This window comes from Streptomyces sp. NPDC057474, assembly GCF_042802555.1.
Lineage (GTDB): Bacteria > Actinomycetota > Actinomycetes > Streptomycetales > Streptomycetaceae > Streptomyces.
The window spans coordinates 1-57,671 of record NZ_JBHVDX010000006.1 but is presented as its reverse complement, the minus strand read 5'-3'; the positions used below and the strand labels follow the sequence as shown (position 1 = coordinate 57,671).

Below are 57,671 nucleotides of genomic sequence, written 5' to 3'. Positions count from 1 at the left end.
GCGATGCCGACATGCGGATCTTCGGCACACTGCGGGGGCTCGCGGACGTGGTGATCGTCGGCGCGGAAACGGTGCGCCAGGAGGGGTACCGCCCGGCACGCGCGCGTGAGGCGTTCGCGCAGGCGCGTCGGGCGGCCGGACAGACGCCGGCCCCGGCCGTCGCGGTGGTGAGCGCGAGTCTGGATCTGGACTTCTCACTGCCGTTGTTCACCTCGCCGTCGGTCCCCACCCTCCTGCTGACCGGTGCAGCCGCGGCCCCCGACCGGGTCGCCACCGCCGAGAAGGCGGGCGTCCGGGTGGTGGTCGCCGGGGACGGCATGGGCGTCGACCCGGCCCGGGCCGTACGGGCCCTCGCCGACCTGGGGCTGACGCGGCTGCTCAGCGAGGGCGGCCCCCGGCTCCTGGGCCAGCTGATCGCCGCCGATGTCCTGGACGAGCTCTGTCTGACCGTGTCGCCGATGCTCACGGCGGGGGACGCCCAGCGGATCGCCGGGGGCCCCTCGGTACCGGTGCCCAAGCGCTTCGTGCTGGCGTCGCTGCTGGAGGAGGCCGGGTTCCTGTTCGGTCGTTACCGTCGTACGTGAAAGCGGACGGAAGCTACCGCTCCGTATAGCTTTCGCCGGGCACACTAGAACCCTGAGGAGTGAGGGCCCGTGGGGCCCTCCGAGGAGAAGGGCGCCTGTGGTGTCGTTCACGAGCGTATTGATGATCGAGAAGGCTCTGACGTCCGCGGACGTGGAGTTCGTCACGACCCTGCACGGCGACGAGCGGGCCTCCTTCCACGTGCTGCTCCAGCCGCGGGGCAATCAGGCCGACCGGTTGCTGCGTGCCATCGACGACCTCGCCCTCGGGGAGCTGGACGAGGCGGCGCGGGAGGGCGAGACGCCGGAGGGGGAGCTGGCACTGGACGCCGGGGAGCGGGCGCTTGAGGTGTCGTTGCAGGCGTTGCGGGGGGCGGGGAGTCCGGCGGAGGGGCGGTTGATCGACGATCATCCGCTGGATGCGCTGAAGTCCTTGGTCGAGGAGGTCGGGGCGGATGAGGTCCTGGTGCTGACCGACCCTCACTACGTGGAGGAGTTCTTTCATCGGGACTGGGCGTCGCGGGCTCGGCACAAGGTGGGGGTGCCGGTGTTGAAGTTGTTCTCGCACAGTCGGGTATAGGGGTGGCTCAGCGCCGTCGGGGCTGCTGTGTCCTGTCGGCTGCGGGTTCGTCGTGGCTGGTCGCGCAGTTCCCCGCACCCTTTTGGCGGCAGCGCCGCCATCCAGGGCGCGGCCTCCGGCCTGTGGCTACAAGGCAATAGGGTGGGGGCACGCCTGGCTGTGAGGCGTGGATCGTCTTCGTACCGTCGCTTGGAGAACACACATGGCACCCGGACTGCCTGCCGCCATGGATCGGCCGCACTTCATCGGGATCGGTGGGGCCGGGATGTCCGGGATCGCCAAGATCCTGGCTCAGCGTGGGGCCCAGGTGGCGGGCAGTGATGCCAAGGAGTCGGAGACGGCGCAGGCGTTGCGGGCGCTGGGGGCGACCGTGCACATCGGGCATGCCGCCGAGCATCTCGCGGACGACGCGACGTCTGTGGTCGTGTCCTCGGCCATTCGCGCCGACAACCCCGAGCTGGCTCGTGCCGCTGAGCTGGGGATTCCCGTCGTCCACCGGTCGGACGCGCTCGCTCGGCTGATGGACGGGCTGCGGCCGATCGCGGTGGCCGGGACGCACGGCAAGACCACGACGACGTCCATGCTGGCGGTGTCGTTGGGGGAGCTGGGGCTGAAGCCGTCGTACGCCATCGGGGGCGATCTCGATGTGCCCGGGTCGAACGCGGTGCACGGGGACGGGGAGATCTTCGTCGCCGAGGCGGACGAGAGCGACCGGAGCTTCCACAAGTACGCGCCCGAGGTGGCGATCGTCCTCAACGTGGAGCTGGACCACCACGCCAACTACGCCTCCATGGATGAGATCTACGAGTCCTTCGAGACGTTCGCGGGGAAGATCGTGCCCGGTGGCACGCTGGTGATCTCGGCCGACCACGAGGGCGCGCGGGAGCTGACCTCCCGGCTGTCCGGGGCGCGTGTGGTGACGTACGGCGAGCGCGAGGACGCCGACGTGCGGGTGCTGTCGGTCGTGGCGCAGGGGCTGAAGAGCGAGGTCACGGTGGTGCTGGACGGACAGGAGTTCGTCTTCACGGTGTCCGTGCCCGGGCGGCACTACGCGCACAACGCCGTGGCCGCGCTGGCTGCGGGCGTCGCCCTCGGGGTGCCGGCGGCGGAGCTGGCGCCCGCGCTGGCGGCGTACACCGGGGTGAAGCGGCGGCTGCAGTTGAAGGGCGAGGCGGGGGGCGTCCAGGTGATCGACTCCTACGCCCACCACCCGACGGAGATGACCGCCGACCTGGAAGCGATGCGGGCCGCCGCCGGTGACGCCCGGATCCTGGTGGTCTTCCAGCCGCACCTGTTCTCCCGGACCCAGGAGCTGGGCACCGAGATGGGGCAGTCCCTGGCGCTGGCGGACGCGTCCGTCGTCCTCGACATCTACCCGGCCCGTGAGGACCCGATCCCGGGTGTGACCAGTGAGTTGATCATCGAGGCGGCGCGGAGCGCGGGCGCGGACGTCACGGCCCTGCGCGACAAGGCGGAGGTGCCCGAGGTGATCGCGGGAATGGCGAAGCCGGGCGATCTCGTTCTCACCATGGGCGCGGGTGATGTGACGGACCTGGGCCCGAAGATCCTGGACCGTCTTTCGAGTTGAGGGGCTGAGGCTCATGTCGTACGACGTCGAGAAGCCGGACGAGCAGTGGCGCGCGGAGCTGACGCCGGCCGAGTACGCCGTGCTGCGGCAGGCCGGTACGGAGCCCGCGTTCGTCGGTGAGTACACGGACACCAAGACCAAGGGCGTCTACTCCTGTCGCGCCTGCGGTGCCGAACTCTTCACCTCCGGCACGAAGTTCGAGTCGCACTGCGGCTGGCCGTCCTTCTACGACCCGAAGGACAGCGACGCGGTGGAGCTGCTCTCGGACCGGTCGCACGGAATGGTGCGCACCGAGGTGCGGTGCGCCCGGTGCGGCTCGCACCTCGGGCACGTCTTCGAGGGCGAGGGGTACGCCACCCCGACCGACCAGCGGTACTGCATCAACAGCATCTCGCTGACGCTGAGCGCCGACGAGGGCTGACATCGGCCGGTCCCGGAGGGCTGCTCCGGCCGGTGTCGGAGGGCTGACTCCGGGGCCGGCCGCCGTCGACGCCCTTTCACCTGCCGTCGCCCGTACGCCCGTTGCCAGGGTTGACTACGTGACTACTGTGTGAAGGGTGTTGACGGGGCAGGAGCGGAAGACGAAGAGGCTGAGAGCCCGGCTGGTCACCGGCGAGAAGTCTCTCGGACAGGGCCCGTGGGCCTGACGTGAACGGACTGGTCTACTTCATGGCGGCCGCCGTCCTGTGGACCGGCTTCGCCGCCCAACTGCCCGGCCTGTGGCACGACTGGCGCGATCCGCTGAAGCGCGCGCTCTGTGCCGTGATCTTCCTCGCCGGTTTCTGCTTCGCCCTCGGAGCCCCGCCCACTGTCGGTTTCATCAACCACACCGTCGGCGTGCCCAACGCCGCCGCGTGCGTCACCTACGGGGCCGTGAACGCCTTCTCCGCCGCGTCCCTCGTCCTGATCGTCCACTGGCGCGGTGCCGACGACCCCGCCCAGCTGCGGCGGGTCTCCCGCAGCTGGCTGCTCGCCTACACCGTGATCATCGTGGTGCAGACCGCGCTCTTCGCCGCCGGGGACGCGCCCGTCGAGCGACGTACGGACTTCGACACCTACTACGCCGGCACGCCGTTCATCCGCGAGATGATCGTCCTCTATCTCGTGGCCCACATGGCGGCGGCCCTCACGACCACGATCCTGTGCTGGCGCTGGACCCTCCAGATCAGCGGCTGGACGCGGCGGGCGCTGGCCGTGCTCGCCGTCGGGTGGCTGTGCACCAGCGCGTACGGCGTCGTCAAGCTGGTCGCCGTCGCCGGCCGCTGGAGCGGTCAGCACTGGGATCCGCTGAGCACCCGGCTGGCCCCGATGCTGGTCACCGTCGGCGCCGCCCTCACCTCGGCCGGCTATGTCCTGCCGCTGCTCGGGCCGCGCATCGACAGCCTCGTCGCCTTCCTCCGGCTCGGCCCGCTGTTCCGGCTCGTCGGCTTCAGGAACGGTCGGAAGAGGCGTAACGCCCTGCTGTCCTGGCGCTCCCTCGGCGACGTCGAGCTCCGCCTGACCCACCGTACGACGGCCATCAGGGACGGCCTCAGGGATGTGTCCGTCCACTTCGACGAGACAGTCCGTGAGCGTGCCTACCGCCAGGCGCTCTCCCTCGGCTCCAGCACCGGCGAGGCCGAGGCCATCGGGGACGCGGCGATGGTTGCCGTCGCCGCGCTCTCCGGTACCCACGACCGTGCCGGGGGTCTGGACCCGGCCGTCCTGGACAGCGTCGCCCTCGACGCCATCGCCGGATTCGCCGGCGGGTACGCGGGCCCCGCGGCCGGCGAGCAGAGCCTGGACACCGGCCAGCCCTCCCTGATCCGGATGTCCCGGGCGGTACGGGGCGGCGTCGTCGAGGGCGCGGTCCGTGCGGAGCGGGCGAAGAGCGGACACACGTGGTGAACAGGCTCCGGCAACCACGGTGCGAGGTCCGCGGTGCCTGAGGGCTCGGCCGCGCCCGGGCGGGGGCTGGTCGCGCCCACGCGGCGGAGCCGCACATCGATACGGTCCCGCGCCCCTGAAGAGGCGCGGGCCCGGCTGCTCAGCGCTGGTCGAAGGCGGTGCTCAGGCTCCTGAGGATCCGCCGTTCCTCCGGGGTGAGTGGTGGGCCCGAGAGGGGTGGGAGGACGGGGCCGAGGGCTGTGGACAGGAGAAGGGCGGGGTGGAGCAGGTGGAGGGCGTCCGCCTGGAGGGTGGTGACCTTGCACATGGCGGCCGAGACGCGGTACGAGCCGGTGGCGACGCGGGCCATGCGGCTGGTGTAGCCGGACAGCAAGCGGTCCGCGATCGTGGGGGACTTGCCGCGGACCTCGGGGAACCACTGGTCCTGGCCCACGGACATGGTCCACGCCGCGTTCACCACCTTCGCGGCCGCCCGCTGCGCCCGCCGTGCCAGGCCGGGCGCACCGATACCGGTCCGGTCCAGTTCCCGGCCGAGCGCACGCGCGCCGAGGGCGGCCACCGACATGCCCTGCCCGTAGACCGGGTTGTAGGTGGCGACGGCGTCCCCGAGCGCCAGCAGACCCTCGGGCCACTCCTTGGACTTCTCGAAGTAGCGGCGTTCGTTGCGGGTGCTCCGGCTGAGGAGCACCTCCGTCAACGGCTCTGCGTCGGCGATCAGTTGACTCACGATGGGGTGGCGCAGGCCGCGTGCGAAGGGCACGAAGTCGTCGGGTGAGGCGGTGGGTTCGGCCCCCCGGGTGCCGCTCAGACTGACCAGCCAGCGGTCGCCCTCGATCGGGAGGAGGAGCCCGGACCGGCCGGGCCGGCCGCCCGCCGGGTCCGCCGTGACCTGCGCCGGCGGGAAGGCCCCCGCCCCCTCGGGGGTGCGGTAGAGGCGGGTCGCGTAGACGAGCCCGGAGTCGACCACGTCCTTGGGGATGCCGCTGATGCCGAGGTCCGCGAGCCAGTGCTCGACGCGGGTGCCGCGGCCGCTCGCGTCGACGACCAGCTCCGCGCGCAGAGTCTCCTCGGCCTCGCCCCCGCCACCGGTGCCCCCGCCACCGGTGCCCCCGCCACCGGTGACCCCGCCATCGGTGACCCGGACGCCGGTGACCCGCTCGGCGGTGCCCAGGAGGCCGGTGGCCGAGGCGTGACGGATCTTGATGCGGGTGGTGCTCGCGAGGACGGCGTCGCGTACGGTCCAGTCCATCAGGTCGCGGCTGCTGATGAGCAGGGGATACGTGTCGTGGTGGCGTGAGCGCCGGTACCAGCCCTGCGGGCCCAGCGTCACCAGCCCCGAGGTGAGGCCGCGTTCCCGCGCGCCCGCCGCCAGCAGCCGCTTGCGCACGCCGCCACCGGGCACGAGCTCGTCGATGGCGTCGCGGCCGCTGGGCAGGAGGATGTGGGCGTGGCGACCCTGTGGGAGGCCCTTGCGCGGCCGGGGTCGGTCCGGAAGTTCGTCGCGTTCCAGCACGATCACTTCGTCGACGGACCGGGCCAGGGCCGCGGCGGCGAGCATGCCGGCCATGCTCGCGCCGATGACGACCGCGGTATGCGGCATGGATCCCCCTGCGCTCGATGGAAGCCTTCACCGTACATTCACGCGCCTGATGGTGAGAGAGGGTCTGGGCAACGGTGCGCTGCCCCAGCGCAGTTGACGGACCGTCGGGTCACGTCGGTCGGATTACGGGGACCGGGCGCGGTCTACGTGATCCTGCTTGTGTGTACCTGACGCAGAGTGTCAGGTGTATGTCGTATTGAGAGCAACTATTGTTGAATTTCGGGAATTTGGTGAAACGGGTTGCTGACTGGCGGGTCTCGCGGGACATTTCCCTGGGCGTCGGCTGCGGGGGCGGGAACCGGTTCGAGGGGTGACCGGGCGGGTCCTCGTCGTGGGGGTGGCGCGGGGGAGGACTGTGGCCGTGGGCGACAGTGTGGAGCAGTACGTTCGGTGGGCCGTCGGCATGCTGGAGGCGCTGGAGCGGTCCGGACAGGGCAGTGCCGGAGAAACCGACGATGTCGATGACGGCGCCGAACTGGCGCGCAGGCGTGCCGAGTTCAGGATCGCCGTGGCCCGGTTGCTCGGGGAGGCCCGGGGGCCGCTGTCGATCGGTGTGGTCGGGGAGTTCAGCGCGGGGAAGTCGCTGCTGATCGAGACGTTGCTGGGGCTGCCGGGGCTCCTGTCGGTGAGCGATGTGGCGACCACCGGGAACGTCACGTCGATTCATGTCACCCAGTGCGCCGGCGAGGAGCGTGTGTCGGTGCTCGACGGGCGGACCGTCGTCTACTGCACGGCCGCCGAGACGAGCGAGTTGATGGCGCATCTCCACGGCCGACTGGTGGAGTTGGCGCGGCTCGAAGGGCTGAGTGAGCAGCGGTTGGGTGAGCTGCGGGCCGCCGCGCCGAAGCCGGGAGGTGCGGGAGGCACGGGAGGCTGGGAGGCGCTCGCCGCCTGGTGCCGTAAGTACGGCGGCGCCGTCAGCGGGGCCAGGATGCGGGCGGTCGCCGAGGAAGTCGGCCTGGTGCTGGGGGCGTACGAGCGCGGGGCGGGGCTGCTCGGCCACCGCTACGAGCTGTCGGACGCGCAGGCCAAGCGGGCCATGTCGCTGCCCGGGGTACGGCTGGGCGAGAAGGGCGAGAAGGGCGAGGGCGGGTCCGGTACCGGCGCCTCCGCCCTGGAGTTCGGCGGGCAGGGGCAGGGGCAGGGGCAGGGGCAGGGGCAGGGGCAGGGGCAGGGGCAGGGGCAGGGGATACCTGACGATGTGCTCGCCGCCTGCGTGCCGTTGATCCGGCGGGTCGAACTGAGGGTGCGGGTGCCGCGCCGGGTGTGGGACCTGCGGGACATCGGGGCGCTCACGCTGATGGACTTCCCCGGGCTCAACAGCCCCCAGTCCGGGGAACGTGACCGGTTCCTCAGCCGCCGCGAGCTGCGGGACATCCACACCGTGCTCGTCCTGATGAACGCCCAGCGGGGCCCGGTCGCCGGCGAGCAGGACTTCTTCGACATGCTCCGCGAACCCACCGGGGACGGACGGGACCGCCGCTCGGACGAGACCCTCCGGGAGAGCCTGCTCGTCGCGGGCGGACGCTTCGACCAGATGCCCGTGGAACCGGAAGCCCTCAGCGAACTGCTCGGCAGCGCGCCCGAACGGCTCACCGAACGGCGGCTGCGCGGACTGCCCGACACCGCCGTACTGGACGAGGTCGTCGAGGCCGCGCAGCGGCTGCTGCCCCCCGGCCAGCGGAAACAGCTCGTGCTGGTGTCGGCCATGGCGGGACTGGCCGCGCTGCGGCGGTCCGGTGCCGTCGAACTCGACGCTGCCGCACGGGCCCGGCTGCGGCCCGGTGCCGACGCGGACCGGCTGACGCGGATCACCGAGTTGTGGGGCAAGATCGCCGACCGGCTGGAGGAGGACGAGCCGGGGGCGCCGCTCAGCCTGGTGCTGCGGGAGTTCGCCAAGGACGGCGGGCTCGGACTGCTGCGCGAGCAGCTCGTGCAGCACGCGGCGCGGTACGGCGGCCGCATCCGCTACGACGCCGTACGGCGCAGGGCCGGGGCGGTGGACCGGATGCGGCTGGCCCTCGTCGCGGCGGAGCGGGCGGCTCACCCGGAGGCCGAGTACCCGCCCGCGTACCGGGAGATCCAGCAGGCCCTCGACGACACCCGGCGGCTGCTGACCGACCTCCGCGACACGCTCGTCCTCGGGCTGACGCCGGGCAGTGTCCAGGCGGAGGAGACGTTGCGACGGCTCGTCGCCGACGAGGCGGCCACGCTGGTCGCCGCCTGGCCCGAGTGGAAGGAGCTGTTCGCGGCGGTCGACCGGGACAAACAGCTCGTCACGGTGGGGCAGGGGTGGACCGAGGAGGACCGGGCGTTCAGCGACAGTGTGTGGGCGGCCGCGGCGGAGATCGGGATCGACTTCGACGGGGCGTTCGAAGCGACGTTCGGGGAGCCGGGCGGGATGTCGGGCGGGATGTCGGGCGGGTCGGTCGGGTCGAGTCGGTCGGGTGGTGGGGCGACCGGCGCAGAGGCCGGTGCGATGTTCGACGGGAACGCCGGTGCAGGGGCCGGTGGGATGGCAGGCGCGGGCTTCGGTGGGACGGCCGATGGGGCTTCCGGGGCTCAGGGGCCGGCCCCGGGTGTCTCGGGGGATCCCGAGGAACTGCTGCCGAGGTTCCGGGCCGGGCATGCCGCGCTGCTGAAGCTGGTCCACGACCGGGTGCGGGTCGGCTACGAGGAACGGCTGGAGGACCATGTCGACACCCTCGACGAGTTGCGCGAGCGCTGGCGGCGGCTGATCTCCGCCGAGCGGGAGCGCGGCCCGGTGACCCAGCCCCGTATGCAGCGGATGCTCGAGGTGTTCGCCACCACCCGGGCGGAGGAGTGGCGCGAACGGCTGCGCAAGGCCGACTCGCCCGAGACCGAACCCGCCGCCGTGGACGCGGCGTTCCCGCTCCGCCGCGACCGCGCCCTGCCCTGGCACGCGCAACAGCCTCCGGGACGCGACCCGTTGGAACGGCACATCGTGCACGCCGTGCGCATGAGACGTGAACTCGTTGCGGCCCTCCAGCAGTTGATCAACGGTCAGCTCGCGAAGGAGCAGCTTTCGCTCGCCGTGACTGCCGAGGATGTCATCGCCGCGCGGGAGCGGACGGTCACCGCGCACGACACGCTCGACCTCCTCCTCACCGACAGCGCGGCCCGGCCGGGGGAGCCGACGGCCGCTCCGCTCGACCTGGCGGCGCGGCTGGAGGCCACGCCTCCGCCCAGGCCGGTGCGCGGCCGGCCACGGACCACCGCCGCCCATAACTGAACCGGGGGAACCCATGGGACTGCACGCCCACTTCATCTCCTCGGGCCCGTCCTGCGTCGAGGACGCGGGCGGAGACGGGTTCATCCTGCTCGGGCCGCTGTCCGCGCTGGTGCTGCCCGCCCTGCGGCTGCTGCCGGGGCCGGGCGGCGCCGTCCTCGTACGCCGTGTCGAGGTGATCGCCCCGCCCGGGCTCCCCGCGGACCAGGTCGCCGCGCTGCGCGAGGTGTGGCGCGGAGTGGAGGGGCGGGTCGTCGCCGAAGCGGTCGATGTGGGCGCCGCCCGGCCCGTGCGACTGACCCCGCTGGCCGACCGCACCGGCCTGCTCCTGCTGGTGCTCGTCCATCACCACGGCACCGATACGACCGCCGGACAGGTCGTGCACACGACGGAGGTCACCACGACCCTCCATCTGCACCGGGCGACCCCGGCGGCCGAGGAACGACCGGCCGCGCGGAGCGGCACTTGGTACGACCCGAACCAGTGGACGCTGTCGCCCGGGGCGACGGCAGGGCAGTCCGCCGGCCATGCGTCGGGCTATGCGTCGGGCTATGCGTCGGGGGCCGCGGCGGCGAGCAGCGCCCACCACCCTTCGGCGCCCGGCCCGGAGACCGTCGCCGCGCACTGGTCGGACCCCGCCGGTGGCGACACCGGCGTCACCGGTACCGGTGTCAGTGGTACGCCCGTGAAGCGGGTCCCCGATGACGTGGAGCGGCATCGGGGGTTCGCCGCCGTCGACTTCGGTACCACCAACTCGACGGTGACCATCCACGACATGCGGCAGCTCGACGTACGTGCCATGTCCCGGCATCAGGAGGCGCGGCTGCGCCGGGAGTTGACGGCTCTGCTGGCCGACCCGTCGGTGCCGGGGGTGGAGCGGGGGCAGTGGCGGGAACTGCTGGGCGACGTCGTACGGCAGTTGCTGCCGGAGTCGGCCGACTCCGGGGCGCGTCGGGACGAGCCCGGCCTCGTGCTGGCCGAGGCGTTGGAGGGCGGACACGGTGGGGGCGGCTGGCTGCACGCGCTGTACACCGCGCTCGAACTGCGGCTGGCCGCGCGGAACGAGCGGCTGCGCGGGGCGGTGGCGCCGCTGCTGCACGCCTGTTTCGACCGGGCCTTCGACGAGTTGCCGTTGGACGTGCTGCGGCTGTTCCCCGCCGACCTCGACCAGTCGGGCGGCACGGAGCTGTCCAGCCGCCTCGAAGTGGTGGAGACGCGGCCGGAGTTGCGCGTACGGATGGGGGAGGAGCGGGTCGCGGTCGGCGGGGCGCCGGACGCCGCGCCGCGTGCCTACCGGGGGCTGAAGCAGTACCTGGGCCGCGATCTGCCGATGCCCGAGCTGCCCGTGCGCGCCGACGGCACCCCGACCACCGCCGACGACCTCATCCGGGAGGGGCTGCGCTATCTCCTGGACCAGAGCGACGAGTTCATCACCACCAACCCCAAGGAGTTCCACCAGGGCCGTATCGACCACCTCGTCATGACGTACCCGACGATCGCGCCGCCCGTGGTGCGCCGACGGCTGCGCCAGCTGGTCGCCCGGGGCGCCGAGGGGGTGGACGGGCTCGGTGTCACCCTCGTGGACACGCAGTTCGACGAGGCGGTGGCGGCGGCCCTGTTCTTCATCATGCGGGACTTCGGCGGGGACTTCGCGGCGGGAGTGGAGGCGTTCCGGGCTCGCTGTCGGCAACTGCCCGGCAGCGGCCGGTCGTGGCAACAGAACGTCATGGTCATCGACGTCGGCGGCGGCACGACCGATCTCGCCCTGATCAACCTGAAGTTGAAGGACAACACCCCTGACCCGCCGCCCGGCCAGGACCCCCGGTTCACCGGTCGGCTCTACGTCCTCACCCCCAAGCTCCTCGGCTCCACCGGCCATCTCCAGCTCGGCGGCGATCTCATGACGCTGCGTCTGTTCCGCTGGTACAAGGCGGTGTTCGCCGATCACCTGCTCACCCGGTGGCCCGACCGCCACGAGCGGGTCGTCGCCACGCTCAAGGTGCCGTACGCCACCGACGGGCAGTACGTCCCCGGCAGCCTGCTCGCCCGGGACAGCGAGGCGGAGGGGTATCCGAACGACCTGGTGGATCTTGTCGTCCCCACCCGCTGGGACGAGCTGCCCCCGAGTCGGGCGCGTGAGGTCGAGCAGACGTTCTGGCTGCTGTGGCGGCTCGCCGAGGACGCGAAGATCCAGCTGGGGGCGGGTGCCATCGACCATCGGCCGCCGCCCGAGGTGCTGGAGGCGCTGCTGACCCGCCTGGGCGTGGCCGAGGCCATGGGGGAGGCCGCTGCTGAGGGGGTCGGTGATGCCTCCGGTAATGCCTCCGATGACGCCTCCGGTGACGCCTTCGGCGCGGGGTGGGTGCCGCGGCTGGACGCCGCCCTGTTCGAACGGCTGATGGCCCCTGTCCTGGACGAGATCATGGACCTCGTCGTCGCCCTCGCCGAGAACGGGCTCCAGGGCGGTGACCGCGAGCTCGACCGGATCTTCCTCAGCGGCAAGAGCAGCCGTATGCCACTGATCCGCCGAGCCCTGGAACGCCGGCTCCGCCGGGAGCCCGGGGTGCGCTGGAACTCGGCGGGCATCGCCGTCGAGGAGCAGTACGGGAAGCTCGCCACCTCCATCGGTGCCTGCTGGGGCCACCACGTCCGCCGCTTCGCCCACCATGAGGGCAACGCCCAGGGTGTCCTCGGCCGTGGCCGCTATGTTCTGCGCATCGAGGTCGACAACCTCCGCTACTACCTGCCCTGTGACTTCGGTGCCACCTTCCAGCTGGGCTCCGCCGCCACCCCCACCTACGCGCTGCTCAAGGTCGGCGACCCGCTCAGCCCCATCGGGCCCGGCGGCACCTGGGCGATCCGCAGCAAGTGGGAGAAACAGCCGAAGAGCCTCCGAGTCCACCGGGGAACCGGCACCGGGTGGGTCGAGTGGGGCGCCTTCGACCCCGACGACTGGATCAGCCGCCGAGAACCGCACTTCCTCCTCGACCTGGAGGACTGGGCCAAACAGGTCCGCTTCCAGGTCGAGGTCGACGCCGACCTCTCCCTCCACCTCCATCTCGTACGTGGCGAACCGCAGTACGAGGTGCGCGGCAAGCCCCAGGCCCGTGTCGACCTCGACGCCGGGGTCGGGCCGGACGGGCAGTGGACGCCCCTGGAGATCGTCGTGGACACACGCGTCGCGGGGGACCGGCCGGACAAGGGGGCCGTGGTGTTCACCATCACGGAGGACCCGAGGCAGAGGCAGAGGGAGAGGGAAAGGGAAAGGGAAAGGGAGACGGTGAAGGAGAGGGAGAGGGAGAGGGAGAGGGAGCGCGGGGATGGCTCGGCGGAGGGGGATCGTCGACGGGCGGCTCCCGGTGGCTGGTTCGACCTGTTGTTCCGGGAGGCGGGGGCCGCGGGGGTGCGTCTCGTCCGGGGGCGGATGAGCGAGCCGTTGCCGCCGCCTCCGGACGACGGGTGGTCGTTCTACGTACGGCGCCCCACACAACCCGAACGGGCGCTGGAGCTGGTGGACGTCGTCCCCGTGCCCCGGCGCGCCGACGACGGGCAGGACACGGCCGTACGGAAGGAGCACCGGGACGAAGGGAGCGAGCACCAGGAGGGGACCGAGTACGTGGCGACGCTGGACGAGAACGGTCGGCTGCGGGTGCACCGTACGCCGGTGCCGTACTGGGCGGCCGACTCCGTCGCGGAGATGTGGCACAACGAAGGGGCCGTGTTCCGGGTCGGCATGAACGACGCGGCCGCCGCACACATCGCCGAACGCGACCCTTTCAACGGCAGGCACTGACCGCCGTGGACGCCTTCAGGACCCTCCTCGGCCGCGCCCCCGGCTCCTGGCTCGCCGTCATGACCCGTGCCCAACTCGCGGGCCTGCACGTCGCGTTGAGTGAGTTGCTCGACAGCTGCCCCGACGATCCGGCAGCGGAGGAGTGCCGGGCTGTCCTGGGCGAGCTGGAGTCGTTGCTCGAGGTGTCGGGAGTGCCGGGAGGTGTGGGGTTTCCGGCTGTGGGGCCTCCGGCTGGGGGGACTGCGACCGGGGTGGGTCCGGACGGGGTGCCGCCCGCTCCGGTGACCGCCCCGACGCCATTCCCGGGCCCCTTTGTCACACGTACGACCCAGTCGGCGGCCTGGGTGCATGGGAACGCGCCCACCGCTGATCCCGAACTCTCCTCTCTAGCCGGGGAGTTGGTGAACAGCGCGGAGGCCGTGGACTATCTCGGACCGTTGCAGTTGCCCGCCGGCGCCGACACCCCGGTCCTGTGGCGCTGGTTCCATCTCACGCTGCTTCGGCTGCCCGCCGCCCAGGTGCCCAAGTGGCGTGCGCGAGCGGAGGGGTTGCCGGTGGCGGAGCCGACCGGGGCGCAGTGGATCGAGTGGGGGGTGCTCGACCGCGAGCAGGTGGTGCTGCCGCCGCTGCCCCGGTACGGCGTGGCGGGCGTACGGCTGGGTCCGCAGGGCGGCGCCGTGCGCTGGGCCCTGGACGCGGCGGGCATCGAGGACACCGAACCCGAGGGGGACAGCCGGTCGCCCCTACAGGTCTGGGCCGTGCTCGCGGGGTGGGTCGCGGCACTCGCCGAGCTCGACGACCAGGCGCACCACTGCGTGGAGAGTCTCACCCACCGTGGCACCCTCCCCCTCGCCGAGCCCGCCCATCGACGCGCCTACCAGCAGGAACTCGCCCAGCGGATCAGCCGGCTCGCCGCGCGGCGGGGCGCTCACGATCCGTCGTCCGAACTCCAGGCCGCCCTCGCCGTCGACGAGGCCCTCTGCTCGGTCGTCCACCTTCCGCCCGCGGCGCCCGGCAGTTGGTGGGCCGAGATCGCGGAGACCTCCCAGCGAGCGGTTCTCGAAGTACGCCGCCGGGCCCGCGCCCACGGTGCCGACGTCGCCGTCGAAGTCCTCGCCCCCTCCTACCGCGAGGCCCGGCAACGCACCGGCGGCAACGACATGCCCCTCGACGCGGGCGGCCGCAAGGGCCAGGTCCTCGCGGGCCTGCGGCTGTGGGCGCGGATCGACGGTCGGGAGTTGCCGGGGAGGGTGGTCTATCGGGGGTGAGGAGTGGGGGCGCACGGGCGACCGGGGCGGTGTACGCGGAGGGGAAGGGAAAGGGGGAGCCGTGGTGCGGAACGTACCTGCGGGGGTTGGGGAGGGCGGTAGGGGTGGTGCGAGCGGTGAGGGTGGCGATGTCGTCGGAGCGTTGACCGAGCTGCTGTTGTTGGAGCGGCGGGGGGTCGATCCCGGGGCGTACCGCACAGGTGAGCCACGGGCTCGGGGGGCGTGGAGCGGTCAAGGGGACGACGTCGAAGTCCTGGGGGTCTGTCTCGTCGCAGCGGCGGCGCTTGCCGCTGGGGAGCCCAAGCGGGCCTCGGCGGTGCTGAGCGAGGGGGTGCCGGACGAGGCCGCTTTGATCGCCCCTTCCCGGGCTCACGATCAGACCCAGCTCGTGCGGGCCCTGCGTGCCGCCGCCGTGGCCATGGACGGCAACTGGCAGCCCGGCACCTCGACCGTGCCGTTCCGGTCGGAGGCCGTCGCCGCGCTGTTCGCCACGCGTGGCGGCACCGAAGCCGCCGTCGCGTCCGTCGCCGACCGGCGGCTCCGGCTCGCCGCCCATCTCGCCGGGCGGCACCTGCCCGTTCTCCTCTCCGCCCGGATGACGATCGGCCACGGCGGCAGCGCGAGTGCCGCACAGGAGCGGTCCGTCCGGTACGGGGCCGACGCCCACTGGACCGAGTGGGACCTCTCGGACGCCGTACGGGAGCCGTTGAAGTGGTTCGACGCGCTGTACGAGGCGTACGGATCGAACGAGGCGTACGGATCGAATGGGGCGTACGGATCGAATGGGGCGTACGGGGTGTGGGAAGTGCGCGACGGGGGCGTCGGCTTCGGGTACGAGGACGCCCTTGCCCATCACCTGCTGCTGGCCGCCGACCTCCGCGTCCGGGCCGGGGACCGGCCGGGGGCCGAGCCGCTGGCCCGCCAGGGGCTGAGGTGCGCCTCGCGGAGTCCGGCCTCGGTCGGCTTCGCCGCGTTGCTTGTCGGGGACTGGCGGCTGGGTCCGCCCGGTACGGCGGAGCAGTGTGCCCCGGCCTCGGAGCCGCCCGGCGCGCGGGCGCTGTCGAGGGCGGCCGCGCAGTACGAGCGGGCCGACGCCGCCTACCGGGACGCCGGTTCGGCGCGTGGCCGGGCGGCGGCGCTGCTGCGCCTCGCCCACACCGAACGGCTCGGGGGCCGGCCGGCGGCCTGCCAGGAGATCCTCGGCCGGGCCCTGGAGTTGGCGTTGGCCGCGGGCGACGGAGCGTACTCCGCGCTCATCCGCGTCCATCAGGAGATCGACGCGATCGCCGTCGGCGCGGAGTCCGCGGCGGGGTTTGGCACGGGGGGCGCCGACGCCGTGGGGCTGTGGGCGCGGACGGACGGCAGTACGTCCTGGGTCCGGGGGCTGCGGCAACTGGTCGTCGAGCGGGCGGAGTTCTGGAGCGCGCGGGGCGATGTCGTCAGGGCCAAGCGGGCCGTTCTGCTGGCCCGCATCCTGGCCGGAGAGGCCGGAGAGGCCGGAGAGGCCGGAGAGGCCGGAGAGGCCGGAGAGGCCGGAGAGGCCGGAGAGGCCGGAGAGGCCGGGAAGGGTGGGGAGGCCGGGAAGGATGGGGAGGCCGAGGGGGCCGAACAGGTCGGCGGAAGCACTGGGGGTGTGGGTTTCGGGCCGGTGGCGGGCATGTTCCGGCGGGCCCGGCACCGGCTGGCCGGGATCGTACTGACCGACCTGGAGCAGCAGGAGCACGCGGACGCGATCCGCGCGTCCGTCGGCAGGGGGAAACCGCCGGCCCTGGCGGACTGTCTGGGTGTCATCGCGGCCGCCAAGACCTTCCACGACCAGGCGTCGGCCCTGCGTGACCCTGAACTGATGGCCGCCTCGCGGGCGTCGATCGAACGCGCGATCGATGTCGGGACGCGGCACCTGCCCGGCGGCGATCAGGTGGACACGGCACTCGCCATGCTGCGGTCGGATCTCGTCTCCAGTCGGGCGCAGGAGACGTTCTTCCGGTCCCGCCGTGCCCGTTCGGCGGGACTGATGGAGGAGGCCGACCGTCTCGCGCGGCAGGCCCTGCGGGAGGTCGAGGCCATCCCGGACGAGTTGTTCCGCCTGGTCGTGGGCTGCTCCGCGCTGGTCGACCTGGGCGAACGGGCCGCAGCCGTGGTCGCGGCGGAGGCGGCCGAGCCGAGGCTCACCGCCATCGCCGCGGCGGCGCTGTGGCTGCGGCTGGGGGAGCCCGAGCGAGCGGCCCGGCAGGTGCCGCGTATCGGTGTCGACGGCCCCGGTCAGGACCAGTCCTGGGAACTCCCCGCGATCCGGGCCGACCTCGCACTGGCCCGGCACGCCTACGACGAGGCCGCCGGCCATGCCCGGGAGGGGCTCGGCGCGTTCGAGGAACACCGCCGCAGGCTCGCCCGCGATGCCCTGCGTGCCTCCTCCGCCGACGACCCGGTCATCGCCGGGCTGCACCACGCCGCCGTCCTCTCCCTGCTGTCCTCCGGTCGCCCCGACGCGGTCGCCGCCGCCTTCGACCAGGCCGAACGCGGTCGCGCCGGATTCCTCGACGCCGTCCACGCCCTCGACGTGGCGACCACCGGGCCGACCGCCCACGCGGCGGTACGTGACTGGCTGGCCGCCGAGGTCCGTTGGGGGGCCACGTTCGAGGAAAGGGCGGCGACCCTGCGGGGCCGGGCGGCCTCAGCCGGGTCGGGGCCGGGGACGGGAGAGCCGGGGCCCGGCCCCTTCGGCGCGGCGAGGCGGGCGCGGACGGGCGGCGCCGGGGAGGTCGGCGCCGGGGAGACGGAGCGGGGGCGGGGCCGATACGGCTCGGTGGAACGAGCGCGGATCAGCGAGGTGGAACGAGCCCTCGACGACGCTGAGTCGGAAGTGCGGCGGCTTGCTCCGGCCGCGCTCACCGCCTCGTACGCCACCGAGTTGCCGGACGCGGCCGCCGTGGCCGAGGCGCTGTCCGCCGACACCGTCCTGCTGACCTATCACGTCTTCGACGATGTCCTGGTCGGCTGGGCCATGACCCGCGACACCCTGCTCCACGAGCGCCGTACCCGGAGGCCGCACACCACGGTGGCCGCGGCCCGCCGCTTCCACGCCTGGTGCGCCCGGCAGGATTTCCCCGGACCCGGACCCGGGGGCGGGGGCGGCGATGACGGCAGTGCCGGCGTCAACGGTGGCGGTCGCGAGGCAGCCGGGCGGGAGCTGGCCGAGCTGCTGTTGCGGCCGTTCGCCGGGGCGCTTCGCGGTCACCGGCGGGTGATCGTGGTGCCCCCGGCGGCCTTCGCGCTGCTGCCGTTCCATGCTTTGCCCTGGGAGGGTGACGTTCTCGGCGCCACCCACGACGTGTCGTACCTCCCGGCGGTCTCTCTCCTCACCCGGCACCGCGGCGGGCCTCCGGAGCGGCCCTGGACCGAGTTGGACGCGCTGCTGGTCGGCGCTCCCGCGAGCAACCCCCGCCATGGCTTGCGGGAGTTGCCGGGCACCGCCGCCGAAGTTGTCGAAGCGGCACGGCTGTTGCCCCGTGGCCGTGCGCTGACCGGGGCCGGGGCGACCCGCGACGAGGTGCTGGCGGCGGCTCGCGGGTGCGGGGTGCTGCACCTCGCGACCCACGGGCTGGTCGACGAACTCGCCCCCAACCGCAGCCGGTTGCCCCTCGCCGGTGACGATGTGCTGGGCCTCGCCGATTTGATGGCCGTGGCCCACGGGCCGCAACTGCTCGTGCTGTCCGGTTGCGACACGGGTCGAGGTACGGCCACCGCAGGCGGGGATGTCCTGGGGCTGACCCGGGCCGCCCTGATCACCGGGGCCCGGCACGCGGTGGTCTCCCTCTGGCCGGTCAGCGACAGCACCGGCTGTCTCGTCCTCGCCCACACCTACGCGCATCTGGCGAAGGAACCCGCCGTCCCCCTGGGCACGGCACTGGCCCGGGCGCAGCGCGAGGTGCGCGACCTGCCCGGCGCCGAACGGTACGAGGAGTTCCGTGAACTCGCCCGCCGGGCCGGAGTCCGGCCGGGTCCGGCCGTCCGCGCCCACGCCCCACCACGGTCCCGGGACAGCGCACCGCTGGGCCACGGCCGCGGCGAGGCACACCACCGGCACCCGTACCACTGGGCGCCGTTCATCCACGTAGGGGTATGACACATAGCGACATGACACATAGCGACATGACATGCAGGGACATCACACATGGGGACATGAGACGTATGAGCATCACAGTCAGGGATGTGCGATGACGCTGCGAGCGGTGCTGATCGGTGCCGAGACCTACGGCCTGACCGGGGTGCACACCGATGTGGAGCTGATGGGCGAGCTGCTCGCCGGGCACGACTTCACCGACATCCGGGTCCGCACCGGGGGCCGGGCCGACTACGCGGGCATCAAGGAGGCGCTGCGCGGGCTCCACGCCGATGCCGACCCCGGTGACGGTCTCGTCGTCTACTACTCCGGACACGGGGCGCTCCTGGGGGATCTGCAGTGCCTGGTGCCCGTCGACATGGCGGACGGCACGGCCACGGACTTCCGCGGCTATCTGGCCGAGGAACTCACCTCCGCCGTCCGTGCCCTCACCGAGAAGACCTCCAACGTCACCGTCGTCCTCGACGCCTGCCACTCCAGCGGGGCCGTCCGGGAGGCCGCGTACGAGGCGGGGCGGTCGGCGCTGCGGTCGGTGGAGGTGGTGCTGGAACGGAACGTGTGGGACGCGGGGTTCGCCCGGCTGCGGGCCCTGTCCGGCTCCCGCGACCCGCTGGTCCCCGGCGTCGTACGGCTGACGGCGTGCCAGCAGCACGGTTCCGCGTACGAGGCCGAACTGCGCCCCGGGGCGGGCCGGCAGGGCGTGTTCACCGCCGCCCTCGCGGAGGCGCTCGGCACGCGGCGGGGCCAGGAACTGCCGTGGTCGGTCCTGATCACCCGTATCCGTGACCTGGTCAAGCAGCGGCAGGTTCGGCAGTGGCCCGACGCCGGCGGCCCGGTCGGGCGGCTCCCCTTCTCCCTGGAGGAACCGCCCGCGCCGGAACGGCTGCCGCTGCTGCGGCGCGACGGACGGTTCGTCGTCCCGGGCGGTTCCGTGTTCGGGCTGGGGCGAGGGGACACGGTGTCCCTGCGCTTCCCCGGCGCTTCCCCCGGCGGCCCTCCACGGGAACCCGCGCCGGAGCTCGGCGTACCGGCGGTCGTGGACGCGCTGCGGGCGGGGGACGCGGTTCTCCGGGCCGTGCCGGGCGCCGGTGGCCCGTCCGGGGCCGACCTGCGTACGGCGGAGCTGCCGCCCGGTTCGTACGTGCTCCCGGTCGACGTACACGACCGCCGCAACGTGTTCATCGACGCCGACGGTCCCTACGCCGACGCCCTGCGCAAGGAACTGGAGGGCTGCCCGCGACTCGCCGAGACGGCGCACGTCCAGGACGCCTTCGCGACCGTACGTGTACGGAACGGCGAGGCCGAGGTGCTGGACCGCGACGGGGGCCCCTTCCGGGAGCGGCTCGGCGAACCACCCGTCCAGGGCGTCGGCGATCGGCTCGACGATCCGCTCGGCGAGCCGTCCGCCGCCCATGCCGTCGTCGATCCGGTCGGCGACTCCGTCCGGCCCGAACCGGCCTGGCTGGCCTCGCTGTTGGAGGAACTGGCCCGGGGAGAGCGGGTGCGGCGGCTCGCCGATCCGCGAGGGGCGGGCCGGCTCACCGCCGCGTCGGAGGTCCGGTTCGAGATCGAGAACCCGGCCGGCGCCGACGCCTGGCGGCCGTTGAAGCGGGAGGGAGTACGGCTGTACGACGGTGACCGTTATCGGGTCGTCGTGGCCAACCACTCCGGTGACCCGCTGTACTTCTGGGTGATCGGCGTGGGGCTGAGCGGCCGCGTCACCCTCGTCACAGCCGACCAGCCCAGCGGTGTCCGGGTCGAACCGCAGGGCGCGGCGCACCGCGGCACTCGCGTCACACAGCCGGTAGAGATCTACTGGCCCGGCGACGTACCACGGCGGGGACCACGGCCGGAGACCGTGCACGTCCTCGTGGGCGACCGGCCGATGGACCTCGGCGGACTCGCCTCGCCCGAGGCTCGTGAGCGGGCCTCGCGCGGCGGCGCCGACCCGGCCCTGGACGCGCTGCTCCGCGAGGTCTGGGACGGCGTACGCGACCAACGGCCCATCGGGGGCGAGGAGTTCCACCACCGGGTGTGGACCGTGCACGCCGACGCGTACCCCGAGCGGGAGGCCGACGCATGACCCCGCCACCCCCGCCACGGGCCGCGAAACCGGGCCGCGAAACCGGGCCGCGAAACCGAGCCGCGAACCGAGCCGCGAACCGAGCCGCGAACCGGGCCGCGAAACCGGGCCGCGAATCCGGGCCGCGATCCGGGTCGGGATCCGGGCCGGGAAAGCACACGGGACCCGGCCGCGTACATCCGGCCGGGTCCCGCGTGTCCCCCTGCGCATCACAGCATGCGCGCCGCAGCGCGACCGCTTCCCCGCAGCAGTGCGGAATTCGGCAGCCGAGTTCGCCACGGTCGCCGGCGACCTCGACCACCGGGGACCCATGTCCCACTCCGTCAACTGGCTTGAGATGACAGGGTATTTGGGTGCTGATCGGTGGATACCATGCTGGACAGCGCAGGCGTACGGGGAAGCCATGGAGGCGAGGCGCGGACGTCATGGACCGGTGGCCGCACGGCACGTTCCTGGCGGAGCTGTCCGGAGCCCCGGAGGCTACGGCGGCACTGCTCTCGGCGGGGACCCCGCGCTCGTACGAAGCGGGCGAGATCCTTCTCTCCGAGGGGCGGCACGAGACCTTCGTGCTGTTGCTGCTGACCGGGATCACCAAGGTCACCGCCCTCACGGAGCAGGACGACACCGCCCTGCTCGCCGTGCGGATCGGCGGGGATCTGGTGGGGGAGTTCGCGGCCTTCGACAACCGGCCCAGGTCGGCCACGGTCACCGCGGCCGGCGGGGTCACGGCCCGGCGTGTCGCCCAGCAGGACTTCCTGGGCCTCCTCGACCGGCATCCGGCCACGGCCCTCGCGGTGAGCCGCATGCTCGTGCGCAAGAACCGCTGGTCGGTACGGCGGCGGGGCGACTTCAGCGGCTGCCCGGTGGCCACGCGCGTCGCCCGCGTTCTCGTGGACCTCGTCGAGGACTACGGGCAGCCGAGCCGCGACGGCCTCCTGATCGGCCCCCGGCTCACCCAGGCCGAACTCGCAGGGCTGGTCGGCGCCAAGTCCCGCCGCGTCCACCACGTCCTCGGCGAACTCGCCGACATGCGCCTCATCCAGGTCGGCTACAGCCGCGTGACCGTCCTGTCCGAGGCGGGCCTGCGCCATGCGGCACGGCTGGCTCAGGCGAGCGGGCGGTAGGAGGGGCGGTGTCGGAGGGGTCGGCGTAAGGGAGCGGCGAAGGAGGGTCGGGTATGGGCCGGGCTTGCCGCGCCGAGCTGTCAACGGACGGCGGTCATCGCGTACTTGAGGGGGATCAGAGGCATGGTGGAGGGCGACGGCAGGTCGAGGGACGAAGGCGCGAGGGGCGGGCGGTACACCGAGTACGGCGAGGGGACGACCGGCACGGGGGACGCGACGGACACGAGGGCCCGCGGTGGGCCGGAGTCTGCGGTCACCTCCGATGACGCGGCCGTCGCCGACGGCCTGGACGACGTACTGGCGACACCCGACCTCCTCGCCCTCGACGACTCGATTCCCAAGGGGCCCGACGGCGAGAGGCCACCGCCCGACCGGCTCGGCGGGGTCTCCTTGGGCCGCCCGCTCGGTTACGCCCTGCCCGTGCCGGCCGACGGCGGTACGCCGCCCACGCGGCCCCACCGCGACGTCCTCCTGTGCTTCCCCTTCGACCTGGAGGAGCTGCCGTACGGCCGCGCCTACCGACAGGTCACCCTCGCCGTCCGGTTCGACGACGGCCCGCATGCGCTCGCCCTCCATCCGGCGCCCGGCACCACGGCCGGGGACGGCGCGGAGGTCGCCGCGTTCGGGCTGGGGCGGGACCGGCTCCGCTGGACGTTCCGGGCGCCGGGCCGGAGCGGTGCGCTGCGGCCCGACGGGCGCTGGGCGCAGGCCGTCGTACGGCTGCCCGCCGACGCCGTGGAGGTGTCGGGCCGGTTGAGCCTGGAGACGGTGACCGTGCAGCCCGTGCTCGGCGGGGCCTTCCGCCGCAGGGAGGCGACGACCCCGTACGACACCCCGTTCCGGCTCCGCACCGACGAGACATGGCTCGCCGCGACGCCGCCCGCGTACGACGCCGCCCTCCCCGGCGCCTGGGCGCTGGCGGGGTACGCCGACAGCTCGCCGCCCGACAGCTCGCCGCCGTATGCCGACGGCGTGCCGGTGGGTGCCGATGGCGCGTCCGCGTACGGCGGCGCCTCGACGACGGACGTGCCGGGCGGCGAGGAACACGAACTGCCGCCCGGGGTGCGGAGGTTGTGCCTCGCCGTCGACATCGAGAAGTACAGCGCGCGGGACAACGCGGACATGGTCCGGCTGCAGCGGGTGCTGCTGCGGACGCTGCGGTCGGCGTGTGCGCGGGCCGGGGTCGGGTGGGAGCGTTGTGGGCGTCAGGCGCAGGGGGACGGCTATCTGCTCGTGCTGGAACCGGGGATCGACGAGTCCAGGGTGGTGCCCGCGCTGCTCGACGGGCTGGCGGCCGGCCTGGCCGCAGGCAACGCCTTCGCGCCCGTCCGTATGCGGGCGAGTCTGCACCAGGGCATCGTCCACGAGGCGGACAGCGGCTACGCGGGCTCCGCCGTCGTGGCGCTCTTCCGGGTGCTCGACTCGGCGCCCGTCCGCCGGACCCTCGCCGACTCACCGGAGGTGCACCTGGTGGCCGCCTTCTCCGACCCGCTCTACCAGGATCTGGTGGCGGCCAGCGGCTACGAGGGGCTGTCGGCGGAGGGCTTCCGGCGCGCGGAGGTGCGGATCGAGGCGAAGAACTTCTCCTCCGTCGCCTGGATCCGGACGGTGTCGGCGCCGCCGCTGCGGTAGTGCCCTCGCCATCGTGCCACTCACAGCCGGCACTCCCGGTGGCACCAGGTGAAGAGGTCCCGGGACTCCCTGAGCCACTGATCGGCCATGCCGCGGAACGCGGTCCGGGTCACCCGGCAGGCCAGGGGCAGGGTGCGGAAGCCCATCAGATAAGGGGGCTGTTCGCCGGCGAGGTTGCAGATGGACAGGGTCGGGGCGAGCTGTTCGATGTTCCAGGCGTTCGCGGCGGCGGCCGCCAGGGCCAGTTGGTCGTCCTTCAGATAGCGGTCGTCGGTGACCATCACCAGCAGCATCTCGGTGCTCGTCGTGGTGAAGCCGAGCTGGATCCGCCGCTCGGCCTCGGGGTGCTCGAACTCCAGGCCGACCGAGGACGCGTCCGCCTCGAACGGGCGGTGCTGGCGCGTCACCCAGTCGTTCACCAACCGCCGCCAGTGGACGGTCAGTTCGACGGCCTGCTCCGCGGACGGGTCAGTCCCTGCCATACCGCATCGCCTCCTTCACCAGCCGATCGGTCAGACCGGCTTCCAGTAACGTGGTGACCTTGAGCGGCAGGGGCCGTGGCGGGGCGGGCGGCGAGTCGACGAGCGACACGGGCGACACGGGCGACACGGGCGGGGTCGTCGAGCACGTCGTCCGCGGCGGTGGTACATGCCTCGGCGGTGGGCCCGCGCCCCACGCGAGCCACGCAGCCCCGGTCGCGACCGCGAGTTCGGGTTCGGAGACGGTGAGCACCGTTCGGCCCGAGCGTTCGAACAGTAGTTCGCCGACCATGGGGAGCCGGGAGCTGCCGCCCACCGGGACGATCAGGTCGAGGTCGCCCCAGTCCAACCCATGGGCCCGGAGCACACGTTCGCACTCCTCGACGGTCTCCGACAGCAGCGGCCGTATGGCGTTCCGCAGGTCGGCGCTGGTCAGAGTGACCTCGGTGGGCGGGTCCAGCATGGTCAGCAGGTCGGAGTGCTCGGCGGAGACGGACAACTGCTGCTTGAAGGTGGTACACGCCTCGGCGAGCAGGATCCCCCGGCGCAGCGCCGCCGGATCGTCGGGGTTCGCGGCGGCCTGCCGCAGCCGGTCCACCGCTTCCGGGCAGCGCTCTCGTACGAGGTTCAGTACGGCCTGGTCGATGGCGAGTCCGCCCACGTCGGACAGGCCGCCGGGGGAGCCGAGGACCGTGTAGCCGTCCTTGCTCCCCTGGGCCACCGCGAGGTCGAACGTGCCGCCGCCGAGGTCGTAGACGAGTACCGTGCGATCACGGTCCATCCCGTGGTCGTGCAGGGCGTAGACGGTGGCCGCCACGGGTTCGCTCTGCACCTCGACGATCTCCGGCGGCAGCCCCGCGGCCCCGGCGGCGGTGAGCATCAGCTCGCGCCGGTTGCCCTCCCAGGTCGCCGGGACGGTGATCACCACGCGGGAGGGGGCCGCACTGACGGCTTTCCGCGCCTGCTCGACCAGGAAACCCAGCACTTCCGTCGTCAACTGCTCTGTGGTGAACCGGCGTTCGCCCAGCCGGTGTGGAATCGGCTCGCCGAACTCGCGCTTGAACTCCGCCCGGAACCGTTCCGGACGCTGCAACCGCGAGTTCTGCGCCGCCTGGCCCACCACCATCGAGCCGTCCGGCAGCAGACACACCGCGCTGCGCACCGACGTGGCCCCGAACGGGCTCACCGGGTCGCGCACCGGCAGGGGCGGATGGTCCGGCCGCAGGACGACCAGCGCAGACGTCCATGTGCCGAAGTCGATCCCGTAGACCGGGCCCGTACGGTCGCCGCCGTGCGTCCGGTCGCCGGTGCCGCTCATGGCGTGTCGAACTGGTCGGGATCGAACGTGGAGCCGATATCAGGCGCGGAAGCCGTGTCCAGGCCGGTGCCGATGTCGTCGGCGCGAGGCGTGACGAGGGAGGGTGTGACGGGGGAGGGCGTGACGGGGGAGGGCGTGACGGGGATGAACGCGGCGGTGTCCTGCGGAGCGCCGCCGGCCGGGGCCGTGGTGTCGACCACCGGGGTGTCGATGCCCGGCGCGGCGACCGTCGGCGCGTGGTCGGACGAGGAGGAGGCGGCGGGTGTGGCGTCGAGAGGCGTGGGGTCCTTGGCCATGACGGCGGAGCCGGCATGCGTGAAAGCCGCGCCCACGGCGACCTCCGCGGCGACACCGAACGCGATGTCTTTCGCGGCCGAGCGGGCCGAGCCGGTTGAACCTCGTGAACCTGCTGAACCCGCCGGAGTCCCCGCACCGGCCAGGATCCCCGAACCCCCGGAGTCGGCAGCCGAGTTGCCTCCGCCGGGCGATGGTGACGCCGCCGCCCCCGTGGCGTCGGTGTTCCTGGCCTGCTGTCGTCGTCCGCGTCCCCCTGTGGACGCGGATCCCCGCGGCTGGGGCATGGTCACCCGGTCCACCCGCCCCCGCAGCCGGTCCAGTTCGTTCTGCAGTTGTCGGTAGGCCTGCTGACGGGCCAGCAGTTCGCCCCGGCGCCTGGCGAGTTCCGTCTTGGTCTGACCCGTGGCGGCCTGGAGCCTGCGGCCGGACTCGGCGAGGGATTCCTGCTGTGCGGCGAGCTGGGCGTTGAGTTCGGCGATGAGAGCCTGGGCGATGTCTCCGTGGGCCTGGTTGAAGGACTCGGTGGCGAGGCGGCGGCTCTCGGCTATCTCCTGGGTGATCAGCTGCTGCATCCGGGCGTCGCGTTCCCGCTCGGCGCGCTCACGGAGGTCCTTGCGGTGGTTGCGTATGCCGTGGATGAAGCCCATGGTGCCCATGCCCACCGCGGCGGCGGGGCCGGCGATGAAGGGGTCGATGCAGAAGACAAGGCCGCCCGCGCCCGCCCCCGCCATCCCGGTGGACCAACTGGCCCGGAGCTGGTCGAAGAACCGGGCCGGCCGCACGTTCAGCGGCACGGTGGGCACCGAGATGGCGGGAGTGAAGGGCGGCTTGGGAACCTCGGGCGAGGTCAGGTCGAGGCTGGTGCGCCGCGCGAAGTCCTCCATGATGGCCACGGCGGTGGCGGCCAGCTGCTCGTGGGCGGTCGTCAGGGCCTTGAGCATGTCGGCGGCGACCTGGCCGACCAGCTCGTCGGCTCCCGGATCGGCTCCCGCGTTCACCTTCTCCTGGTAGGCGCGCAGCGCCGAGGTGAACGCGTTCTGGAGTCCCGTACGCGCCGCGCGGGTGTCATGCTCGAAGCGCTGCCGCAGCTCCGTACGCCATTCGGCGCTGCCCGTGGAGAGTCGCTTCAGCCTTGTGCTGGTCTCGCCCACCTCTCGCCGGATCCGCTCCAGGGACTCGTCCGACTCCAGGGCCGCGAGTTCGTTGACCACGGGGGAGCCGGCAGTGGCGACGGCGTCGCCGAGGGCGTCCAGGGCGCGGCGCAGCTGGACGGCGCCGCTGGTCGTGGCGAGCCCCTCCCACAGGGCGTGGTCCAGCTGGGGGAAGCCGGAGTCGGCGAGCAGCCGGTCGTCCGTGCGGTCCCGGAGCCATTTGTGCTTGCGGAAGGAGGAGACGGGGACGACGACCAGCCGGTCGGCGGGGCGGCCGGTGCGGGCGGCGATCTTCTCGCGGGCCCCGGCGACCACGGGCGAAGGGTCGGCGACCTTGTCGGTCTTGGTGACGACCGTGATGACCACCTCGCACTTCTCCAACGCCTCGCCGAGGAAGTCGAGTTCATAGGTGGCGAGCGGTTCGATGGCGTCGCACACGAACACCAGGCCGTCGGCACGTTCCAGGAACGCCCGTGTGGCGGTGGTGTGTTCGGGGTTCACGCTGCCTACGCCGGGGGTGTCGATGAGGACGAGGCCGGTCTCCAGCTGGGGCATCGGGGCCTGGATCTCGACGAGTTGGACCCGTTTGTGGTTGCGCGGGTTGCCCTGCTCGGTGACGTACTCGGCCAACCGGTCGAGGCCGATCGTGACCTGGCGGGTGGCGCCGCCGCCTCCGGCCTGCGGGTCGCCGAGGTGCACCACGGCCTGTTCGCGCGGGCCCCAGCCGAGGGTGCACACCACACAGGTCGCCACGTCGACATCCACGGGGAACAGGCCGGGCCGTTCCACCAGGGCGTTGAGGAGCATGGACTTGCCCCGCTTGAACTCACCGCCGACCACGACGTGGCAGGTGCCCTGCGCCAGCCTGGCCCGGGACTGGTCGAGCAACTCCCGCTGACGGGGGCCGAGTTCCTCGGCGAGCTGGTGGGCGAGCTTGGGGAAGGCGGCCAGGACGTCCGAGCGCAGACGGCTGAAGACGTTGTCCGGCATGATGGTTCACCTTTCGTCGGGCAGGTGCGGGTCGGACAGGTGCCGGCCCAGGAACCTGGGGGCGAGCTGCCGGTAGTGGGGGACGAGGGCGGGTTCCAGCAGTTGGGACAGCAGACCGCCGAACTCCTCGGCCCAGCCGCCGCCCGGCTGCCGTCCGACCGAAAGTTCGTCGAACAACTCGTCGTAGAGGGCGAACAGTTGGGCCCGAAGGCCCCGGTAGGCGTTGGTCGTCAGCCCCTCCACGGCCGGGTGGGGGAACCGGCCGACCGGCTGGGACCACTCCGTGCGGGAGCGGTGCGGCTCCTTGAAACGCAGATCCGTGTACTCGACCAGCCGCTGCGTCGACCAGTCCAGCGTCGCCGTGGCGAACGGTGGGAACAGGTCGGCGCCCCCGGCCGGGTCGGGCCGCATGACGAACAGCGGAAGCCGTACGTAGACCCGCGGTGCTCCGTCCTGCACCACCGGCACGGGCAGTGGCCAGCCGATCCCCGACTCCATGGGGACGAGCCGGTGGAAGACCGGCGAGCGGCGCAGCTCCCGGCACAGGATCTCGGAGCGCGGTGCCGCCGCCGGGTCAGCGGAGGTCTTCATGGGAGGCGTCGTGGGGCGAGTCGAGGGATGAGTCATGGGAGGGGCCGCCTTCCTCGCCGGGGCCGGGTGCGTCGCGGATCTCGCCGCCGGGGCGGGGTGCGTGGGGGGTGTCGTCGCCGGGGTGGGGCGCGCTGCGGGTACCGCCGGATCCGGACGGGTCGAGGAGCGCGGCGATCCCGGGTGCGTCGAGGGCTTTGCCGGGTTCAGGCGCGTCGCGGATTTCACCGATCCCGTGCGCGTCGTGGGTAGCACCGAACCTGTGCGCGTCGCGGGTCTCACCGATTCCGGGTGCGTCGCCTGTCTCGTCGATCCTGTGCGCGGCGCCGGTTTCGTCGATCCCGTGCGCGGTGGCGGTTTCGCCGGGGCCCGGTTTCCCCGGCGGTACGAAGGCGACGACCTCCTGGTGGCGGAGTACGGCCTCGCCCCAGAGATAGCCGGGGCGTACCGTCTCCGCGATGGCGCCGCAGCGCAGGCCCGACGGGTCGGCGCGGGTGGCGACCACGTTGTGCCGGGTGGGATCCACCGGACCGGAGTCCTCGACCGGGGTGACACCGGACGCGGTCAGCGCGGCCAGCACGCTGCGGCGCACCCAGTCCAGCACCGGGTCACGCGGGTGGCCTTCGGCGGATCCGGCGGATCCGGCGGCCGCAGCCGACGACGGCAGTTCGGCGACCCGGTCCAACAGTCGGATGAGCGGGGCCGCGACCGCCGGCGCGGGGGCGGGCACGGCCGCATCCGGCTTCGGCGGCTGCGGCGGCTTCGGCGGCTCCGGCGGCTCCGGCGGTCCGGCGGCGTCGGCCGTCGACCGCTCGTACTCCGCCCGCACCTCCCGCTCGATGCGGTCCCGTTCCGCCATGAGCCAGTCCGCGCACCGCGCGGCGAGTGTGGTCGGCTCCTCGGGTGGGCCGCCCACCCGCTCGACGTTCTCCGCCGTCATGGTCACACCCCCCGTTGCGTGCCCGCGGCGACGAGGAGGTTGCCGGAGTCCTGCCAGGCGCCCATGAACTCGTCCAACGGCACCTCCAGGCCCTGTCCGTCGGGGTGCCCGGAGTCGTTGAGGATCACCATGGGGTGGGCGGGGTCGCTGTTGTCGATGCCGGTGACCCAGACGGCGTGGTTGGCGTCCTGGCCCGGGATGCCCGGCGCGTCACCGAGCGCGTCGTCGTCCGGGTCGTGCCCCGGCGCCCAGATCTCCTGCGCGTCCAGGCCGACGATCGCGGCACCGCCGTCCGCGAGCACCCCTTCCAACTGCTCCAGGGACGCGCCCTCCACCTGCTGCACCGGGACGCCGTGGAGTTCGAGCAGACTCCCCACGTGTTCGGGCCGGGTGCCGGTCCCGTCGTACCACTCCCTGCTCGCCGCCTCCTCGGTGAGCTGCTCCTCGCTGACGCGCTCCCCCGTCAGATACTCCAGGACCATGCCCTGGGCGCTGATCGCGCAGGCGTTCTGGCCGGCCTGCTCCTGCCACAGGTCCATGGCCTCGCCGGGATTGCCGAGGACGGCGCCGGGATCGCTCTGCGCGGGGTCGAAGTTCGGCAGATCGGGGATGCCGTCGTCGGCCGGAGCGCCGTCCGGGTCGAGGCCCGGGTCGAGGCCCGGTACGGCGTACGGGTCTGTCGGGTCCGTCGGGTCTGTCGGGTCGGCGTACGGATCGGTGGCGTCCGGCAGTGCCGTCGGGTCGACGGTGCCGGGGTCCCACAGTGCCGTCGGGTCCTCGACGGCATGGGGGGCCGGTCCCGGATCGAGGTCCGGTTCGGCACCCGGGTCGTACGGATCCCAGCTCATGGGGCACTCCTCTCACCGTTGCGCCCGACCGGTTCGTCGTCGTCCCCGTACAGCAGGACGCGCGCCCGGTCGACGAGATCAGCCACGCGTTCGTACGACCGCAGCACCACCCGCGCGACCATGAGCGTGGGTCGGTCGAGCAGCGGGTCCCCGGCGCGGGCGGCCCAGTGGGCGGCGCGTTCGCGGGCCGTGGTCAGCAGGACACCGACCGGGGTGTCCGGCGGCAGGGCGAGCCGGGCCGCGCAGCCGGTGCCCCGCTCTCCGGTGACGGCGAGGAGCTGGGCCTCCTCCTGGGCGGTCAGGTTCAGCCGGCCGCGGTAGTGGGCGCCCAGCGCGGCGAGTTCGGACGGGCCGGGGTCGCTGACCCGCGAGCTCTCCAGCAGGCCGGCGATCCGGTCCGCCACCGGCGGTGGCCGTCGGCCCGCCCGCTGTGCCGTGGCGCGCAGCCGGGCCACCTCGTCGGCGATCTCGCGCTGCCCGTGATCCAGTTTGATCAGCGCGGCCCGGTTGCCGAAGTGCCGCAGCACCAGGCCGCGCAGTTCGGTCACCCCGCTGTGTTCCAGCAACCGTCGGCGCACCTCCGCCTCGGCCAGCCCCTGCCGGAGGTAACCGCAGGCCAGGAACACGCCCCACGCCCCCAGCCGGCCCACCAGCGCGGCACGCACATCCGGCGGAACGGGCAGGTCCGGGTAGTCGCGTACGCAGAACAGGTGGACGTCCTCCATCCGTTCGGTCAGCAGCCGGGGCTCCACCTTCGCCAGGTCGGCGAGCGGCCCGAAGCCGTCGCCCGGCAGGCACTGCGCGCCCACCCCGAGCAGGCCGGCGACGGGCACGACCGTGCGGAACACCCGCCGGACCAGGGGGCGTTCGAGGTAGGAGTCGGCGATGCGGCGGGCCGTGGCCATGGGGTCGTAGGCGTGGTAGTCGGACGGGTCCAGCGGCATGCCGTCCCGGCCGGTCTCGCCCACGGGTGGCCAGTACTGGTCGCTGCGGGAGAGCACCCCGAACGCCTTCAGCGGGCTGACCACCTCGCCGTACGACCCGGCGAAGGACTCCACCGCCTGCTGGTCGGCCCGGCCCAGGCCGCGGCTGAACACGAAGACGACCGCGTCCGCCCGGTCCATCTCGGCGGCGCTCTCCGCGTGCACGGAACGGGCGTCCTGGCCCAGCTCCGCGAGGACCCGGGCCGCCTCCTCCCGCTCGGCGGGATCGTCGATGCCCAGGAAGGCGAGGGTGTTCTCGGCGTCGGTGCCGTGCACACTGCCCAGGCCCGGTGTGTCCACCAGCCGGAAGCGGCGCAGCAGCGGGCTCGGCCGGCCCATCTCCACCTTGCGTACCGAACGCAGCAGACTCAGCCCGTCCGGGGAGCGCACGGTCAGCCGGGACAGCGCCTCCGGGCGCCACTCCTCGGGTGCCCGGCCGTCCTTGAAGTGGACGAGCAGGCGGGGGCGTTCGGCATGGTGGAACTCGCAGACGTTGAACGTCAGCTCCAACTGTCCGGTGTCCGACACCTCTTCGCCCAGCAGCGCGTTCACCAGCGTCGACTTGCCGCGCTTGATCTGCCCGGCGACGGCCACGCGCATCGGCTGCCCCATCCGGGCGCGCGCGGCGGTCACTACGGCGCGCAGGTTCTCCGCGACCGCGTCGGCCGCGTCGATTTCGCGGGCGACCCTGGCGAACACCTGGTCGTGCGATGCGGTGGGGTCCTGTGGGCTCGGCATCCCGGTCACCCCGCCGGGTGGCGGCCCGCCGGACGTAAGAAGCCAAGTGGCCTGGAAATGAGCAGAGTCGACCCCGTGCGTGATGATGACATGCGTTCCCCCGATGCCGGTGTCGGGACCGGTCCCCCCGCTCCCTGTGCCGACGGCAACAGAGTGGCAGCGCGTCGGCCGTCAGACGAGGGGTTTGGCGGGAACTACCCGTTTCCTGGGGCGCACGGCGTATTCATGGGGGCGTGCGGAGGTATGTGCTGTGCTCCGGCGGCTCGGGGTTGTGCGCCTGGGCCGCCGTACGGGGTTGGGGTGTATGGCGACTGCGGGGTCGGTTGTGGCCGGTCGCGCCCACGCGGCGGAGCCGCAGATCGATACAACCCCGCGCCCCTGAAGGGGCGCGGCCCCGCCCGGTGACGGAAGGACATCAGGCGGAGCCGCTTCTTTGTCGGTTCGTCAGTTGGTCAGTACGTCAGTTCGTCAGTTCGTTGCTCGTACCGCGTCGCGGATCACTGCCGCGACCTCCTGGGGGCGGGAGACCGCCACGGCGTGGGAGGCGCCCTCGATCTCGGTGACGGTGGCGCCGGCACGCTTGGCGCCGAAGCGCTGGACGTCGGGGTTGATGGCCTCGTCGGCGTCGGCGACGACGGCCCAGGAGGGCTTGGTCTGCCAGGCGGCGGTCGCGGTCCGCTCGGTGAACACCGAGGCGGACAGGGGTCGTTGGGAGACGGCGAGGATTCTGGTGACCTCGGCCGGGACATCGGCGGCGAAGATGCCGGGGAAGGCGTCCTGCTTGATCGTGACCTCCACGGCGGGGTCGGCGCCTTCGACGGGGTACGTCCACTCGTCGAGGTTGGCGACGAGCGGGGCCAGCGGGAAACGGCCCTGCAACTCGCCCAGGTTCTCGCCCTGTTCGGGGATGTACGCGGCCACGTAGACCAGGCCGACGACGTTCTCGGCGGCGCCGGCCACGGTGATGATCGCGCCGCCGTAGGAGTGGCCGACGAGGACGACCGGGCCGTCGATCTGGGCCGCCGCGGAGGCGACGTACGCGGCGTCGGAGGCCAGGCCGCGCAGCGGGTTCGGCAGCGCGCGGACGGGGATGTCCTGGCTGCGCAGTTCCTCGATGACGCCGGCCCAGCTGGACGCGTCGGCGAAGGCGCCGTGCACGAGGAGGACGGTGGGAGTGGCGGACATGGTCGGGTTCTCCTTATCGGTGCCGGGTGCGGCCGGCGACCGTGGGTCTCTCAGGGGCGGGGTGGGTCAGCTGCCGTGCAGGGCGGTACGCAGGGTGCCCGTGGCCAGCGTGATCGCGGCCTCGGCGGCGTGCGTCCCGCGCAGGGCGTTGAGCATGACGAAGTCGTGGATGATGCCCTGGAAGCGCACGGCGGTGACCGGCACGCCCGCCTCGCGCAGCTTGTTGGCGTACGCCTCGCCCTCGTCGCGCAGGACGTCGGCCTCGCCGGTGATGACCAGGGCCGGGGGCAGGTCCTTGAGCTGCTCGACGCTCGCCCGCAGCGGGGACGCGGTGATCTGGGCGCGCTCGGCCTCGTCGGTCGTGTACTGGTCCCAGAACCACTGCATGCCGTCGCGGCGCAGGAAGTAGCCGGTGGCGAACTGGTGGTAGGAGCCGGTGTCGAAGTTCGCGTCCGTCACCGGGTAGAACAGCACCTGCTGCACCAACGGGACGTCACCGCGCTGCTTGGCCATCAGGGTCAGCGCGGCGGTCATGTTGCCGCCGACCGAGTCACCGGCCACGGCCAGCCGGGCACCGTCCAGGTCCTTGGACGCGCCCTGCTCGACGACCCACTTCGCGACCGCGTAGTTCTGCTCGATGGCGACCGGGTAGCGGGCCTCGGGGGAGAGGTCGTACTCGGGGAACACCACCGCGGCGTTCGCGCCGACGGCCAGCTCGCGCACCAGCCGGTCGTGGGTGTGCGCGTTGCCGAACACCCAGCCCGCGCCGTGGATGTAGAGAATCACCGGCAGGACGCCCTCGGCACCGGCGGGCTTCACGATCCGCGCCCGGACACTGCCCGTCGGACCGCCCGAGACGGTGATCCACTCCTCGTCGATCTCCGGCTTCTCGATCTCGCCGGACTGCACCTCGTCGACCGCCTTCCGCCCCTCGGCGGGCGGCAGTTCGAAGAGGAAGGGCGGGTTGGCGGTGGCGTCCGCGAAGGCGGCGGCCGCCGGCTCCAGGACCGGCCGGATCGGCTCGGAGATGTCGGACATGTGGATCTCCCGATGTGTTGCGGTGTGTTGCGGTGTATTGGGTTTTGCGATGTGTCGCGACGTGTCGCGGCGTGTTGTGCGTGATACGCGGCGTGATATGCCCGCAGCGCTTCGGCCAGCACGCTAGAACCGGAAAGCCGTGGGGAATTGCCCACCAGCGCACCGAAGTCGGTCCGAGAGTGCACGGAAACAGGGAATGCCGATCACCCGTGCGCTGTGATGACGAATGCGGTGCGCTGCCGGAACACAGAGAAGGCTCCGCGCCGCATAGCTTCGAAAGCGAAGCCGGTTCCGAAAGCGGTTCCGAAAGCGGTTCCGAAAAAGGGGGTTCTCCGAAGTTGTCCACGATGCCGGTCGGCGGGCTCGTTCCCGGGGCCACCGACGATGCCGCAGACCTCGTCGTCCGCAACGCGCGGATCCACACCGGCGACCCGCGCCGCCCGGCGGCCGAAGCGCTCGCCGTGCGCGCCGGCGTCATCACGGCCGTCGGCGACGACAAGGACGTGGCTCCCCACATCGGCCCCGCCACCAGGGTGGTGGACGCCCTCGGCCGCCGTACGGTCCCCGGCCTCAACGACTCCCATCTGCACGTCGTCCGCGGCGGCCTCTCCTACGTGCTGGAGCTGCGCTGGGACGGCGTGCCCACCCTCCGCCAGGGCCTGGCCATGCTGCGCGAGCAGGCGGCCCGTACACCGAAGGGCCAGTGGGTACGGGTGGTGGGCGGCTGGTCGGCCGAGCAGTTCGCCGAGCGCCGGCTGCCGACCGTCGGCGAACTGAACGCCGCCGCCCCGGACACCCCGGTGTTCGTGCTGCACCTGTACCAGTCGGCGGTCCTCAACCGCGCCGCCCTCAAGGCCGCCGGACACACCCGCGACACCCCCGACCCCAAGGGCGGCCAGATCGTACGGGGCCGCGGCGGCGAGCCCACCGGCATGCTGCTCGCCGCGCCCAGCGCCCTGATCCTCTACTCGACCCTGGCCAAGGCCCCGGCCCTGGAGGACCCGGACCGGAAGACCTCCACCCGGCACTTCCTCCGGGAGCTCAACCGCTTCGGGCTCACCTCGGCCATCGACGCGGCCGGCGGATTCCAGAACTTCCCCGACGACTACGGCACGATCACCGAACTCGCCGAGGCCGGACAGCTGTCGCTGCGCATCGCCTATCACCTCTTCCCGCAGACCCCCGGCCAGGAATTGGCCGACCTCGCCCGCTGGATCGAAACGGCCCGCCCCGAGGACGGCGACGCATGGCTGCGCCTCAACGGCGCGGGTGAGAATCTGACATGGGCGGCGGCGGATTTCGAGAATTTCACCCAGCCGCGCCCGCAACTCACGGAAGACTACGAAGTCGAATTCGAAAAGGCCGTACGGCTGTTGATGGAGAACGGCTGGGGATTCCGGCTCCACGCCACCTATGACGAGACCATCCGCCGCGACCTCGCCGTATTCGAGAAACTCGCCGCGGAAGGGCTTTTCCCCGCCGGGAACAGGTGGCTGTTCGACCACGCCGAGACCGTCTCCACCGGCAGCCTGGACCGTGTCGCAGCCCTCGGCGGGGCCATGTCCGTGCAGAACCGGCTGTCGTTCCAGGGTGAGGCTTTCGTACGCCGCTACGGTTCCGGCGCCGCCGCGGACGCCCCGCCGATCCGGGCCATGCTGGACCGAGGACTGACCGTCGGCGCGGGCACCGACGCCACCCGGGTCTCCACCTACAACCCGTGGATCGCCCTGCACTGGCTGGTCACCGGCCGCACCGTCGGCGACCTGGTACTGCGCCCGCCGCACAACCGGTTGGACCGGTCCACGGCGCTGGCCATGTTCACCACGGCGGGAGCCGCGCTGACCGGCGAGGCGGACGTCAAGGGCGTCCTGCGCCCCGGGTACTACGGCGACCTGGCAGTGCTCTCCGAGGACTACTTCACCGTGCCCGAGCCCGAGATCGCGCACATCGAGTCCGTACTGACCGTCGTCGGCGGCCGGATCGTGCACGCGGCCGCCGAGTACGAGGGCCTCGACGAGGAACTGCCGCCCGTCAGCCCCGACTGGAGCCCGGTCGCGCATTTCGGCGGCTATCAGGCGACCGACCGTACGAGCCTGCCCGGACTGCCGTGCTGGTCGGGACCGTCCGGCCGGTCGGGACTGTCGGGTGCCCGGCAGGCCGAACTGCTCGGCCAGGCCGCCGCCGAGTCGGAGCGGCACCGCCGGTGGCGTGCCCGACGCGGGCTCGCCCCGGAGACCGGGAGCCCGGCCTTCGACCCCTGCTTCTCCCTCTGACCCACCCGAATCTCACTGATCCATCAGAACCCCCCTCAGGAAAGGCACGACCATGGTCGACATCAACGAGGTCACCGCAACCCCCGGCCCCGACCTGCTCACCCCCGACAACTGCGCGGTCCTGTTTGTGGACCACCAGCCGCAGATGTTCTTCGGCACCGGCAGCGGCGACCGCACCGCGATCATCAACGCGACCGTGGGCCTGGCCAAGGCCGCCAAGGTCTTCGACGTGCCGGTGGTCCTCAGCACGGTGGCCGCCGAGTCCTTCTCCGGCCCGCTCCTGCCGCAGCTCGCGGACGTCTTCCCCGACCGGAAGATCGTCGACCGTACGACGATGAACGCCTGGGAGGACGTCGCCTTCGTCGAGGCCGTGAAGGCCACCGGCCGCAAGAAGCTCGTCATCGCGGGCCTGTGGACCGAGGTCTGCGTCGTCCTGCCCACGCTGTCCGCGCTCGCCCAGGGCTACGAGGTCTACGTCGTCACCGACGCGTCCGGCGGGGTCAGCCCGCAGGCCCACGAGCACGCCGTGCAGCGCATGGTCCAGGCCGGCGCCGTACCGGTCACCTGGGTGCAGGTGCTCCTGGAGCTCCAGCGCGACTGGGCGCGTACGGAGACGTACGGTCCCACGACGGAGGTCGTCAAGGAGCACGGCGGCGCGTACGGCCTCGGGATCGTCTACGCGCAGGCCGTCATCGGCGAGCACGCGGCGGGCTGACGACGGAACGACGGTGCTCCGCCCGGCGGAGCGGAAGGAGTGGCGAGCTGTGCGCAAGCTGCTGACCGACCTCGCCCACACCCTCGCCCCGCCGCGCGGAGACCGGCACGGGCCGCTGCCGCCGCTGATGCTGACCCTGACCGTGGTGACCGGAGTGGTGGACGCCGTCAGCTATCTGGGCCTCGGGCATGTCTTCGTCGCCAACATGACCGGCAACGTGGTCTTCCTGGGGTTCGCCCTGGCCGGCGCCGACGGGCTGTCAGCGCCGGCGTCCGTCGTCGCCGTGGCCGCGTTCCTCGCGGGCGCGGTGGCCGGCGGCCGGTCCGCGGTCCGGTTCGCGGCCCACCGCGGACGGCTGTTGGCCGCCGCCACCGCGTTCCAGGCGGTGCTGGTCGCCGGGGCCGTCCTCACGGCCGCCGTCTCCGACGACCGGGTCGGCGACCCCGTCAGGTACACCCTGATCGTGCTCCTCGGCCTCGCCATGGGCCTGCAGAACGCGGTCGTACGGCGCCTCGGCGTCCCCGACCTCACCACCACCGTGCTCACCCTCACACTGACGGGCCTGGCGGCGGACTCCGCCTCGGCCGGCGGGGCGGCGCCCCGGCCCGGCCGCCGCCTTCTCTCCGTCCTCGCCATGTTCCTCGGCGCCCTCGCCGGAGCGCTCCTCCTGTTGCACACCGACCTCACGCTCACCCTGGGCCTGGCCCTGCTGCTGCTCGCGGCGACCTCGGTGGCCGTGTACCGGCTCTCGGCCGCGAACGCGGCCTGGACGAGGCCGCCGGACTGAGCCGCGGGTGCTACCGGCCGTGAGGCCGCGTACCCCGTCCGCCCGCCGTAGCCTGCCCCGCCGTGTCCCGCCACTCGCTCGGTGACATGCCGTACGCCGCCCGGAACACCCGGCTGAAGTGGGTCGCGCTCAGGAAGCCCCAGCGGCCGGCGACCGAGGCGATCGTGCGGCGGTTGCGGACGCCGAGCACGAGGTCGCGCCGGCATTCCTCCAGCCGACGGCGCTGGATCCAGCGGCCCACGGTCGTGCCCTCGTCCTGGAAGAGCTTGTGCAGATAGCGCACCGAGATGTGGTGGGCCGCCGCGATCACCTCGGGCGACAGGTCCGCGTCGGCCAGGTGCTCGTCGATGAACCGCAGGGCGCGTGCCACCAGCGGCGACCGGCCGCCGGGGGTGCCCGTCGGGGTCCGCCCCAGCTGCTCCGTGGCGAGGGTGGCCAGCAGGTTCACCGCGTTCCGGGCGAGCATCTCGCCGACCGGGGGCTCGGCGGAGACAGCTGTGTCGGCCAGCTCGGACAGGAACGGCGACAGCAGCGTCCCGAGCCGGGAGGACCCGGCGACCGGGGTCGCGACGATGCGCCGCAGGTCGCCGTCCTCCAGCCCCAGCTCCTCACGCGGGACGAGGAAGACCTTCAGCCGGCAGCGCTCGGGGAAGTCCAGTAACGGCGGGTGGTTCGCGTCGTAGAAACAAATGTCCCCCGGCTGGAGGGAGACGTCCGGAATCCGTTCGGCAAGCGGAACGCCGGTCCCGCGCACCCCCACGAACAGGTACGCGCCGCCGGTCCGCGCGGTCAGCCGGTACGCCCCCGCCCCGGGCCGCCCATCTCCAGGCAGCTCCGTGGCCGTCCCGTCGAGGCCGAGGTCGAGGCCGAGGTCGAGGACGGCTATGCGGAGGCCCGCTGCCCCGATGGCGCTGGTGTCGGACCTGGTCATCTGTCGTTTCCTCCACGGCCGTTCGAATACACCGTCAATCACTGCACCCGGAGCGTAGGAAGGAAGATGTGAAAAAAGAGTGACCGTGAAGTGACGGTGGTGGCTATGGGGTGTCCGTGCGCGGGTCGTGGTCGAGCAGGCGTCGGCGGGCGGCGCGGCGGTCCTCGGGGGAGTCGTACGTCTCGGTCAGCTCGGCGGCGAAGACGCGCAGCAGGTCGTGCGGGGCGTAGCGGCCGGGTGCGTGTTCGGCGACGAGGTGGGCGTCGGCGAGGTCGTCGAGCAGCAGCCGGGCCCGACGGGCCGGGAGGCCGGCCAGGGCCGCGGCCGTGTCCGGGTCCAGGTCCGGGCCGGGGTGCAGGGACAACAGACGGAACAGCCGCGCGCTCTCCGGCGGAAGACGACGGTAGGAGCGGGCGAAGGCGGCGCGGAGGTCGGGCGTCTCCATGGCGCCGGCGAGGCTGGTGGGGGCGTCGGGTGTCTGCTTGGTGTCGGTGAGGCTGGTGGGGGCGTCGGGTGTCTGCTTGGTGTCGGTGAGGCCGGTAGACGCTTCGGGTGTCTGCTTGGTGTCGGTGAGGCCGGTAGACGCTTCGGGTGTCCGCTTGGTGTCGGCGAGGCCGGTAGACGCTTCGGGTGTCTGCCTGGTGTCGGCGAGGTCGGTAGGGGCGTCGGGCGGCTCTTCAGTGTCGGCGAAGGCGGTAGGGGCGTGCGGCGTTGCTCCAGTGTTGGCGAAGGCGGTGGGGCCGCCGGGAGTTCCTCCGGTGGCGGCGAAGGCGTCGAGGCTGTCCCGGGAGTGTCGCAGCTCGGCGGCGAGGGCCGAGAGGGGGACGTTCGGGCGGCCGGTGGCGCGGGCGGCGGCGATCGCGAGGGCCAGCGGCAGTCGGCCGCACCGGGTGACGATCTCGTCGGTCGCCTCGGGCTCGGAGGCCGGCCGGTCTTGGCCGAGGTGCGCCGCCAGCATCGCCCGTGCGTCCGCCGACGACGGCAGGTCCAGGCGCAGCGGATGGGCGCCCGAAGCGATCAGACCGGCCAGTCCGTTGCGACTGGTGACCAGGGTCAGAGAGCCGGGCGACGCGGGCAGCAGCGGCCGTACCTGCTCGGTGTCGGCCGCGTCGTCCAGCACGACCAGCAGCCGCCGGCCGGCCAGCAGACTCCGGTACAGCCCGGCGAGGGAGTCCGCGCGGCCCGGCATTTGCGCGGGCGGGACCCCGAGCGCGGCGAGCATCCCGCGCAGCGCCGCCGCCGGGTCCAGGGGCGCCCGGACCGGGTCGAACCCCCGCAGCTCGACGTGGAGTCGACCGTCGGGGAAGCGTCCGGCGACCTTGTGTGCCCAGTGCACCGCGAGGGCCGTCTTCCCGATTCCGGGCATCCCGCTGATCAGCACGGTGGCGGGCGCCTCCGCGATGACGGCGCGCACGGCCGGGGGCGCGTCGGCGGAGACGGCGGCCGTGTCCGTGATCTCCGTCAGGCGGCCGAGTTCGGACCGTCTCCCGACGAAGACCGGCAGGTCGGCCGGCAGTTGGGCGAGGCTGGTGGCGGTGGCGGTGGCGGACGCCGGTCCGGGCCTCGGCGTGCTCGAACAGGGACCCGGCGGCCCGGCCGAACGGGCAGCCGTGGAACGCGGTGCCGTGCGCGGTCCGCTCGGCACCCACTCCTGCCGGAGCACTCTGGTGTGGGCCGCGGCCAGTTCCGTGCCGGGAACCACCCCCAACTCCTCGGCCAGCAGCCGTCGTACGCGCTCGTACGCGGCCAGCGCCTCCGCCTGGTGGCCGGACGCGGCCAGGGCCATGACGAGCGCCGCGTGCAACGGTTCGTCGAGGGGGTCGAGTTCGATGGCCTGCCGCAGCCGGGGCAGCGCCTGCTCGCTCCTGCCGCAGAGGAGCGCCGCGTCGGCGGCCATCCGGGCCGTGCGGACCAACTCGCGTTCCACTTCGGCGAATACGGCGTGCTCCCGTACGGCGGCGGGGATCCCCATCGCCACCGGACCGCGCCACTCGCTCAGCGCCGCCGCGAAGTGCCGCGACGCCACCTCGGACCGCCCGGTGGCCGCCGCCCGCTTGCCCCGCTTGGTGAGCGCGCGGAACCGCAGCAGGTCGACCTCGTCCTCGCCCGCCTCCAGCAGATAACCCCCGGCGCGGCGCAGCAGCCGCCGTCCGGGCGCCCGGGGCGGCAGACCGGGTTCGAGCAGCCGCCGCAGCGAACCGGCGTAACGACGCACCACGTTCATCGCGCTGGCCGGCGTCCGCTCGGGCCACAGCACGTCGACGATCTCGCCCGACGGCACCGGCCGACCGGCACGCACGACCAACAACCCCAGCAGCGCACGCTGTTGGGGGAACCCCAGGTCGAGCTCCTCCTCGCCCCGGCACACCCGAAGAGGACCCAGTACGTCGAACCGCATCAATTCCCCGCAGGGGCGAGCCGGTTGACGCGGACCGACCGGGCCGGCACACCTCGGCTCGAGGGCCTGAGCGGAGTGCCGGCGATGGGGAGGGCGCCGGTCATACACATCGCTCGCTCGCTGCGATCTGGGCCCGGAGCCGGTCGGCGTCGGGGTGGCCGAGCGTGATGAGGAGGGTGAGGGCCTGCTGCCGGACCTCGTGGGCGGTGGCATGGTCGCTCATCGCGGCATGGGTGTCGCCGGCGTGGACGAGGGTGCAGGCCTCCAGGTACGGCACGCCCAGCTCCCGGTAGAGGGCGAGGGCGTGGCCGTAGCCGAGGAGGGCGTTCGGGTGGCGGCCGAGGTGGTGGTGGGCGTACGCGATGGTGTGCCAGGTGGCGGCCTGGCCGTAGCGGTCGCCGAGTTCCTGGAGCAGGGTCAGGGCCTGGTGGCTGTGGCTCAGGGCCTCCCGGTACTCGCCGAGCAGCGCGTGGTACCAGCCGACGGAGTTGAGGACACTGGCGTACGCGGCGCGTCGGCCGCTGTTCCGGAACAGTTCCATGGCCAGCCGGTTGTGGTGGAGGGCGCCGGGCAGGTCGCCCTCCTGTTCGTGGGTCCAGCCGAGGCTGCGATGGGTGTCGGCCCGACCGATGTCGTCCCCCAGCCCGGCGAAGAGCTCCAGCGCACGGTCGAGGCGGGGGCGGGCCGATCCGTGCAGACCGAGCCGGCTCTCGGCCCGGGCCAACGCGCGCAGGCCCCTTGCCTCCCCTGCGGGATCGGCAGTGCGCAGGGCCACGTCGAGCGCGATCCGCTGGACGGTCGCCCAGTCGTGCCAGTGCCCCCGTCGGTCGAAGAACGGCTCCAGCGCCCAGGCGAGCTGACACGCCACCCGGTCGCTGCCGGACCGGGCCGCCGCCCCGACGACGGCGAGCAGCACCGGATACTCGGCGGTCAGCCAGGCCAGCGCCTGCTCGTGGCCGGCGAGCGGTTCGGCGTGGACACCGGCCGGGGGCGGCCCCGGCGGCACCGGGTCCGCGTACGGGGCGAGGAGCGGTTCGGTGGCGTGCGCGGTGTGCAGGTAGTACGCGTACAGCCGCTCGGCGGCCGCCTCGCGCTCGCCCTCCGGGCGATGGTCCTCCAGGAGTTCGGCCGCGTGGGCGCGCAGCAGATCGTGCAGGGCGTACCGGCCGGGGGCGGGCTCTCCCACGAGGTGGACGTCGGCCAACTCGGTCAGAAGCGACCGGGCCCGGCGTACGGGCAGTTCGGCGAGCGACGCCGTCGCGGCCACGGAGAAGTCCGGGCCGGGATGCAGCGAGAGCAGCGGGAAGAGGCGCGCCGCCTCGGGCGACACGGCACCCAGCGACCAGGAGAACACCGCCCCGACGTTCGCGGACGCGTCCGTCCGGCTGAACGCGTCCAGACTGCCGTGCGCCACGCGCAGCTCCGCCGCGATCGCCGACAACGGGAAATCCGGATGCGCCGCGGCCCGCGCCGCGACACAGGCCAGCGCCAGCGGAAGCCCACCGCACAGGTCCGCGATCTCCGCCACCGCCCGCGCCTCACCCGCGAGCCGCCCGGCACCCAGTCGGCGTTCGAGGAACGCCCGCGCCTGCTCGGCGTCCAGCGGACGCAGCGCCAGCGTGTGCGCGCCGTGCGCGGACACCAGGCCCGACAACTGGTTGCGGCTCGTCACGATGGTCAGACAGCCGGGCGTGCCCGGCAGCAACGGCCGCACCTGCTCGGTGTCCCGCGCGTTGTCCAGCAGCACCAGGAACCGCCGCCCCGCCAACAGGCTGCGGTACAGCGCCGCCTGGGCGTCCACCCCGTGCGGGACCCGCTCCGGCGGTACGCCCAGCGCGTCGAGGAAGACACGCACCGCTTCCCCGGCCTCCATCACCGCGCCCGACGGCGCGAACCCCCGGAGGTTGACGTAGAGCTGGCCGTCCGGGAACCGGTCCGCGACCCGATGGGCCCAGTGCACGGCGAGCGTGGTCTTGCCGATCCCGGCCATACCGCCGATGGCGCCGATCACGACGGTGTCGGCGGGACGCACGTCATCGCTGTCGCCGCAGTCTCCCCTGTCGCCGCAGTCTCCCCTGTCTCCCCTGTCGCCGCCGTCGCCGCTGTCGCCGTGGTCGGCGAGGAACGCCAGCACCTGCTCCAGCTCGGCACGGCGGCCGGTGAACGTCGGCAGATCGTGGGGGAGTTGAGCGGGGACGGCGGCCGGAACGCGCGGGGTCGCAGGGGCGGCGGCCCCGGTCGCGGCCTCGGCCCCCGAGGTAGCGGGCGCGGGCGAACCGGTGCTGCGAGGACCCATGTTGTCCGGATCACCGCCGCGCGACACGCCGTCGACCGGCCCGGTGCCGCGCAGCACAGCCCGATGGGCGTCTCGGAGTTCCGGCCCCGGGTCGATGCCCAACTCGTCGGCGAGTCTCGCGCAGGCGGCCCGGTAGGTGCTCAGCGCCTCGGCCTCGCGCCCGGTGGCGGCCAGCGTGAGAATCAGCCGGGCCAGCAGAGGTTCGTCCAGCGGGTCACCGGCCGCGGCCTCCTGGAGCAGGGGCAGGACGGCGGCGGGGGCGCCTGCGCGCAGCGCCGCGTCGGCCGCCTCCCGTACGGCCGCCAGCCGTTCACGATCGACCGCCCCGAACCCGGCGCGCTCGCGCACCTCGGCGGGGAGCCCGGCCCCGACCGGCCCCTGCCACAGGCCCAGGGCACCGGTGAGAAGCTCCACGACCCGCGCCGGCGACTCGTGGGTGTCGCCGCCGACCCGATGCGCCTCGTCCCGCAGCCGACGGAACCGCAGCAGATCCAGCGAGTCTGCGTCGACCAGGAGCCGGTACCCGCCCGCGTCCCGTATCAGCCACCGGCCGGCGGCACGGTTGGGCAGACCGGGTTCCAACAGACGCCGCAGCGATCCCACATGACGTCGCACCACATTCACCGCGCTGTCCGGAGGCCGCCTCCCCCACAGCACGTCGACGATCTCACTCACCGCCACCGGTCGCCCCGCCCTCGCCAGCAACAGCCCCAACAGCGCCCTTTCCTGCGGACGCCCCAACGCCAGTTCAGCCCCCGTCCGCTCCACCCGAACCGACCCCAGAACCGCGAACCACACCGGCTCCAGCGCCAATTGGCCCTCCTGATATCTCGTATTTCGTATCTTCCACGCGCCGCATGACCATACGTGACCACGTGCGTTACCTAGAGTTACACGCATGTCACCACCCATGAGGGGTCCGGACTCGGCACCGTCGCCGGTGCGCCGACCCGGCGGCTCGCCCATGACGGTGATACAGCTGTTCATCGAATGAATCTCCGGAAAGAGGAGTGCAGTCGGTGAACTCGGTACGGACGAACGGCTGTTATGGCTCAGGAGAAGCAGCCGGGCCGGCCGGGCGGCACGTGGTGGTCGTCGGAGGCAGTCTCGCGGGGCTGCTCGCGGCGCGGGCCCTCGTCGGCCACGCCGAGCGGATGACGATCGTGGAACGGGACCGCTTCTCGAAGGGTGAGGCCACGCCCTGCCTGAGGCCACGCCCTGCCTGAGGCCACGCCCCGCGTGAGGCTGTCCGGAGTAGCGAACTGGCGACCTCGCGTAATCGAGAGTCGCGTATTCCTTGGCCGGTGAGGGCTAGTGGTCACCGTGAGTGGCCGTGGGGAGCGTAGCGACTCCAGGTTCCTCCGGCCTCTGCGACGAGCGGGCGTTCAGGCCACTGGGCGGATCCGGCCACCGGTTGCCTGTCGCAACGCGACTTCCAGCCGGTCGCGGGCCTCGGTCTGGGCAGCGATCCGTTCGTTGAGGACCGCCAGCCGTTCCAACGCGACCCGCAGGCCCTTCTCCGAGGGCGGTACGACGGCCACATCGCCGTCTGGGCACGGCAGGAACACCCGCACGTCGTCCAAGGTGAGCCCGGCGGCCAGCAGGTAGCGGATATTGCGGACCCGCACCACCGCCTGCTCGTCGTAGATGCGGTAGCCGTTGGGGGCCCGCAGCGAGGAGATCAGCCCGGCCTGCTCGTAGTGCCGGAGCGCACGGGCGGTTTTCCCGGTCGCCCTGGCCAGCTCACCGATCCGCACCCATCCCACCTCCCGGGCCACTCCTATCACGCCACGACCGCTCCGCCGTCGACTGGGAGTACCACTCCGGTGACGAACGACGCGGCCGGTGCGGCAAGCTGGGTGACTGCCCAGGCGACCTCCTCGGGGCGGCCGGTCCGGGCCAGTGGGGTGTGCGCCAGCTGCCACTCCCGCACTGCTGTCATTCGCTCCGGCGTCAGGCCCTGGTGCTCGCCGATGGGGGTGTCGATCGCGCCGGGGGCGACCGCCACCACCCGGATCCCGCGGGGTGCCAGCTCGACCGCCCAGCTGCGGGTCAGCAGCTCCAGAGCGGTCTTGGTAGCCGCATAGACCGACCTGCCGGGCCAGGCCCGCTGCCCCACCGACGTACTGACATTGACGATCACCCCGCCCGACTTCTCCAGGAGTGGCAGCGCGGCCTGGGCCAGCAGGATGGGGGCGACGAGGTTGGTGGCAAGCTGAGTTGTGATCATCTCCGGCGTCAGCGTGCCGAGGGCGCCACTGCGCACGATGCCTGCGTTGTTGACCAGCACGTCCAGCCGGCCGTGTGTCTCCAGCACGGCCCGGATGATCCGATCCGGCTCGCCCTTGGCGGTGATGTCGGCGGCCAGCGGCGTGATCCGGTCGTGCCCGGCCCCGGTCTCCTCGAGGGGCTCGGCCCGCCGCCCGATCGCGACCACGTGGGCGCCCTCGGCGGCGAAGGCGCGGGCGGTGGCCCGGCCGATCCCGGTGCCGGCTCCGGTGACGGCGACGATCCTGCTGTTCTGCGGTGCGGTGCTGTTCATGCCGGTCATCGTGCAACCCTGCCGCCAGCGGCAAGGTCAAGCAGCGCCTTACGGGCGGTAGTCACCGCCGGTGGTCACCGGGGGCAGAGTGACGCCAAGTTCCTCCGGCCTCTTCGGCGATCCGGGTGGTGTGGTCGTCGTTGTAGCCGAGCATCCTGGCGATCACCGGGCCGGGGCCTGGAGGACGAGTTGGCGGATCGCCGCTGTGCGTCCTGGCCGGGTCGGGAAGCCGAGGTGGCGGAGCCGAGGTGGCGGAGCCGAGGTGCCAGAGCTTCCGGGGTCATGGGTTGTCCGGCCCGGCGGCCAGGGAAGAGCCATCGGGCACCGGGGTTGGTCGCGGTCCTGGTGTTCGGCCGCTGGCCCAGGTAGTTGAGCAGCATTCCGTCGAACAGGGCGGGAACGGGCGACGGTGGGTCGCCGAGCCGGACGAGGACTTTGCCGTCCTCGTCCAAGGCGCGACGCAGGGTGCGGGTGCGGAAGTCGGAAGACACGCAGGTATGGATGGAGGTGGTGGATGCATGGTCGTGGCCGACCTGCTGTTGCACGAACAGCGGATCCCAGCCGTCCTCGATCAGGTGGGTGACGTATGACCTTCGCAGCGAGTGAAAATCCAGGACCGCATCCAGTCCGAGGTCGTCGCGGTAGGCGGCGAATCGGGAGTCCCCTAGCCGACAACGACCCCATCGAGCAGGAGAAGGCGATGAAGTTCGACGCCCTGCTCACCAACGCGGTCATTGTTCACAATGCTCTGGACATCGCGGAGATCGTTCGCCAGCTGCTGGAGGAGGGTTGGGGGATCGACCCGGAGGACCTGGCCCACATCTCTCCGTACCTGACCGAGCACATCAAACGGTTCGACGAGTACTCCACCCACGAACTCGGCATTCAGCCCGAGGCGTACGACCCCAAGCTCGACGTCGACTTCACGCAGCTCCGCGACCAGGACCTGCGTGCCAAGGGCTTCGGCGCAGCGGCCTGATCAGCTGAGGTCGGGCGGCAGCTCATCCGGGATGGCAGCCATTCCTGCGCGTCGTACTGGCTCGCCAACAAAGTGTGATGTTTTGGGCGGCGCAGTCACCCGTTTCGGTGATTCCTCCCAGGTGTCGGCCGGCCCTCCGGGCCAGTGCACCAAAGTGGACAGATCGCCACGCCGGATCACCCCTCACCGCGGTAGTCGTGGTGCGAAGTCCGAGGGCAGGCGATCTGGTCTTGCATGTCGTCCTGGTAGCGATGGTTGGGCATTATGTGGCATTACGGACAGGGGCCGCACTGGGTCGCACTGGGCCGCATGGTGGGGGGAGCATGGCGTGGGAGCGTTAGAGGTTTTGGAGCCGGAGGACCCGCGGCAGGTGGGGCGCTACAAAATGGTGGCACGGCTTGGCGCCGGCGGGATGGGCCAGGTGTACTTGGCCCGTTCGCCCGGCGGGCGTCCGGTCGCGGTGAAGGTGGTGCGCCCAGAGTTGGCCAGGGACGGCGAGTTCCGGCGCCGCTTCGCCCGCGAGGTTGTCGCCGCCCGGCGAGTCAACGGAGCCTTCACTGCCGGGGTGGTTGACGCAGCCCCCGACGGCTCCCCGCCCTGGCTGGCCACCGTCTACGTACCGGGTGTCCCTCTGGGTGAGGCGATCGCCCGGCAAGGCTCCTGGCCAGTTCAGTCGGTACTCGCCCTGGGCGCTGGCTTGGTCGAGGCCCTGGAGGCGATCCACGCGGCTGGGGTCATCCACCGCGACCTCAAACCCTCCAACGTGCTTCTCGCCACTGACGGCCCGAGAGTGATCGACTTCGGCATCTCGATCGCCAGCGAGGCCAGCGCGCTGACCAGCACCGGCATGACGATCGGCACCCCCGGCTTCATGTCTCCCGAACAGCTCACCGGTCGGCCGGTCGGAGCAGCTAGCGACATCTTCGCCCTCGGCTCGGTACTGGCCTACACCGCAACTGGAGTCGGCCCGTTCGGCACCGGCACCCCGCATGCGCTCCACTTCCGGGCCGTGTACGAACAGCCCAACCTCGACGCCCTCCCGCCCGAACTGCGCCATGTGGTGGCCGCCTGCCTGGCCAAACAGCCCGACCAACGCCCCACCGTGGCCACCCTGCTCGATCAGCTGACAACCGCAGCGGGGGACGAAAGCGGGGAGACGGCCGCCGCCACACTGCTGCTCACCGAACCCGGCTGGATGCCCGACCACATCATCCAGCTCATCCGGGAGCACACCTCCGCTCTGCCCCACACCCCACTGCCGCTACCGCCGGAGAGACACCCCGCGCTGCCCGCGGCTGACCCGCCGACCCCCGATGAACAGGCTCCTGGACCGCCCAAGACATCGCTACCGCAGACCACCGAAACGCTTCCTCCTGCGCCGCCCGCACCCCCCAACGCGCAGACTCCGGCATCGGAGGCCCAGCAGGAACCCACCACAGTGGATGGGCAGTCCACACCACTCCCCTTGCCCGCCTCCGACCTCAGCCAGTCCGGCTCGGCAGAACAACCGCCGGGCCCCACACCTGCGTCGCAGGGTCATCCCTCCGGACACCAATCCCATATATCCCGGCGCCGCGCCCTTTTTGCCCTAACTGGCACCACCGTCGCTGCTGCAACTGCCTTGACCACCTGGAAGATCCGCGACAACGGCTCCGGCGGCCCGGAAGGGTCGCGAGACTCTACTGGGAAGAAGCGGTCACGCGAACCTGCCGAGAACGGCAGCTCCTTCACGCCTGGTAAGCAAATATGGTCCTTTCTCACCGGCAGCTACGTGCACTCGTCGCCAGCGGTGGCCAAGGGCGTGGTCTACGTCGGCAGCTGGGACAGGAAGCTGTATGCGGTGGATGCCGACAGTGGAATTGGAGTCTGGTCTTATCCAACCCCCCTTGGCGGGGTGTCCTCGTCGCCCGCAGTGGTCAACGACATCGTTTACTTCGGCTGCGAGGACGGCGATCTGCGTGCGGTCGATGCGGAGACGGGCAAACTGATCTGGCGGTTCACCGCCGACGACGTGATGCGCTCGTCTCCGACAGTGGCCAACGGAATCGTCTACATCGGCAGCGACGACGAGAATCTGTATGCGGTGCGCGCCGACAGCGGAGAGAAGGTCTGGTCCTTCTCCACAGGCGACGAGGTGCGCTCGTCGCCGGCGGTGGCCAATGGCATCGTCTACGTCGGCAGCAGGGACAATGAGCTGTGCGCTGTGGGTGCCGACAGCGGAAAAAAAATCTGGGCCTTCCCCACAGAGAACGCAGTGACCTCATCACCGGTGGTGGCCGACGGTATCGTCTACGTCGGCAGCGACGGCAAGAATCTGTATGCGGTGGATGCCAGCAGCGGAAAGAAAGTCTGGTCCTTCCCTGCAGGCGACCCCGTGACCTCGGGACCGACAGTGGTCAACGGCATCGTGTACTTCGGCAGCTACGACAAGAATCTGTATGCGGTGGATGCCAGCAGCGGAAAGAAGGTCTGGTCCTTCCCCACAGGCGACCCCGTGACTTCGGCGCCAGCGGTGGCCAAGGGCGTGGTCTACTTCGGCAGCTACGACAAGAATCTGTATGCGGTGGATGCCAGCAGCGGAAAGAAAGTCTGGGCCTTTCCCACAGGCGACCAAGTGACCTCGGGCCCGACAGTGGTCAACGGCATCGTGTACTTCGGCAGTACAGACAACAATTTGTATGCGGTGCAAACATGACGGCAGGCGCAACCAACGCACCTACGTGGAAGCAGCGGCACCGCGTCCAGTGACACGCAGAGTAATTACGCGGTCTTTCGGAGGGCGGACCGCGCCGTTGATCACGCCGCGCCGCCCGGCGGCCGAGCGCAGACGCCACTCGGCCCGTAGCCATACGAGAACTGGGCCGAGGAGCCTGGACCAAATTCAGGTCGCGGGCCGTCCGCGCCGGGCACGGGCTCCGAGTAGGAACGGACCAGGAAACCGGCGTGGCTGTCAGAAGTTCTGACAGGCCGTGATCCGAACCGTCAGGGTAGTGCGGCCCGCTGCGCCTGCCGCGGACCGCGCGTTCGCCTCTCTGCGGAGGCGCACGAACTGGGATCTACGTGAACACCCTGATGCCCCAGGACATCCTCGGCGAACCGGAGTGGGCCGACCTCCTCATACCCGCCGACCGGCGCGGCCTGACCCCGTTGTTCTGGTCCCACGTGCACCCGTACGCGCCGCCCGCGACCTGCTGCCCGACGCCGGCCGCTCGATCACGTCGATCGCCAAGCTGCTGGGCGTCTCCCCGGGCACGCTCTACAACCACATCCCCGACCTGCGGGAACTGCGCGCGTGCCGTACCCCGCCAGCTTGAAGGCCCCTTGAAGTAGACGGACTTCAGCAAGATCCATCTCACCGGCATTTCCTATACGCCAACTACTCACACCCGTACCCGGGCGGCCAGACCGTCGCCAGCCTCGCCCGCGAACACGACGTCAGCCGTGGCGCCTCCGCACGGCCGTCGCCGACCTCGTGCCCGAGCACACCGCCGCCCACCGGGGCACCTCAGCCCCGGAGCTGCCGGTCACCCTCGACATGCCGGGCAAGGTTGCCGACTCCCTGCGTGCGGTCGTACTGGAGCCCGCCGAGCGTGCCGCGCTCGACCAGGGCGTGACCGTGCGGCGCGGCCAGGGCTACACGCTCCGCGTCCGCACGGTGCCCTCGTTCCCCTGCCAACTCCTCGCTCACTGCCAGCTGCTCGACGGCTCCCGGGGGCACGTCGGCGATCCCGGCACAGCGCAAGGCCCGCCGCGAGTACGCGAACCGCGTCAATACCCTCGCGGCTCACACCGGGCGTTGAGTGGACCCACCAAGATCAAGTACTGACGGCTTTTGGCCTTACCTCGGCGCTACCCCTGTCCCCCTCGGGGACCCTGGATGGCGCGACGGTGCGATCAAATCGCCGCCGCGTAACACCGGACTGTCACCCTCTGGTCCGGGCTCCACCGCTGTTCGACGGTGGCCAGCAGCTGCCAGCCGAGCCGCTCGTACAGAGCCGCCGCGGCGGTGTCGGACGCCACCACGTCGAGCACCGGATGCAGACCGCGACCCCGTGCGTCGGCGACAGCCCGCGCCAGCAACAGCGCGCCGATCCCCTGGCCGCGGGCCGACGGAGCGACGAACAGCCGGCTGATCACGGCGGTCTCCTCGACGCCCACCCCCGCACGGGCGCTCCACAGCCCGGGTGCCGCGTCGCCCGCGTCACTCCGGGACAGGCCGACATGACCGGCGATCCGGCCGTCGAGTTCCACCACCCAGGCGGCGACGAGCGAGGGCGGCGTCAGCCATTCGCCGGGCCGGTCGGGCCAGTTGACCGGATAGCCGTCGCGTTCATGGACCTCCGCGAGCACCCGGACACAGTCCCCGAGGTCGCGATCGGTCCGATTCCGGACACCCTGGGCCGCGCTTCCGCCGGACACGCTCTCGCTCTTCATCGCGGCATGCAAACACAGTCGACAGCCTGTCACCAGCGACTTTCCCGACAGGCCGTGGCGGCCCGAGCACGCGCCACCCCCCACCCGCACCCGCACTCACCACCCACACCCACACCCACACTCACCACCCACCACCCACACCCACACCCACACTCACCACCCACCACCCGCACCCACCACCCGCACCCGCACTCACCACCCGCACCCACCACCCGCACCCGCACTCACCACCCGCACCCGCACCCGCACCCACCACCCGCACCCGCACTCACCACCCACACCCACCAGACCCACCAGCGCCCGACCGGGCCCCACGAGGGCGTTCCACCCACCGCGAGCGCACCGCCCCGGGCCTTACCCACACTCACCACCCGCACCCGCACTCACCACCCGCACCCGCACCCGCACTCACCACCCGTACCCGCACCTCGCGCTGCCCGGCTGCCCGCCTCCCGCACCCCACCCGTCACTCCCGCACCCCACCCGTCACACAGTCCGTGCGGGGAATCTTGACGACGGCGATGTTACCGGTAACACTGCGAGTGTCCCAGCCATGAGGAGGCGGAGTCCCGCGTGCCCGACGTACCTAGCGTGCAAGAGGTGAACCGCACTCAACCGGCCCCGGACACCAGGGTGTTCAGCCCCGCCGCCGTGATCGCGTCCTGTGTCGGCTTCGTCCTCATCGGCGCGCTCCAGGCGCTCTACGGCCCCGCCATCCCGGCCTTCCGCGACAAGTTCGGACTGTCGCCGTCGGCCGCCGGACTCGGGCTGAGCGCCCACTTCGTCGGCGGGGTCGTCGGCGTACTGCTCTTCGACCGGCTGTACGGGCGGATGGGCAACCGGCGGATCCTCGGCACCTCGTACCTGCTGATGGCCCTCGGCGCGGCGGGCTTCGCGCTCGCGCCGAACTGGCCCGCCGGTCTCGCCGCAGCCCTGCTCGCCGGACTCGGCTTCGGCGGTATCGACTACGGCCTCAACCAGCTCTTCGCCGTCGGCTTCGGCCACCGCTCGACCGCCATGCTGAACATCCTCCACGCGCACTTCGGCATCGGCGCGATCCTCGGCCCCGCCCTGATCGCCGCCGTCGGCGCCGAGCACTACCCGGCGCTCTTCCTCGCCTTCGCCGCCGCCAACCTGCCGCTGCTGCTGTGCCTGCGGGGCGTACGCGACCAGGTGCCCCAGCCGGACGGTACGGCGCAGGCGGAGGGGGCCGGCGGCTCGGCCCTCGGTCGCAGCCTGGGCTCGGTGCTCGCCGTGTTCGTCACCCTCTACGTCCTGCACGTCGGCATCGAGGCCGGGGTCGGCGGCTGGGAACCCACCCACCTGGAGACGGTCGGATACGGCGCCGGGGCCGCCGCGACCGCCACCTCCGTGTACTGGCTGATGATGACGGTCGGCCGCTTCCTGGTCGCCCCCATCGCCCTGCGCCACTCGGCCCAGACGATCATCACGGTCTCCTGCGCCGGTATGACGGTCTGCCTGCTGCTGGCCTCGGTGCCCTGGCTCGCCCCGTACGCCTACGCCGGGGTCGGCCTGTTCATCGCGCCGATCTTCCCCACCGGCCTGCCCTGGCTGAACGCGGCCGCACCCCGGGCCCGCCGGGCCGGAGCGCTCGTCATCGCCGCCTCCATGATCGGGGGAGTGGCGGCCGGCCCGGCGCTCGGCAAGGCCATCGAGTGGTCCGGCGTCCGCACGGTCCCGCTGCTGCTCTGCGCGGTCTCGGCCCTGTGCCTGCTGGCCACGCTGTGGCTGATCCGCGCCACACGCTCCAACTCGCCGTCCCCGTGACCCCGTTGCGACACCGTCACCCGGTCACCCCGTATGCCTGAGACCACCCCTCATCACCTGTACGCCGGATCGTCCCTGCCATCCCCGTACGCCCCAGCCGAAGGGAAACAGCCTTGCGCACGCCCGCTCTGACCACGTCGTCCGACGGTTTCCTCCTCCACGGTGAGCCGTTCCGGATCATCTCCGGCGCGATGCACTACTTCCGCATCCACCCCGACCTGTGGGCCGACCGGCTGCGCAAGGCCCGGCTGATGGGCCTCAACACCGTGGAGACGTACGTCCCCTGGAACCTCCACCAGCCCGACCCGGACAGCCCGCTCGTCCTCGACGGCCTGCTGGATCTGCCTTGTTACCTGAGCATCGCCCGTGCCGAGGGCCTGCACGTCCTGCTGCGCCCCGGCCCGTACATCTGCGCCGAGTGGGACGGCGGCGGCCTGCCCTCCTGGCTCACTTCGGACCCCGACATCCGGCTGCGCTCCAGCGACCCCCGCTTCACGGACGCCCTCGACCGCTACCTCGACATCCTGCTGCCCCCGCTGCTGCCGTACATGGCCGCGAACGACGGCCCTGTCATCGCCGTCCAGGTCGAGAACGAGTACGGGGCGTACGGCGACGACACCGCGTACCTCAAGCACGTCCACCAGGCGCTGCGTTCACGGGGCGTCGAGGAGCTGCTCTTCACCTGCGACCAGGCCGGCTCCGGCCATCACCTGGCCGCCGGGAGCCTGCCCGGCGTCCTGTCCACCGCCACCTTCGGCGGCAAGATCGAGGAGTCGCTGCAGGCGCTGCGGGCCCACCAGCCCGAAGGGCCCCTGATGTGCTCGGAGTTCTGGATCGGCTGGTTCGACCACTGGGGCGAGGAGCACCACGTACGGGACGCGGCGAACGCCGCCGCCGACCTCGACAAGCTCCTGGCCGCCGGGGCCTCCGTCAACATCTACATGTTCCACGGCGGCACCAACTTCGGCTTCACCAACGGCGCCAACCACGACCAGTGCTACGCGCCGATCGTCACCTCCTACGACTACGACGCCGCCCTCACCGAGTCCGGCGATCCCGGCCCCAAATACCACGCCTTCCGCGAGGTGATCGCCCGCCACGCCCCGGTCCCGGACGAGCCGGCCCCGGCCCCCGCGCCCAAACTCTCCGGCATCACCGTCGAGTTGGACCGCAGGGCACCCCTGCTGCCGTACGCGACCACCCTCGACGCGTCGACTGGGCGCACCGAACACCCGGTCACCATGGAGGAGTTGGGGCAGCGCTCCGGCTACGTCCTCTACCGCACCACCCTCCCCGAGGCGGGCGACGGCCTGCTGCACTTCGACGGCGGGGTCGGCGACCGCGCCCAGGTCTTCGTGGACGGCGCCCCCGTCGGCGTACTGGAACGCGAACGCCACGACGAGACCCTGCCCCTGCGCGTCCCGCACCCCGGCGCCACGCTCGACGTCCTGGTCGAGAACATGGGCGGCGTCAACTACGGCCCCCGCATCGGCGCCGCCAAGGGGCTGCTCGGCCCGGTCACCTTCAACGGCACCGCCCTGCTCGGCTGGGACACCCACCGGCTGCCGCCGGCCGACCTGTCCAGGGTCCCCTTCGCCCCGGCCGAGGCGACCCCGGTCACCGTCCCCGCCTTCCACCAAGGCACCTTCGACGTCGACACCCCCGCCGACACCTTCCTCTCCCTGCCCGGCTGGACCAAGGGCCAGGCCTGGATCAACGGCTTCCACCTCGGCCGCTACTGGAACCGGGGCCCACAGCGCACCCTGTACGTCCCGGCACCCGTCCTGCGCCCGGGCGCCAACGACCTGGTCCTGCTGGAGCTCAACGCCACGACCAGCCCCCGCGCGGAGTTCACGGACACCCCCGACCTGGGCCCGGTGAAGCCCTGATGACGCCGCCGCACCGCGTACGCCTGCCGGCGCCCGGCGACCCCCCGCTCCGCGGCCACCTCCCCTTCGCCGACGCGCCGGGCGTGCCCGACCCCATCGAGGTCAACAGCCGTTGGCTGACGCGGGGCGGCCGCCCGTGGTTCCCCGTCTCCGGCGAGTTCCACTACACCCGCTATCCGGCGGGCGAGTGGGAGGAGGAACTGCTGAAGATGAAGGCGGGCGGGGTGACGGTCGTCGCCGCGTACGTCATCTGGATCCACCACGAGGAGACCGAGGGCCGCATCCGCTTCGACGGCGACCGCGACCTGCGCCGCTTCGCCGAACTCTGCGCCCGCCACGGCCTGGACCTCATCCCCCGCATCGGCCCCTGGGTCCACGCCGAGGTCCGTAACGGCGGCCTGCCCGACTGGGTCCTGGACCGCACCGACGCCCCCCGCTCCGACGACCCGGCCTACCTCACCCCCGTACGCGCCTGGTACTCGGCGATCGCCGGGCAACTTCACGGCCTGGACCGGTCCAACGGCGGCCCGATCGTCGCGATCCAGATCGAGAACGAGCTGTACGACCAGCCGGGCCATCTGCTCACCCTGAAGCGCATGGCTCAGGAGGCCGGCCTGTCGGCTCCCCTGTGGACGTCGACCGCCTGGGGCGGAGTGCGGCTGCCGCCCGACGAACTCCTCCCCCTCTACGGCGGCTACACCGAGACCTTCTGGACCGAGGCGGACGGCGGCTGGCCCGACACCTGCCGCAAGCACTTCTTCTTCACCCACCAGCGCGACGACGAGGGCATCGGCGCGGACCTCCGTCCGACGACGGTACGCGGCGGTGATCCGGCGGAACTGGTGACGCGATTCCCCTGGTCCACCTGCGAGTTGGGCGGCGGCATGGCGGTGGCCTACCACCGCCGGCCGCGCGTCGACGCCGCCGACATCGGTGCCCTCTGCCTCACCAAGATCGGCTGCGGCTCGGTCTGGCAGGGCTACTACATGTTCCACGGCGGCACCAACCCGACGGGCGACCTCACCCCCCTCCAGGAGTCCCACGCCACCGGCTACCCCAACGACCTCCCCGTCCTCACCTACGACTTCCAGGCACCCCTCGGCGAATACGGCCAGTACCGCCCCTCCTACGACGAACTCCGCCTCCAGCACCTCCTGCTGGCCGACTTCGGCCATCTGATCGCCCCGATGGAATCGGCCCTGCCCGAGCGGCAGCCGACGGGCCAGGGCGACCGGGAGACGCTGCGGTGGGCGGTTCGCGGCGACGGGCGATCGGGTTTCCTGTTCGTCAACAACCACCAGCCGCACGAGCCGTTGCCGGAGCATCCGGACACGTCGTTCGAGGTGCGGTTCCCGGGCGGCCCGGAGGGTACCGAGGGCCCGGCCGTCCCGGCCGGCTCGTCCGGTCAGGTTCTGTGCCTGCCGAGCACACCCATCACGATCCCCCAAGGGGCCTACTTCTGCTGGCCGTTGCGGCTCGACATCGCCGGGCTGCGAATCGACTGGGCCACCGCGCAGCCCGTCTGCGCGGTCGACGACGGCAGCGGCCGTACGATCCTTGTCCTGGCCGCGACCGACGGCATCTCCCCCGAACTCGCCCTGGACATCCGCACCGTGACTACGGTCTCCACGCCTTCGGGCGAGGTCACGACCGCAGGCGAGCGCATCCTGGTGACCGGGCTGCGCCCCGGCACGGACGCCCTGGTCGAGGTCGACACCACCGACGGCAGCCGGGTCGGCCTCCTGGTCCTGGACGCGGCCACGGCCCGTACCGCCTACCGGGGTCCGGCCTGGGGCGCCGAGCGGCTCGTCCTCTCCGACGGCGGGGTGGTCTTCGACACCCACACGGACGAGGTACGCGTCCACAGCCCGGACCCGGAACCGTCGTTCGCCGTACTGCCCGCCCCGGAGCGGGCTCCGGTGGCGGCCGGCGCGATGGTGAAGGAGACGGCGGACGGGGTGTTCGTCCGCTACACGGTGGTGGCGGAGGACGACGGGCGACGCGGACTCGGCGGCGCGGCCGGCGTGCTTCCGGTCACCCTGGTCCGACCCGCGGGCGAGGCACCCCCGCTCACGACGGGTGTACTGGGGCGGGCGAGCGTGCCGGCCGACGAGTGGTTCGACACGGCGGCCGCCGAGTACGACATCGCGCTGCCGGACGATCCACCGCCGGGCACCCTCCTCCGCGTCCACTGGACCGGCGACGTGGCCCGCGCCTACATGGGGGACCACCTCACCGCCGACCAGTTCTCCTCGGGCCACACCTGGGACATCGGCCTCGACCGGCTGCCCGCGGGGGCACCGCGACCGGAGGGACTACGGCTGCGCGTGCTGCCGCTGCCCGCCGGGGCGCCGGTGTACATACCGGGCTGGGCGGGCGACTCGGAGATCCCGGCGGAGATCGTCCGGGCGGAGTGCGTCACCACCCACACCTGGCCCCTCGCCCCCGGCTGAGCCCAGCGCTTTTCTCGCCCTCGCCGCCCCTACCCGTCCCTCCCCAGGGGCTGCGCCCCTTCGCCCCCCAGCCGCGGTCCCGGCGGGGCTTCTCGCGCAGTTCCCCGCGCCCCCTTTTCAGG

The 57,671-nt window shown here is 72.3% G+C and carries 39 protein-coding genes and 1 pseudogene (1 of these 40 running past the window's edge); 23 read left to right on the top strand and 17 right to left on the bottom strand.

Annotated elements, in window-relative coordinates; translation table 11 throughout:
* From ACFU53_RS02805 to ACFU53_RS02785, 5 genes are all read left to right on the top strand, one after another.
* A protein-coding gene (locus tag ACFU53_RS02805; RefSeq protein ID WP_383985361.1) for a pyrimidine reductase family protein crosses the window boundary here: on the top strand, positions 1-584 show its 3' portion. 283 nt of this gene lie to the left of the window's left edge; the window shows 584 of its 867 coding nt (coding positions 284-867); its start codon lies beyond the left edge, outside the window; the stop codon is at positions 582-584.
* A gap of 121 nt (positions 585-705) precedes the next feature.
* Positions 706-1,161, top strand: a complete 456-nt coding sequence (locus ACFU53_RS02800; RefSeq protein ID WP_383985440.1) for an indole-3-glycerol phosphate synthase — start codon at positions 706-708, stop codon at positions 1,159-1,161.
* Positions 1,162-1,363: 202 nt separating this feature from the next.
* Positions 1,364-2,749: a UDP-N-acetylmuramate--L-alanine ligase gene (gene murC / locus ACFU53_RS02795; protein WP_383985359.1), complete on the top strand. Its 1,386-nt coding sequence runs from the start codon at positions 1,364-1,366 to the stop codon at positions 2,747-2,749.
* A 13-nt stretch (positions 2,750-2,762) separates the two neighbouring features.
* Complete coding sequence (msrB, locus tag ACFU53_RS02790; protein ID WP_383985357.1) at positions 2,763-3,170, top strand: peptide-methionine (R)-S-oxide reductase MsrB; 408 nt, start codon at positions 2,763-2,765, stop codon at positions 3,168-3,170.
* Between the two features lie 227 nt (positions 3,171-3,397).
* Complete coding sequence (locus tag ACFU53_RS02785) at positions 3,398-4,636, top strand: MAB_1171c family putative transporter (RefSeq protein ID WP_383985355.1); 1,239 nt, start codon at positions 3,398-3,400, stop codon at positions 4,634-4,636.
* A 139-nt stretch (positions 4,637-4,775) separates the two neighbouring features.
* On the opposite strand, the gene ACFU53_RS02780 is transcribed toward ACFU53_RS02785, so the two are convergent.
* Entirely contained in the window at positions 4,776-6,236 is a 1,461-nt protein-coding gene (locus ACFU53_RS02780) for a pyridine nucleotide-disulfide oxidoreductase (RefSeq protein WP_383985353.1), read from the bottom strand.
* Between the two features lie 361 nt (positions 6,237-6,597).
* On the opposite strand from ACFU53_RS02780, the gene ACFU53_RS02775 reads away from it, so the two are divergent.
* The 7 genes from ACFU53_RS02775 (at position 6,598) to ACFU53_RS02745 (ending at position 23,509) form a co-directional block, all read left to right on the top strand.
* Positions 6,598-9,489, top strand: coding sequence for a hypothetical protein (locus ACFU53_RS02775; protein ID WP_383985351.1), 2,892 nt, complete (start codon positions 6,598-6,600; stop codon positions 9,487-9,489).
* A gap of 13 nt (positions 9,490-9,502) precedes the next feature.
* Complete coding sequence (locus ACFU53_RS02770) at positions 9,503-13,279, top strand: hypothetical protein (RefSeq protein ID WP_383985349.1); 3,777 nt, start codon at positions 9,503-9,505, stop codon at positions 13,277-13,279.
* 5 nt (positions 13,280-13,284) lie between these two features.
* On the top strand, positions 13,285-14,547 hold the full coding sequence (locus ACFU53_RS02765; protein WP_383985347.1) for a hypothetical protein: 1,263 nt from the start codon (positions 13,285-13,287) through the stop codon (positions 14,545-14,547).
* 142 nt (positions 14,548-14,689) lie between these two features.
* Positions 14,690-18,673 carry a CHAT domain-containing protein gene (locus ACFU53_RS02760; RefSeq protein ID WP_383985345.1) on the top strand — a complete coding sequence of 1,328 codons (3,984 nt, stop codon included), beginning with the start codon at positions 14,690-14,692 and terminating at the stop codon, positions 18,671-18,673.
* Between the two features lie 91 nt (positions 18,674-18,764).
* A complete protein-coding gene (locus ACFU53_RS02755; protein ID WP_383985343.1) occupies positions 18,765-20,753 on the top strand; it encodes a caspase domain-containing protein in 1,989 nt (662 codons plus the stop codon).
* Between the two features lie 425 nt (positions 20,754-21,178).
* Positions 21,179-21,877 carry a Crp/Fnr family transcriptional regulator gene (locus ACFU53_RS02750; RefSeq protein WP_383985341.1) on the top strand — a complete coding sequence of 233 codons (699 nt, stop codon included), beginning with the start codon at positions 21,179-21,181 and terminating at the stop codon, positions 21,875-21,877.
* A gap of 123 nt (positions 21,878-22,000) precedes the next feature.
* A complete protein-coding gene (locus ACFU53_RS02745) occupies positions 22,001-23,509 on the top strand; it encodes a hypothetical protein (RefSeq protein WP_383985339.1) in 1,509 nt (502 codons plus the stop codon).
* Positions 23,510-23,529: 20 nt separating this feature from the next.
* Here the strand turns inward: ACFU53_RS02745 and ACFU53_RS02740 are convergent, their stop codons facing one another.
* From ACFU53_RS02740 to ACFU53_RS02700, 9 genes are all read right to left on the bottom strand, one after another.
* Complete coding sequence (locus ACFU53_RS02740) at positions 23,530-23,991, bottom strand: hypothetical protein (RefSeq protein ID WP_383985337.1); 462 nt, start codon at positions 23,989-23,991, stop codon at positions 23,530-23,532.
* Positions 23,978-25,306, bottom strand: a complete 1,329-nt coding sequence (locus ACFU53_RS02735; protein WP_383985335.1) for an Hsp70 family protein — start codon at positions 25,304-25,306, stop codon at positions 23,978-23,980. Before ACFU53_RS02735 ends, ACFU53_RS02740 begins: the two co-directional genes overlap by 14 nt.
* On the bottom strand, positions 25,303-27,744 hold the full coding sequence (locus ACFU53_RS02730) for a dynamin family protein (protein WP_383985333.1): 2,442 nt from the start codon (positions 27,742-27,744) through the stop codon (positions 25,303-25,305). Before ACFU53_RS02730 ends, ACFU53_RS02735 begins: the two co-directional genes overlap by 4 nt.
* A gap of 6 nt (positions 27,745-27,750) precedes the next feature.
* A complete protein-coding gene (locus tag ACFU53_RS02725) occupies positions 27,751-28,335 on the bottom strand; it encodes a hypothetical protein (RefSeq protein WP_383985331.1) in 585 nt (194 codons plus the stop codon).
* A complete protein-coding gene (locus tag ACFU53_RS02720; RefSeq protein WP_383985329.1) occupies positions 28,319-29,272 on the bottom strand; it encodes a hypothetical protein in 954 nt (317 codons plus the stop codon). Before ACFU53_RS02720 ends, ACFU53_RS02725 begins: the two co-directional genes overlap by 17 nt.
* Positions 29,273-29,274: 2 nt before the next feature.
* Positions 29,275-30,120, bottom strand: coding sequence for a C39 family peptidase (locus tag ACFU53_RS02715; RefSeq protein ID WP_383985327.1), 846 nt, complete (start codon positions 30,118-30,120; stop codon positions 29,275-29,277).
* Positions 30,117-31,841 carry a dynamin family protein gene (locus ACFU53_RS02710; protein WP_383985325.1) on the bottom strand — a complete coding sequence of 575 codons (1,725 nt, stop codon included), beginning with the start codon at positions 31,839-31,841 and terminating at the stop codon, positions 30,117-30,119. Before ACFU53_RS02710 ends, ACFU53_RS02715 begins: the two co-directional genes overlap by 4 nt.
* Before the next feature lie 468 nt (positions 31,842-32,309).
* Positions 32,310-33,026 (bottom strand): alpha/beta fold hydrolase, encoded by a 717-nt coding sequence (locus ACFU53_RS02705; RefSeq protein WP_383985324.1) that lies wholly within the window; start codon positions 33,024-33,026, stop codon positions 32,310-32,312.
* 66 nt (positions 33,027-33,092) lie between these two features.
* Positions 33,093-34,064 carry an alpha/beta hydrolase gene (locus ACFU53_RS02700; RefSeq protein ID WP_383985322.1) on the bottom strand — a complete coding sequence of 324 codons (972 nt, stop codon included), beginning with the start codon at positions 34,062-34,064 and terminating at the stop codon, positions 33,093-33,095.
* A 347-nt stretch (positions 34,065-34,411) separates the two neighbouring features.
* Between ACFU53_RS02700 and ACFU53_RS02695 the strand changes: the two genes are divergently transcribed.
* From ACFU53_RS02695 to ACFU53_RS02685, 3 genes are read left to right on the top strand one after another with little or no spacing between them, the layout of a single operon-like run.
* Positions 34,412-36,337 carry an amidohydrolase gene (locus ACFU53_RS02695; RefSeq protein WP_383985438.1) on the top strand — a complete coding sequence of 642 codons (1,926 nt, stop codon included), beginning with the start codon at positions 34,412-34,414 and terminating at the stop codon, positions 36,335-36,337.
* A 52-nt stretch (positions 36,338-36,389) separates the two neighbouring features.
* Complete coding sequence (locus ACFU53_RS02690; protein ID WP_383985320.1) at positions 36,390-37,052, top strand: hydrolase; 663 nt, start codon at positions 36,390-36,392, stop codon at positions 37,050-37,052.
* 49 nt (positions 37,053-37,101) lie between these two features.
* Positions 37,102-37,839, top strand: a complete 738-nt coding sequence (locus tag ACFU53_RS02685; protein WP_383985318.1) for a DUF1275 family protein — start codon at positions 37,102-37,104, stop codon at positions 37,837-37,839.
* A gap of 10 nt (positions 37,840-37,849) precedes the next feature.
* Here ACFU53_RS02685 and ACFU53_RS02680 read toward each other — a convergent pair whose 3' ends face one another.
* The 3 genes from ACFU53_RS02680 to ACFU53_RS02670 all read right to left on the bottom strand — a co-directional run bounded on the left by ACFU53_RS02680 (position 37,850) and on the right by ACFU53_RS02670 (position 44,277).
* Positions 37,850-38,770 carry a helix-turn-helix domain-containing protein gene (locus tag ACFU53_RS02680; RefSeq protein WP_383985316.1) on the bottom strand — a complete coding sequence of 307 codons (921 nt, stop codon included), beginning with the start codon at positions 38,768-38,770 and terminating at the stop codon, positions 37,850-37,852.
* A gap of 103 nt (positions 38,771-38,873) precedes the next feature.
* Complete coding sequence (locus tag ACFU53_RS02675) at positions 38,874-41,168, bottom strand: BTAD domain-containing putative transcriptional regulator (RefSeq protein ID WP_383985315.1); 2,295 nt, start codon at positions 41,166-41,168, stop codon at positions 38,874-38,876.
* Positions 41,169-41,268: 100 nt separating this feature from the next.
* Complete coding sequence (locus ACFU53_RS02670; protein WP_383985313.1) at positions 41,269-44,277, bottom strand: BTAD domain-containing putative transcriptional regulator; 3,009 nt, start codon at positions 44,275-44,277, stop codon at positions 41,269-41,271.
* A gap of 206 nt (positions 44,278-44,483) precedes the next feature.
* On the opposite strand from ACFU53_RS02670, the gene ACFU53_RS02665 reads away from it, so the two are divergent.
* Positions 44,484-44,690 (top strand): hypothetical protein, encoded by a 207-nt coding sequence (locus ACFU53_RS02665; protein ID WP_383985450.1) that lies wholly within the window; start codon positions 44,484-44,486, stop codon positions 44,688-44,690.
* A gap of 159 nt (positions 44,691-44,849) precedes the next feature.
* Here ACFU53_RS02665 and ACFU53_RS02660 read toward each other — a convergent pair whose 3' ends face one another.
* The 3 genes and pseudogenes from ACFU53_RS02660 to ACFU53_RS02650 form a co-directional block, all read right to left on the bottom strand.
* Positions 44,850-45,221 carry a MerR family transcriptional regulator gene (locus ACFU53_RS02660; RefSeq protein ID WP_383985436.1) on the bottom strand — a complete coding sequence of 124 codons (372 nt, stop codon included), beginning with the start codon at positions 45,219-45,221 and terminating at the stop codon, positions 44,850-44,852.
* Between the two features lie 26 nt (positions 45,222-45,247).
* Complete coding sequence (locus ACFU53_RS02655) at positions 45,248-46,015, bottom strand: SDR family NAD(P)-dependent oxidoreductase (protein WP_383985311.1); 768 nt, start codon at positions 46,013-46,015, stop codon at positions 45,248-45,250.
* 65 nt (positions 46,016-46,080) lie between these two features.
* Positions 46,081-46,650: pseudogene (locus ACFU53_RS02650) on the bottom strand (tyrosine-type recombinase/integrase); the annotation flags it as partial.
* A gap of 56 nt (positions 46,651-46,706) precedes the next feature.
* On the opposite strand from ACFU53_RS02650, the gene ACFU53_RS02645 reads away from it, so the two are divergent.
* The 4 genes from ACFU53_RS02645 to ACFU53_RS02630 all read left to right on the top strand — a co-directional run bounded on the left by ACFU53_RS02645 (position 46,707) and on the right by ACFU53_RS02630 (position 50,811).
* Positions 46,707-46,985: a Tn3 family transposase gene (locus ACFU53_RS02645; RefSeq protein ID WP_383985309.1), complete on the top strand. Its 279-nt coding sequence runs from the start codon at positions 46,707-46,709 to the stop codon at positions 46,983-46,985.
* Between the two features lie 328 nt (positions 46,986-47,313).
* Positions 47,314-49,680, top strand: a complete 2,367-nt coding sequence (locus tag ACFU53_RS02640) for a PQQ-binding-like beta-propeller repeat protein (protein ID WP_383985307.1) — start codon at positions 47,314-47,316, stop codon at positions 49,678-49,680.
* Between the two features lie 406 nt (positions 49,681-50,086).
* The gene (locus ACFU53_RS02635; RefSeq protein ID WP_383985305.1) at positions 50,087-50,299 is read left to right on the top strand and encodes a hypothetical protein; all 213 of its coding nucleotides are present in this window, start codon (positions 50,087-50,089) and stop codon (positions 50,297-50,299) included.
* Positions 50,300-50,457: 158 nt separating this feature from the next.
* Positions 50,458-50,811: a hypothetical protein gene (locus ACFU53_RS02630; protein ID WP_383985303.1), complete on the top strand. Its 354-nt coding sequence runs from the start codon at positions 50,458-50,460 to the stop codon at positions 50,809-50,811.
* Between the two features lie 68 nt (positions 50,812-50,879).
* On the opposite strand, the gene ACFU53_RS02625 is transcribed toward ACFU53_RS02630, so the two are convergent.
* On the bottom strand, positions 50,880-51,419 hold the full coding sequence (locus ACFU53_RS02625) for a GNAT family N-acetyltransferase (protein ID WP_383985301.1): 540 nt from the start codon (positions 51,417-51,419) through the stop codon (positions 50,880-50,882).
* 600 nt (positions 51,420-52,019) lie between these two features.
* On the opposite strand from ACFU53_RS02625, the gene ACFU53_RS02620 reads away from it, so the two are divergent.
* The 3 genes from ACFU53_RS02620 (at position 52,020) to ACFU53_RS02610 (ending at position 57,549) form a co-directional block, all read left to right on the top strand.
* Positions 52,020-53,207, top strand: a complete 1,188-nt coding sequence (locus ACFU53_RS02620; RefSeq protein WP_383985299.1) for an MFS transporter — start codon at positions 52,020-52,022, stop codon at positions 53,205-53,207.
* 113 nt (positions 53,208-53,320) lie between these two features.
* Positions 53,321-55,096, top strand: coding sequence for a beta-galactosidase (locus ACFU53_RS02615; RefSeq protein WP_383985296.1), 1,776 nt, complete (start codon positions 53,321-53,323; stop codon positions 55,094-55,096).
* The gene (locus ACFU53_RS02610) at positions 55,096-57,549 is read left to right on the top strand and encodes a beta-galactosidase (protein WP_383985293.1); all 2,454 of its coding nucleotides are present in this window, start codon (positions 55,096-55,098) and stop codon (positions 57,547-57,549) included. The genes ACFU53_RS02615 and ACFU53_RS02610 overlap by 1 nt, the downstream gene beginning before the upstream one ends.
* Positions 57,550-57,671 lie beyond the last annotated feature (122 nt).

Excerpts from the sequence above, each read along its gene's own strand:
- ACFU53_RS02755 (WP_383985343.1), top strand. The coding sequence starts at position 18,765 with ATGACGCTGCGAGCGGTGCTGATCGGTGCCGAGACCTACGGCCTGACC.
- murC (WP_383985359.1), top strand. The coding sequence starts at position 1,364 with ATGGCACCCGGACTGCCTGCCGCCATGGATCGGCCGCACTTCATCGGG.
- ACFU53_RS02720 (WP_383985329.1), bottom strand. The coding sequence starts at position 29,272 with ATGACGGCGGAGAACGTCGAGCGGGTGGGCGGCCCACCCGAGGAGCCG.
- ACFU53_RS02780 (WP_383985353.1), bottom strand. The coding sequence starts at position 6,236 with ATGCCGCATACCGCGGTCGTCATCGGCGCGAGCATGGCCGGCATGCTC.
- ACFU53_RS02700 (WP_383985322.1), bottom strand. The coding sequence starts at position 34,064 with ATGTCCGACATCTCCGAGCCGATCCGGCCGGTCCTGGAGCCGGCGGCC.
- ACFU53_RS02770 (WP_383985349.1), top strand. The coding sequence starts at position 9,503 with ATGGGACTGCACGCCCACTTCATCTCCTCGGGCCCGTCCTGCGTCGAG.
- ACFU53_RS02800 (WP_383985440.1), top strand. The coding sequence starts at position 706 with ATGATCGAGAAGGCTCTGACGTCCGCGGACGTGGAGTTCGTCACGACC.
- ACFU53_RS02675 (WP_383985315.1), bottom strand. The coding sequence starts at position 41,168 with ATGCGGTTCGACGTACTGGGTCCTCTTCGGGTGTGCCGGGGCGAGGAG.
- msrB (WP_383985357.1), top strand. The coding sequence starts at position 2,763 with ATGTCGTACGACGTCGAGAAGCCGGACGAGCAGTGGCGCGCGGAGCTG.
- ACFU53_RS02695 (WP_383985438.1), top strand. The coding sequence starts at position 34,412 with ATGCCGGTCGGCGGGCTCGTTCCCGGGGCCACCGACGATGCCGCAGAC.
- ACFU53_RS02655 (WP_383985311.1), bottom strand. The coding sequence starts at position 46,015 with ATGACCGGCATGAACAGCACCGCACCGCAGAACAGCAGGATCGTCGCC.
- ACFU53_RS02625 (WP_383985301.1), bottom strand. The coding sequence starts at position 51,419 with ATGAAGAGCGAGAGCGTGTCCGGCGGAAGCGCGGCCCAGGGTGTCCGG.
- ACFU53_RS02705 (WP_383985324.1), bottom strand. The coding sequence starts at position 33,026 with ATGTCCGCCACTCCCACCGTCCTCCTCGTGCACGGCGCCTTCGCCGAC.
- ACFU53_RS02645 (WP_383985309.1), top strand. The coding sequence starts at position 46,707 with ATGAAGTTCGACGCCCTGCTCACCAACGCGGTCATTGTTCACAATGCT.
- ACFU53_RS02690 (WP_383985320.1), top strand. The coding sequence starts at position 36,390 with ATGGTCGACATCAACGAGGTCACCGCAACCCCCGGCCCCGACCTGCTC.
- ACFU53_RS02730 (WP_383985333.1), bottom strand. The coding sequence starts at position 27,744 with ATGCCGGACAACGTCTTCAGCCGTCTGCGCTCGGACGTCCTGGCCGCC.
- ACFU53_RS02715 (WP_383985327.1), bottom strand. The coding sequence starts at position 30,120 with ATGAGCTGGGATCCGTACGACCCGGGTGCCGAACCGGACCTCGATCCG.
- ACFU53_RS02735 (WP_383985335.1), bottom strand. The coding sequence starts at position 25,306 with ATGAGCGGCACCGGCGACCGGACGCACGGCGGCGACCGTACGGGCCCG.
- ACFU53_RS02680 (WP_383985316.1), bottom strand. The coding sequence starts at position 38,770 with ATGACCAGGTCCGACACCAGCGCCATCGGGGCAGCGGGCCTCCGCATA.
- ACFU53_RS02610 (WP_383985293.1), top strand. The coding sequence starts at position 55,096 with ATGACGCCGCCGCACCGCGTACGCCTGCCGGCGCCCGGCGACCCCCCG.
- ACFU53_RS02725 (WP_383985331.1), bottom strand. The coding sequence starts at position 28,335 with ATGAAGACCTCCGCTGACCCGGCGGCGGCACCGCGCTCCGAGATCCTG.
- ACFU53_RS02745 (WP_383985339.1), top strand. The coding sequence starts at position 22,001 with ATGGTGGAGGGCGACGGCAGGTCGAGGGACGAAGGCGCGAGGGGCGGG.
- ACFU53_RS02740 (WP_383985337.1), bottom strand. The coding sequence starts at position 23,991 with ATGGCAGGGACTGACCCGTCCGCGGAGCAGGCCGTCGAACTGACCGTC.
- ACFU53_RS02710 (WP_383985325.1), bottom strand. The coding sequence starts at position 31,841 with ATGCCGAGCCCACAGGACCCCACCGCATCGCACGACCAGGTGTTCGCC.
- ACFU53_RS02750 (WP_383985341.1), top strand. The coding sequence starts at position 21,179 with ATGGACCGGTGGCCGCACGGCACGTTCCTGGCGGAGCTGTCCGGAGCC.